This is a genomic window from Serratia myotis, from assembly GCF_027474885.1.
In the GTDB taxonomy this organism is placed as follows: domain Bacteria; phylum Pseudomonadota; class Gammaproteobacteria; order Enterobacterales; family Enterobacteriaceae; genus Serratia; species Serratia proteamaculans.
This window is the reverse complement of record NZ_CP099707.1, coordinates 863899-921569: the sequence shown is the minus strand read 5'-3', so window position 1 is coordinate 921569 and position 57671 is coordinate 863899. Positions and strand designations below refer to the sequence as shown.

At 54.4% G+C, this 57671-nt stretch carries 55 protein-coding genes, 2 tRNA genes, 3 rRNA genes, 1 pseudogene and 1 other annotated feature (2 of these 62 only partly in view); of the genes and pseudogenes, 30 read left to right on the top strand and 31 right to left on the bottom strand.

The features are described from left to right. A protein-coding gene (locus NHG65_RS04240) for a class I SAM-dependent methyltransferase (protein WP_099064964.1) crosses the window boundary here: on the bottom strand, positions 1 to 543 show its 5' portion. Its footprint begins 177 nt before the window's first position; only the first 543 of its 720 coding nucleotides appear in the window; it begins with the start codon at positions 541 to 543; its stop codon lies beyond the left edge, outside the window. Between the two features lie 44 nt (positions 544 to 587). Here NHG65_RS04240 and gloB point away from each other — a divergent pair, with 44 nt between their 5' ends. Next, entirely contained in the window at positions 588 to 1343 is a 756-nt protein-coding gene (gloB, locus tag NHG65_RS04235; RefSeq protein ID WP_207976437.1) for a hydroxyacylglutathione hydrolase, read from the top strand. 71 nt (positions 1344 to 1414) lie between these two features. After that, positions 1415 to 2803, top strand: a complete 1389-nt coding sequence (gene mltD / locus NHG65_RS04230; RefSeq protein WP_176979060.1) for a murein transglycosylase D — start codon at positions 1415 to 1417, stop codon at positions 2801 to 2803. Positions 2804 to 2879: 76 nt separating this feature from the next. On the opposite strand, the gene NHG65_RS04225 is transcribed toward mltD, so the two are convergent. Beyond that, positions 2880 to 3653 (bottom strand): endonuclease/exonuclease/phosphatase family protein, encoded by a 774-nt coding sequence (locus NHG65_RS04225; protein ID WP_218165883.1) that lies wholly within the window; start codon positions 3651 to 3653, stop codon positions 2880 to 2882. 263 nt (positions 3654 to 3916) lie between these two features. After that, positions 3917 to 5092 (bottom strand): MFS transporter, encoded by a 1176-nt coding sequence (locus NHG65_RS04220; protein ID WP_499182960.1) that lies wholly within the window; start codon positions 5090 to 5092, stop codon positions 3917 to 3919. Between the two features lie 106 nt (positions 5093 to 5198). Between NHG65_RS04220 and yafC the strand changes: the two genes are divergently transcribed. Further along, positions 5199 to 6086: a DNA-binding transcriptional regulator YafC gene (gene yafC / locus NHG65_RS04215; protein WP_499182959.1), complete on the top strand. Its 888-nt coding sequence runs from the start codon at positions 5199 to 5201 to the stop codon at positions 6084 to 6086. Between the two features lie 44 nt (positions 6087 to 6130). On the opposite strand, the gene dkgB is transcribed toward yafC, so the two are convergent. From dkgB to NHG65_RS04130, 17 genes are all read right to left on the bottom strand, one after another. Then, positions 6131 to 6934, bottom strand: coding sequence for a 2,5-didehydrogluconate reductase DkgB (gene dkgB, locus NHG65_RS04210; protein WP_262261439.1), 804 nt, complete (start codon positions 6932 to 6934; stop codon positions 6131 to 6133). A 141-nt stretch (positions 6935 to 7075) separates the two neighbouring features. Continuing rightward, entirely contained in the window at positions 7076 to 8305 is a 1230-nt protein-coding gene (locus NHG65_RS04205; protein WP_413477095.1) for a beta-ketoacyl-ACP synthase, read from the bottom strand. After that, positions 8302 to 9033 carry a 3-ketoacyl-ACP reductase FabG2 gene (locus tag NHG65_RS04200; protein ID WP_207976445.1) on the bottom strand — a complete coding sequence of 244 codons (732 nt, stop codon included), beginning with the start codon at positions 9031 to 9033 and terminating at the stop codon, positions 8302 to 8304. Before NHG65_RS04200 ends, NHG65_RS04205 begins: the two co-directional genes overlap by 4 nt. Further along, positions 9030 to 9503 carry a hotdog family protein gene (locus tag NHG65_RS04195; RefSeq protein WP_099064972.1) on the bottom strand — a complete coding sequence of 158 codons (474 nt, stop codon included), beginning with the start codon at positions 9501 to 9503 and terminating at the stop codon, positions 9030 to 9032. Before NHG65_RS04195 ends, NHG65_RS04200 begins: the two co-directional genes overlap by 4 nt. After that, positions 9503 to 10669 carry a beta-ketoacyl-[acyl-carrier-protein] synthase family protein gene (locus tag NHG65_RS04190; protein WP_099064973.1) on the bottom strand — a complete coding sequence of 389 codons (1167 nt, stop codon included), beginning with the start codon at positions 10667 to 10669 and terminating at the stop codon, positions 9503 to 9505. Before NHG65_RS04190 ends, NHG65_RS04195 begins: the two co-directional genes overlap by 1 nt. Beyond that, a complete protein-coding gene (locus NHG65_RS04185) occupies positions 10669 to 11241 on the bottom strand; it encodes a DUF3261 domain-containing protein (protein ID WP_099064974.1) in 573 nt (190 codons plus the stop codon). Before NHG65_RS04185 ends, NHG65_RS04190 begins: the two co-directional genes overlap by 1 nt. After that, positions 11241 to 13547: an MMPL family transporter gene (locus tag NHG65_RS04180; protein ID WP_261415235.1), complete on the bottom strand. Its 2307-nt coding sequence runs from the start codon at positions 13545 to 13547 to the stop codon at positions 11241 to 11243. The genes NHG65_RS04185 and NHG65_RS04180 overlap by 1 nt, the downstream gene beginning before the upstream one ends. Further along, positions 13537 to 14142 (bottom strand): LolA family protein, encoded by a 606-nt coding sequence (locus NHG65_RS04175; RefSeq protein WP_499182958.1) that lies wholly within the window; start codon positions 14140 to 14142, stop codon positions 13537 to 13539. The genes NHG65_RS04180 and NHG65_RS04175 overlap by 11 nt, the downstream gene beginning before the upstream one ends. After that, positions 14139 to 14567 carry an acyl-CoA thioesterase gene (locus NHG65_RS04170; protein WP_099064977.1) on the bottom strand — a complete coding sequence of 143 codons (429 nt, stop codon included), beginning with the start codon at positions 14565 to 14567 and terminating at the stop codon, positions 14139 to 14141. The genes NHG65_RS04175 and NHG65_RS04170 overlap by 4 nt, the downstream gene beginning before the upstream one ends. Continuing rightward, positions 14564 to 16282 carry a glycosyltransferase family 2 protein gene (locus NHG65_RS04165; protein WP_499182957.1) on the bottom strand — a complete coding sequence of 573 codons (1719 nt, stop codon included), beginning with the start codon at positions 16280 to 16282 and terminating at the stop codon, positions 14564 to 14566. Before NHG65_RS04165 ends, NHG65_RS04170 begins: the two co-directional genes overlap by 4 nt. Next, entirely contained in the window at positions 16273 to 16617 is a 345-nt protein-coding gene (locus tag NHG65_RS04160) for a 3-hydroxyacyl-ACP dehydratase FabZ family protein (protein WP_207976454.1), read from the bottom strand. The genes NHG65_RS04165 and NHG65_RS04160 overlap by 10 nt, the downstream gene beginning before the upstream one ends. Next, entirely contained in the window at positions 16614 to 17987 is a 1374-nt protein-coding gene (locus tag NHG65_RS04155) for an AMP-binding protein (protein WP_237520841.1), read from the bottom strand. The genes NHG65_RS04160 and NHG65_RS04155 overlap by 4 nt, the downstream gene beginning before the upstream one ends. Beyond that, entirely contained in the window at positions 17954 to 18511 is a 558-nt protein-coding gene (locus NHG65_RS04150) for a COG4648 family protein (RefSeq protein WP_499183458.1), read from the bottom strand. Before NHG65_RS04150 ends, NHG65_RS04155 begins: the two co-directional genes overlap by 34 nt. A 42-nt stretch (positions 18512 to 18553) precedes the next feature. Further along, on the bottom strand, positions 18554 to 18805 hold the full coding sequence (locus NHG65_RS04145; protein WP_012005336.1) for an acyl carrier protein: 252 nt from the start codon (positions 18803 to 18805) through the stop codon (positions 18554 to 18556). 9 nt (positions 18806 to 18814) lie between these two features. Then, positions 18815 to 19075 (bottom strand): phosphopantetheine-binding protein, encoded by a 261-nt coding sequence (locus NHG65_RS04140; RefSeq protein ID WP_017891685.1) that lies wholly within the window; start codon positions 19073 to 19075, stop codon positions 18815 to 18817. Between the two features lie 4 nt (positions 19076 to 19079). After that, entirely contained in the window at positions 19080 to 19898 is an 819-nt protein-coding gene (locus NHG65_RS04135; protein WP_207976456.1) for a lysophospholipid acyltransferase family protein, read from the bottom strand. Further along, the gene (locus NHG65_RS04130; protein ID WP_499182956.1) at positions 19898 to 20614 is read right to left on the bottom strand and encodes a beta-ketoacyl synthase chain length factor; all 717 of its coding nucleotides are present in this window, start codon (positions 20612 to 20614) and stop codon (positions 19898 to 19900) included. Before NHG65_RS04130 ends, NHG65_RS04135 begins: the two co-directional genes overlap by 1 nt. 286 nt (positions 20615 to 20900) lie before the next feature. On the opposite strand from NHG65_RS04130, the gene NHG65_RS04125 reads away from it, so the two are divergent. Next, complete coding sequence (locus NHG65_RS04125; protein ID WP_207976460.1) at positions 20901 to 21290, top strand: hypothetical protein; 390 nt, start codon at positions 20901 to 20903, stop codon at positions 21288 to 21290. Positions 21291 to 21479: 189 nt separating this feature from the next. Here NHG65_RS04125 and NHG65_RS04120 read toward each other — a convergent pair. The 8 genes from NHG65_RS04120 to rluD all read right to left on the bottom strand — a co-directional run bounded on the left by NHG65_RS04120 (position 21480) and on the right by rluD (position 31768). Continuing rightward, positions 21480 to 21556 (bottom strand) — tRNA-Asp (locus NHG65_RS04120). A 94-nt stretch (positions 21557 to 21650) separates the two neighbouring features. Continuing rightward, a 5S ribosomal RNA gene (gene rrf / locus NHG65_RS04115) occupies positions 21651 to 21766 on the bottom strand. Positions 21767 to 21869: 103 nt separating this feature from the next. Beyond that, positions 21870 to 24778, bottom strand: a 23S ribosomal RNA gene (locus NHG65_RS04110). A gap of 234 nt (positions 24779 to 25012) precedes the next feature. Next, positions 25013 to 25088, bottom strand: a tRNA-Glu gene (locus tag NHG65_RS04105). Between the two features lie 144 nt (positions 25089 to 25232). Then, positions 25233 to 26775, bottom strand: a 16S ribosomal RNA gene (locus NHG65_RS04100). The 16S, 23S and 5S rRNA genes sit together here with 2 tRNA genes alongside, the layout of an rRNA operon. Before the next feature lie 579 nt (positions 26776 to 27354). Continuing rightward, positions 27355 to 29928, bottom strand: a complete 2574-nt coding sequence (gene clpB / locus NHG65_RS04095) for an ATP-dependent chaperone ClpB (RefSeq protein WP_085120345.1) — start codon at positions 29926 to 29928, stop codon at positions 27355 to 27357. A 131-nt stretch (positions 29929 to 30059) separates the two neighbouring features. Beyond that, positions 30060 to 30791: a purine nucleoside phosphorylase YfiH gene (gene yfiH / locus NHG65_RS04090; protein ID WP_499182955.1), complete on the bottom strand. Its 732-nt coding sequence runs from the start codon at positions 30789 to 30791 to the stop codon at positions 30060 to 30062. Continuing rightward, positions 30791 to 31768, bottom strand: coding sequence for a 23S rRNA pseudouridine(1911/1915/1917) synthase RluD (rluD, locus tag NHG65_RS04085; RefSeq protein WP_099062829.1), 978 nt, complete (start codon positions 31766 to 31768; stop codon positions 30791 to 30793). Before rluD ends, yfiH begins: the two co-directional genes overlap by 1 nt. A 131-nt stretch (positions 31769 to 31899) precedes the next feature. Between rluD and bamD the strand changes: the two genes are divergently transcribed. The 4 genes from bamD (at position 31900) to pheA (ending at position 34734) form a co-directional block, all read left to right on the top strand. After that, the gene (gene bamD, locus NHG65_RS04080; RefSeq protein WP_099062828.1) at positions 31900 to 32631 is read left to right on the top strand and encodes an outer membrane protein assembly factor BamD; all 732 of its coding nucleotides are present in this window, start codon (positions 31900 to 31902) and stop codon (positions 32629 to 32631) included. Positions 32632 to 32943: 312 nt separating this feature from the next. Then, positions 32944 to 33285 carry a ribosome-associated translation inhibitor RaiA gene (gene raiA, locus NHG65_RS04075; RefSeq protein ID WP_013811573.1) on the top strand — a complete coding sequence of 114 codons (342 nt, stop codon included), beginning with the start codon at positions 32944 to 32946 and terminating at the stop codon, positions 33283 to 33285. A gap of 122 nt (positions 33286 to 33407) precedes the next feature. Beyond that, positions 33408 to 33534: a sequence feature (Phe leader region), on the top strand. Beyond that, on the top strand, positions 33409 to 33456 hold the full coding sequence (locus NHG65_RS04070; RefSeq protein WP_197724615.1) for a hypothetical protein: 48 nt from the start codon (positions 33409 to 33411) through the stop codon (positions 33454 to 33456). Its footprint overlaps the feature before it by 48 nt. A 42-nt stretch (positions 33535 to 33576) precedes the next feature. Beyond that, positions 33577 to 34734, top strand: a complete 1158-nt coding sequence (gene pheA / locus NHG65_RS04065) for a bifunctional chorismate mutase/prephenate dehydratase (RefSeq protein ID WP_099062827.1) — start codon at positions 33577 to 33579, stop codon at positions 34732 to 34734. A 41-nt stretch (positions 34735 to 34775) separates the two neighbouring features. On the opposite strand, the gene tyrA is transcribed toward pheA, so the two are convergent. Continuing rightward, entirely contained in the window at positions 34776 to 35897 is a 1122-nt protein-coding gene (gene tyrA / locus NHG65_RS04060; RefSeq protein WP_207979185.1) for a bifunctional chorismate mutase/prephenate dehydrogenase, read from the bottom strand. Between the two features lie 6 nt (positions 35898 to 35903). Beyond that, positions 35904 to 36977, bottom strand: coding sequence for a 3-deoxy-7-phosphoheptulonate synthase (locus NHG65_RS04055; RefSeq protein ID WP_099062825.1), 1074 nt, complete (start codon positions 36975 to 36977; stop codon positions 35904 to 35906). A 583-nt stretch (positions 36978 to 37560) separates the two neighbouring features. Between NHG65_RS04055 and NHG65_RS04050 the strand changes: the two genes are divergently transcribed. Continuing rightward, the gene (locus tag NHG65_RS04050; RefSeq protein ID WP_146751348.1) at positions 37561 to 38325 is read left to right on the top strand and encodes a DUF481 domain-containing protein; all 765 of its coding nucleotides are present in this window, start codon (positions 37561 to 37563) and stop codon (positions 38323 to 38325) included. Between the two features lie 54 nt (positions 38326 to 38379). Here the strand turns inward: NHG65_RS04050 and NHG65_RS04045 are convergent, their stop codons facing one another. Next, positions 38380 to 39276 (bottom strand): helix-turn-helix domain-containing protein, encoded by an 897-nt coding sequence (locus tag NHG65_RS04045; protein ID WP_099062824.1) that lies wholly within the window; start codon positions 39274 to 39276, stop codon positions 38380 to 38382. A 247-nt stretch (positions 39277 to 39523) separates the two neighbouring features. Here NHG65_RS04045 and repB point away from each other — a divergent pair, with 247 nt between their 5' ends. The 21 genes and pseudogenes from repB to NHG65_RS03940 form a co-directional block, all read left to right on the top strand. Beyond that, a complete protein-coding gene (gene repB / locus NHG65_RS04040) occupies positions 39524 to 39829 on the top strand; it encodes a phage replication protein B (protein WP_099062823.1) in 306 nt (101 codons plus the stop codon). Between the two features lie 74 nt (positions 39830 to 39903). Continuing rightward, the gene (locus NHG65_RS04035) at positions 39904 to 40125 is read left to right on the top strand and encodes a TraR/DksA C4-type zinc finger protein (protein WP_499182954.1); all 222 of its coding nucleotides are present in this window, start codon (positions 39904 to 39906) and stop codon (positions 40123 to 40125) included. Between the two features lie 3 nt (positions 40126 to 40128). Next, a complete protein-coding gene (locus NHG65_RS04030) occupies positions 40129 to 42192 on the top strand; it encodes a replication endonuclease (RefSeq protein ID WP_207979191.1) in 2064 nt (687 codons plus the stop codon). 63 nt (positions 42193 to 42255) lie between these two features. Then, on the top strand, positions 42256 to 42450 hold the full coding sequence (locus tag NHG65_RS04025) for a hypothetical protein (protein WP_099062821.1): 195 nt from the start codon (positions 42256 to 42258) through the stop codon (positions 42448 to 42450). A gap of 204 nt (positions 42451 to 42654) precedes the next feature. After that, complete coding sequence (locus tag NHG65_RS04020; protein ID WP_099062820.1) at positions 42655 to 42858, top strand: tail protein X; 204 nt, start codon at positions 42655 to 42657, stop codon at positions 42856 to 42858. Between the two features lie 3 nt (positions 42859 to 42861). Continuing rightward, a complete protein-coding gene (locus NHG65_RS04015; protein WP_012005317.1) occupies positions 42862 to 43080 on the top strand; it encodes an HP1 family phage holin in 219 nt (72 codons plus the stop codon). Then, positions 43064 to 43576 (top strand): lysozyme, encoded by a 513-nt coding sequence (locus NHG65_RS04010; RefSeq protein ID WP_499182953.1) that lies wholly within the window; start codon positions 43064 to 43066, stop codon positions 43574 to 43576. The genes NHG65_RS04015 and NHG65_RS04010 overlap by 17 nt, the downstream gene beginning before the upstream one ends. 57 nt (positions 43577 to 43633) lie before the next feature. Beyond that, complete coding sequence (locus tag NHG65_RS04005; protein ID WP_099062817.1) at positions 43634 to 44098, top strand: phage tail protein; 465 nt, start codon at positions 43634 to 43636, stop codon at positions 44096 to 44098. 88 nt (positions 44099 to 44186) lie between these two features. Then, a complete protein-coding gene (locus NHG65_RS04000) occupies positions 44187 to 44822 on the top strand; it encodes a phage baseplate assembly protein V (RefSeq protein ID WP_261416021.1) in 636 nt (211 codons plus the stop codon). Continuing rightward, positions 44819 to 45169, top strand: a complete 351-nt coding sequence (locus NHG65_RS03995; RefSeq protein ID WP_207979201.1) for a GPW/gp25 family protein — start codon at positions 44819 to 44821, stop codon at positions 45167 to 45169. Before NHG65_RS04000 ends, NHG65_RS03995 begins: the two co-directional genes overlap by 4 nt. A 4-nt stretch (positions 45170 to 45173) precedes the next feature. After that, positions 45174 to 46082 carry a baseplate assembly protein gene (locus NHG65_RS03990; protein WP_207979204.1) on the top strand — a complete coding sequence of 303 codons (909 nt, stop codon included), beginning with the start codon at positions 45174 to 45176 and terminating at the stop codon, positions 46080 to 46082. Beyond that, positions 46075 to 46596: pseudogene (locus NHG65_RS03985) on the top strand (phage tail protein I); the annotation flags it as partial. The gene NHG65_RS03990 and the pseudogene NHG65_RS03985, both read left to right, overlap by 8 nt. 2768 nt (positions 46597 to 49364) lie before the next feature. Then, positions 49365 to 51236 carry a phage tail-collar fiber domain-containing protein gene (locus tag NHG65_RS03980; RefSeq protein WP_207979208.1) on the top strand — a complete coding sequence of 624 codons (1872 nt, stop codon included), beginning with the start codon at positions 49365 to 49367 and terminating at the stop codon, positions 51234 to 51236. Then, positions 51233 to 51781: a tail fiber assembly protein gene (locus tag NHG65_RS03975; RefSeq protein ID WP_413478045.1), complete on the top strand. Its 549-nt coding sequence runs from the start codon at positions 51233 to 51235 to the stop codon at positions 51779 to 51781. Before NHG65_RS03980 ends, NHG65_RS03975 begins: the two co-directional genes overlap by 4 nt. 143 nt (positions 51782 to 51924) lie before the next feature. After that, entirely contained in the window at positions 51925 to 53094 is a 1170-nt protein-coding gene (locus NHG65_RS03970) for a phage tail sheath protein (protein ID WP_207979210.1), read from the top strand. Positions 53095 to 53107: 13 nt separating this feature from the next. Next, complete coding sequence (locus NHG65_RS03965) at positions 53108 to 53617, top strand: phage major tail tube protein (protein WP_006323695.1); 510 nt, start codon at positions 53108 to 53110, stop codon at positions 53615 to 53617. Between the two features lie 64 nt (positions 53618 to 53681). Beyond that, positions 53682 to 53969, top strand: a complete 288-nt coding sequence (locus NHG65_RS03960; protein ID WP_099062811.1) for a phage tail assembly protein — start codon at positions 53682 to 53684, stop codon at positions 53967 to 53969. A gap of 20 nt (positions 53970 to 53989) precedes the next feature. Beyond that, positions 53990 to 54124, top strand: coding sequence for a GpE family phage tail protein (locus NHG65_RS03955; RefSeq protein WP_099062810.1), 135 nt, complete (start codon positions 53990 to 53992; stop codon positions 54122 to 54124). Continuing rightward, positions 54117 to 56174, top strand: coding sequence for a phage tail tape measure protein (locus tag NHG65_RS03950; protein WP_499182952.1), 2058 nt, complete (start codon positions 54117 to 54119; stop codon positions 56172 to 56174). The genes NHG65_RS03955 and NHG65_RS03950 overlap by 8 nt, the downstream gene beginning before the upstream one ends. A gap of 12 nt (positions 56175 to 56186) precedes the next feature. Next, the gene (locus NHG65_RS03945) at positions 56187 to 56648 is read left to right on the top strand and encodes a phage tail protein (protein ID WP_085120319.1); all 462 of its coding nucleotides are present in this window, start codon (positions 56187 to 56189) and stop codon (positions 56646 to 56648) included. Next, positions 56645 to 57671: the 5' portion of a contractile injection system protein, VgrG/Pvc8 family gene (locus tag NHG65_RS03940; RefSeq protein ID WP_085120318.1), read on the top strand. 128 nt of this gene lie beyond the right edge of the window; the window shows 1027 of its 1155 coding nt (coding positions 1-1027); it begins with the start codon at positions 56645 to 56647; its stop codon lies off the right edge, out of view. Before NHG65_RS03945 ends, NHG65_RS03940 begins: the two co-directional genes overlap by 4 nt.

Genomic DNA, 57671 nt, shown 5'->3' with positions numbered 1-57671 from the left:
CCACGGCAACACGTGAAAACGCGACTGATGCAGGACTTCATAATTCAGCAAGCTCAGCCAGTCCAACAGGCGCATCTGGGTAAACATCCGGCTGACGTAAGGCTGACGTTGGCGTAACCCGGGAACCAGCTTGCCTAACCCCAGTAGACTGAACGGATTGAAGGTGCTGATCACCAGCCAGCCGTCGTCGATCAACACGCGATCAACCTCACGCAGCATGCGGTGCGGATCGTCAGCATAAGACAACGTATGCGCCAACAGGCAGGCATCCACCGACTTGGCGGCAAAGGGGAGCTGGTAGGCATCGCCAATCACCTGCAGGTTATCCCCTTCCAGACCCACATTCACCTGATGAGAAATGGCGCATTTGTCGGTTGCCAGACAGGCACTGAGATTACCGAGTTTTAGCAGGTGGAAACCAAACAGCTTCGACCACCAGGGTTGCAACTGCCGCTCAAGCGCCTCACGATAGTATTCCCCCCACGGCAACTCCGCCCAGGACTGTGGGCCGGTGAGCTTTTGTAGAGTATGGGCTGGTTTCATGATTTATTATCTTCTTTCAAGCCGTTGCCAACGAGAGGTCCAACATGAATCTTATCAGTATTCCCGCCTTCCAGGACAATTACATTTGGTTATTGGATAACCAGCAGGGGCATTGCACTATCGTCGATCCCGGCGAGGCACAACCGGTGTTGGCAGCGCTGGATCGCCTGAACCTGACGCCTGATGCGATCCTGCTGACCCACCATCACCACGATCACGTTGGCGGCGTTGCACAAATTACAGCGCGCTATCCCGGGCTGAAAGTCTATGGCCCGCAGGAAACCGCCGACAAAGGTGCTAACCACATCGTTCATGACGGCGACACCATCGAAATTAACGGACAAAAATTCGCCACCATCGCGGTTCCCGGACATACATTGGGTCATGTGGCTTTCTATAGCGCACCTTATCTGTTCTGCGGAGACACTATTTTCTCTGCCGGCTGCGGCAGGCTTTTCGAAGGGACCGCCGAGCAAATGTACGACTCATTTCAACAGCTCGCGCAACTTCCCGATAACACGTTAGTTTGTTGCGCGCATGAATATACGCTTTCAAATCTTAAGTTTGCACGGGCTATTTTGCCGGAAGATCGACAGATTGAAACATATCAGCAACAAGTCGAGGCGTTACGGGCAAAAGGCCAACCCAGCGTCCCTACGCAGCTACAATTAGAGCGTAAAATTAACCTATTTTTACGCTGCCATGACACTGATTTACAAAAGAAATTAGGCTTCCATACGCCACCAAAGCACCTTCATTCAGTTTTTTCCGAATTACGCCTGCGAAAAGACAACTTCTGAGCTTTTAGTTGTGTTGTTTGGCGAAGCAAAGTATGATTGCTCGTCTTTTAAGCAACTATATTGACACACACATGAAGGCTAAAGCGATATTTCTCGCCTCAGTCTTGCTAGTGGGGTGCCAGTCGTCCAGGCAGGACGCACCGGCCCCAGAACAGCATGCACAGAGTTTGTCTTCGGCAGGTCAAGAAGGTGAAGCAGGAGAGTACACAGCGAATGGTCGAGCGAGCTCGGCGCGGTGGCTAGATAACAATAGTGGTGCCGCGCAACAGAACCTGTGGAACTTCATTAGCGACGAGCTGAAGATGGAGGTTCCGGAAAATTCCCGGATCCGTGATCAAAAAAGAAAGTACCTAAAAAGTAAGAGCTATCTCCACGATGTAACATTACGGGCAGAGCCGTACATGTACTGGATAGTCGGGCAGATTAAGAAACGCAATATGCCGATGGAACTGGTACTGCTACCCATAGTGGAGAGCGCTTTTGACCCCCACGCCACGTCAAGTGCCAACGCCGCAGGGCTATGGCAAATCGTGCCGCAAACGGGTCGGAATTATGGTTTGAAAAACAATCAGTGGTATGACGGGCGACGCGATGTCGTGGCCTCGACAACTGCTGCGCTTGATATGATGCAGTATTTGAACCGCATGTTTAAGGGTGACTGGTTACTGACCATTGCTGCTTATAACAGTGGTGAAGGCCGTGTCATGCAGGCGGTTAAGGCGAATAAACGCCAGGGTAAGCCAACCAATTTCTGGGCATTGTCGCTTCCACGTGAAACGTCAATTTATGTCCCGAAAATGCTGGCACTGAGCGACATCATTAAAAACAGCAAGAAGTACGGTATCAATCTGCCTAAGACTGATAACACCCGTGCACTGGCGCGTATTGATGTTGGGCAGCAAATACAGTTAACTCAGGCGGCTGAGATGGCTGGGCTTTCACTGACCAAGATGAAAGCTTACAACCCAGGCTACAAAAAAGGCGTTACGGCACCCAACGGGCCCCACTACATTATGGTTCCCAAAGGTCATGCCGATCAGCTGAAAGACTCGTTGGCCGATGGCCAGATCGCCGTGACTCAACCAACTACCCAGTTGGCGAAGAACAGCGGTTTGACTGGTGGCAGCTCGTATAAAGTGCGCTCCGGCGATACGGTATCGGGCATTGCCAAGCGGTTGAATATCAAGTCCAGCGATTTGCAGAGTTGGAACAATTTACGTGCCAAGAGCACGCTGAAAGTTGGGCAAACCCTGCAAGTGGCCAGCAACACCGGCAGTAACAGCAGTATCACCTATCAGGTTCGTAAAGGTGATTCGCTTGCCAGTATTGCACGTCGTCACGGCGTCGATATTAACGACGTGATGCGTTGGAACTCAACGCTTGCCAAGGCTAACAGCAGCCTGCAACCGGGTCTGAAATTGACCTTGTTTGTCAGCGATAAAACGTCGCCGGATACCTAAATTTTCGGCACAAAAAAAGCACCCTTCGGGGTGCTTTTTTATTGTCTGTGACCCGTCCTGAATACAGAGGTGAACATTACCAGTGCGGTTTGTCGGCCTCTGGATGAAACTCCACCAGCAGTGGGTTATGATCCGAGGCGCTGGTCACCAGAACCGAAGCCTCTGCCACCCCCATGTTGCGATAAAACACAAAATCCAGTGGGCGGCCAAAAGCCTTGCGACGGTGATCATCGGTGAAATTCACCTCACGCAGCGCCATATCACTGGCGAACTGATAAAGCGCATTAATTCGTTTACGGCTCCAGGCATTAAAATCCCCGGCCATGATCACCGGCCCATGGTGATGGGCAATCTGCTCACCAATTGGCCCCAGTTGCTTACTGTAAACGTCCACGCCCAGGCTGAAATTCACCGCATGAATATTCACTACCATCAATAACTGGCCGTTAAACAACGGGTAGACGGTGATCAACGCCGACTTGGCCAATCGCAGCAAAGGCTCACGTTCACGTAGCGGACAACAATAGACCGGATGCGCCGCCGCCAGCGTCATTACGCCGGAAGGATGCTGCGGCAACACAAATGCCGGCACCTGATCGGCTGCCAGATAGTTTGACGTAGCAAAGCTCACCAGTTCAGGCGTGGTTTGCGCTTCCTGCAACAGCACCAGTTGCGCATCCTTGCCATAGCTTTTCAGCACCGAAAGCCAGTCGGCCCGCTGCTGTTTAAAGATATTCCACACCATGACCCGTAACGCGCCGGACGTGGGCAATGCAGCCCCGGGCGGCAGCGCTTGGTCGATGGCGCCAGGGAAAATTCGCTCAACTGGCTGGCCTGCAACATACCTCATTGCATAAGTTCGTTTCGGCACGCTATTCGCCTATTTCCCATTAGGATGAAACTGGCGGTGACATTCCCGCCAACAATGAATTGATTATACGCCTGCCCTCGGCTGACGGCATGGCTTTTAGGGGTTATACCCTTTCAGTTATAGGGGCGTGATACAGGGATTTCAATCTTCTGACAGTATATGTGTGTAAAGGTTAGGGGCGGCGTGTCATAAATGCGAAAAGGCCCGCAAAATGCGGGCCAGTGAAGAAAAAACCATGAGGTTCAGGCCAATTGCTGCCGGTACTTCTTATCCAGCCGGCCGCTGACCCCCACCAGTAACAGCGCCACCAGCACAATCAACGCACCAATCCACGGTATTTGTGCCAGACCCAAGGTCGCCACGGTTTGACCACCGATCACGGAGCCAAGGGCAATACCCACGTTAAAGGCCGCAATGTTCAGGCCGGAAGCCACATCCACCGCGTTTGGCGTGTACTGCTCGGCTTTTTGTACCACATACACCTGCAGACCCGGAACATTACCAAAGGCAAACACCCCCATGACGATCACCGTCAGCAACGCGGCAATGCTGTGGCTGGCAGTGAACTGGAACACCAGCAACAGAACGGCCAGAGCGGCGAAAATAAAGCTCAATGCGCGCACGGCACCGTGACGATCCGCCAGTTTACCGCCCCAAATGTTACCAATCGCCACCGCAATACCGTAGGCCAGCAGGATCCAACTGACTGCCGGAGCGGAGAAGCCCGCCAGTTCCTGCATCATCGGCGCCAGGAAGGTGAAGGTAGTGAACACACCACCGTAACCCAGTGCAGTAATGGCGTAAATCAGCAACAGGCGAGGATGCGTCAGCACTTTGAACTGGTCCTTAATGCTGGCACTGGCCTGATTTTTAATGTTGTTTGGCACCAAAATAGCGCTGGCCACGGTGGCTATTACGCCAATCAGTGATACTGCCAGGAAGGTTTCACGCCAGCCAAAGTGCTGGCCGATAAAGGTCCCCAAGGGCACCCCAGTCACCAGCGCCACGGTCAGGCCACCAAACATGATGGCAATCGCCGAGGCGGCCTTCTCTTTCGCCACCAGGCTGGTAGCAATGGTAGAACCGATTGAGAAGAACACCCCATGGGCCAGACCGGTCAGCAGACGAGCTATCACCAGCGACTCGTAGCCTGGCGACTGCCAGGCCAACAGGTTACCGAGGGTGAACAGCACCATCAGGCTGATCAGCAGCAGCTTGCGCGGTACACGGCCGGTTAACGCCGTCAGCACCGGCGCGCCAATGGCCACGCCGATAGCATAAATAGTCACCAGCAGCCCGGCGGACGGCACAGTTACCCCTAACTGCTCTGCAATCGTCGGGATCAGTCCGACAATCACAAATTCCGTCGTACCTATAGCAAAGGCACTGATGGTCAATGCAAGTAATGCGAGAGGCATCTTTTTTACTCCAAATAGCGTTCAGGTTGATGACGGCTATTATCGGCCTATGCTTAAATGATAAAAATGCTCAAAATATCAAATTAATTTTGCCAAAGGAGCAATAGTGAAAGCGAACTCCGATGAACTCATCACCTTCGTCACCGTGGTAGAAAGCGGCAGCTTCAGCCGGGCGGCAGAACAGCTTGCTCAGGCGAATTCGGTAGTCAGCCGTACGGTCAAGAAGCTGGAAACCAAGCTGGGCGTGACGTTGCTTAACCGCACGACACGCCAGATCAGCCTGACGCAGGAAGGAGAGAACTATTTCCGTCAGGTGCAGAAGGTACTGAGTGATATGGCGGCGGCGGAGAATGCGCTGATGGAAAGCCGTCAGCGTCCGCAAGGGCTGCTACGCGTCGACGCCGCGACACCGGTAGTACTGCATGTATTGACGCCGCTGGTGGCGGAGTTTCGGGCGCTCTACCCGGAGATGACGCTGTCGCTGGTGTCATCGGAGAACTTTATCAATCTGATCGAGCGTAAGGTGGATATTGCCATCCGTGTCGGTGAGTTGACCGACTCCAGCCTGAAGGCACGCAAGCTGATGACCAGCTATCGGCGCGTTCTCGCCTCCCCCCGCTATTTGGCGCAGTACGGCACGCCACAGACGGTAGAAGAATTAGAGCAGCACTGCTGCATTGGTTTTAACGACCTGCCCAGTCTGAACCGCTGGCCGTTGGCCTGCGCCGACGGCCGCCAATTGGAAATAACCCCGGGCCTGACCACCAACAGTGGTGAAACCCAGCGTCACCTGTGCCTGCACGGCAACGGTATTGCCTGCCTGTCGAATTTTATGATTGATGCAGATATCAATAGCGGCGATTTGGTCCCGATTTTGGTTGCTGAAACCCTGCCGGTAGCAATGCCGATCAATGCCGTGTATTACAGCGACAGTGCAGTCAGCAACCGCCTGCGCAGCTTTATCGATTTTATTAGTGAGCGTTTGGCACCATAAAAAAGGCGCCCGTTTGGGCGCCCTGATGTATAGATGCTAGAGAATCAATCCCAGTTCGGTGCCAGGCCTTCCGGGCTGACCAGACGGCCATTGTTTTCCAGGCTGGCGATTGCCGCCATTTCCTCGGCAGTCAGCGTCAGTTGCTGCGCCAACAGGTTGCTCGCCAGGTTTTCACGTTTGGTCGATGATGGGATCACCGCGTAACCCAATTGCAGCGCCCAGGCCAGGATAACCTGTGCCGGAGTGGCGTTGCGGCTTGTCGCGATAGCTTTGATGGTCTCATCCTGCAGCGCCTGGCCATAGGCCAGCGTCATGTAGGAGGTGATGGCAATGCCGTGCTGCTGGGCAAACTCCACCACCTTGTGATTCTGTAAATACGGTGACAGCTCGATCTGGTTAGTGGCGATCTGGTCCGCGCCTACCGCATCAATCGCCTGCTGCATCAGATCCAGAGTGAAGTTGGACACGCCAATCTGACGGGTCAGGCCCAGTTTTTTGGCTTCCGCCAACTCAGCCATAAACTCAGCGACAGAGACTTCGTCATTCGGCGACGGCCAGTGGATCAGAGTCAGATCAACATAACTGGTTTGCAGTTTGCTCAGGCTCTCTTGCAGGCTTGGGATCAACTTGCCCTTCGCCAGGTTGGCGATCCAAATCTTGGTGGTGATGAACAGCTCTTCACGCGGGATACCGCTGGCGGCGATCGCCTGGCCCACTGCCGCTTCGTTTTCATAGATCTGTGCGGTATCAATGACGCGATACCCCAGTGCCAGCGCGGTGCTAACCGAGTCGATAACGACCTGGTCCTGAAGACGGAAGGTACCTAAACCAAATGCAGGGATGCTCATAATTTTATTCTCTCATTAGGATGTTGAAGCGATATGGGAGGATTATGGCAACTGTTTTGTTGATCAAAAACGCCCTATTGTGCATAAGACTTTTGATTAAAATACAACAATTGCCGGGGTAAGCACCCCGGCAAGGCAAAATTACGCCCAGCGGCGCAGGATCAGCGAGGTATTGATACCGCCAAACGCAAAGTTGTTCGACTGCACAAACTCGGTATCAATCTGGCGATAGCCGCCCATGATGTAATCTAGATCGCCGCAGGCGCTGTCCGGTTCGCTGAGGTTGATGGTCGGCGCAAAGCTGCCTTCACGCATCATCTCCAGCGCCATCCAGGCTTCCAATGCACCGCAAGCACCCAGCGTATGACCAAAGTAGCTTTTCAACGAGGAGATCGGCGTGCTATTGCCAAAAATCGCCGCCGTTGCCTGACTTTCTGCGATATCACCACGATCGGTCGCCGTGCCGTGAGCGCTAATATAACCAATATCACCGATCGCCAGCCCGGAGGCCTTCAGTGCCTGCTGCATACAGATCTGCATGGTTTCCTGCTGCGGCTGGGTAATATGCGCGGCATCGCAGTTGGTGGCAAAGCCGACAATCTCGCCGTAAATGGTAGCACCGCGCGCCAGCGCATGATCCAGTGACTCCAAAATCAGCGTCCCCGCCCCTTCACCAATCACCAACCCGTCACGTTGACGGTCAAACGGGCGTGGCGAAAGTGCCGGGTGATCGTTCTGCTGGCTGGTGGCGAACAGCGTGTCGAACACCGCCGCCTCCGAAGGACACAGCTCTTCGGCTCCCCCCGCCACCATCACCGTCTGATACCCATGGCGAATGCTCTCGTAGGCGTAGCCAATGGCCTGACTGCCTGAGGTGCAGGCGCTGGAGGTCGGGATCACCCGGCCGCGCAGGCCAAAGAACAGGCCGGTATTCACCGCCGCGGTGTGGGGCATCATCTGCACATAGGTGGTACCGGTAATATTGCCGGTGTGCTTCTCGGTTAGCATGGTGGCGAACTCGCTGACCGGCTTGGTGCTGCCGGTCGATGAGCCGTAAGCGATACCGGTCTCACCGTTGGTCAGTACCGCCTCACCCAGCAGCCCAGCCTGCTCAAGTGCCAGTTCGGTTGCCCGGGTGGCCAACAGTGAAACCCGGCCCATCGAACGAATACGCTTGCGGGTATAGTGCTCCGGCAATACAAAATCCTCAACCGGTGCGCCAAGGTGGGTATTCAGCCCCTGATATTCTTCCCATTGCGTCATGTAACGCACCGCATTCTTGCCCTGCTTCAGCCGGCTGGAGACATCCGCCCAGTTATTGCCGAACGCCGTCACACCGGCCATGCCGGTTACTACCACTCGTTGCGTCATACCATTCCTCCGTTAATGGAAATGACCTGCCGCGTCACATAGCCGGCAATATCCGACATCAGATAGCTGGCCAGCCCGGCCACCTCTTCCGCCGAGCCCATGCGTTTAAGCGGGATAACGCGCATCGCTTCATCCAGCGCCGCCGGCTCCATGTCGATCATGCCGGTATCAATCAGGCCAGGCGCGATGCAGTTAACGGTGATTTTGCGCTTTGCCAGTTCGATCGCCAGCGCCTTGCAGGCACCGATCACCCCGGCCTTGGCCGCACTGTAGTTGACCTGCCCACGGTTACCCATCACACCGGAAACCGACGACAGCGCGATAATCCGCCCGCCCTTACGCAAGCCAATCATCGGCATCACGCAGGGGTGCAGTACGTTGTAGAAGCTGTCGAGATTGGTATGGATCACGCCATCCCAGTCGTCCTCACTCAGCGCAGGGAAAGCACCATCGCGGGTAATGCCCGCATTGTTCACCACGCCATAATAGGCGCCGTGGGTTTCAATATCCTGCTCCAGCACCTCACGGCACTGGCTGCGGTTGCTGATATCAAACTGAAGCAACCGCCCTTGCCCACCGGCGTTGGTAATTTGCTGCAGTGTCTGTTCTGCCCCGGTCTTATCGCTGTGGTAGTGAACTACCATCAAAAAGCCATCGGCAGCCAGGCGGCAGGCGATGGCCTGACCGATCCCTTTACTGGCGCCGGTGACTAAAACGGAACGCATCATGCGTCTCCCCTTAAGGTCGTCAATTGAATGATTTCTTGTTGATCAGGCTGGTAAGTATTCAGCCTGCCCTGTGCGATGCGCACATTATCGATACTGATTTCACACTCAAAACTGGCTAACTTTTCGTCTTTCAACAGTTGCTGCACGCTAACCAACAGTTTACTGCCGGCAGGAAAGATCGGTAACTCGCAGTGAATCGCACGTCCGCCCAGCAACATGCCCAATTGCGGCGGCTGGGCGCTCTGACGGCCATGCCAGCCACTCCAGACGCCAATCGCCTGTGCCATCAGCTCAATGCCATACCAGCCTGGCAGTGCGCCTTGCGCGTCAAGAAATGGCGCCAGCACGCCGTCGGCACTGACCGTAACGGCACAGCGGGCATGCTCTTCACCTACTTCAAGCACCTGTTCCAATAGCACCATTGGTGATGCATGAGGCAAATAGTATTCGGCAGTGTGATAGTGATTCATCAGGCCTCTCCCAACAGCAGACAAGCATTGTTACCGCCGAAGGCAAATGAATTGGACAAAATCGCACGCTGGCGCAGCGGTTGTGGTTGGTAAACCAAGCCTATCGGTGCCAATTCGGCATCACGCGGCACTCGACTGAAATCTTGCTGCGGCAGCGGCAACGGCTGGGTCAGCAACAGCCAGCTCAACGCCGCCTCGACCGCACCGGCAGCACCCAACGTGTGGCCGGTAAGATGCTTGGTAGAACTGCACGGCGTCTGGCTACCGAACAGGCGATTGACCACCTGCGCTTCAACCTGATCGTTAAGCCGTGTAGCGGTACCGTGCAGATTAATATAACCAATTTGCCCGGCGTTCAGACCGGCCTGCCGTAGTGCCATGCTGATGGCCCGTTCGGCTCCTTCACCGGCAGGATGCGGTGCCGACATATGCCAGGCATCGGAAGATTCACCGACGCCCAACAGTGCGACCGGTGCCGGTTCCCGCGTTAACAACATCAACGCTGCCGCCTCACCGATATTAATGCCACTACGCCCAGTGGCGAACGGCGTACAGCGTTCCGCTGACAGTGACTCCAGGCTGTGGAAACCGTTAATCGGCATTTGGCACAGGCTGTCGGCACCGCCAACAATCGCCGCGTCCACCAGCCCGGCCTCAATCAGGCGTTTACCGCTGATAATGGCACGCGCACTGGAGGAACAGGCGGTAGACAGGGTATAAGCCGGGCCACGGGTAGCAAGAAACGCGCTGAGAAACAGGCCCGGATCGCCCAACTCCTGCTGCTGATAATCATAACCCTGCGGCCACTGCCCCGCCTGATACTGTTGCAGCGCCAACTCACCTTCGTGGATACCGGAGGTACTGGTGCCCATAATCACCGCGACACGATCCGCGCCGTAGCGGGCAATAGCCTCGCGCACTGGCGTGTCGATCTGCGCCAATGCTGCCAGCAGCAGGCGGTTGTTGCGAGAGTTATGCTTTTTGAGGGGCTCAGGAATGGCAGGCAGTTCGCCCTGTACATTTCCGAACCAGGATGGCGCGCCCCCGAGCAGCCACTGCGTCTGCTGCTGCATGCCGGGCGACACGCCACGCGCCAGATTTTCCGCTATCTGCGGCAAACTGTTACCCAACGCATTCACCATCCCTACGGCGGAGAAGTAGATCATTATTCGCTCCCCAGGTTCTGAATGGTGATGCGGTAATGGAAAGCGGATTGGGTGATAGACTGCGGTTCACGCCGCCCGTCCCCCTGCTGATAACGGATTTCACTGATGATCGTCCCACGATCGTCATACAGACGCCGCACCTGCGGTTGATCTTCCAGCCGCCACCCGGCAGGCAGCAAAGGTTGCCAGTCCGCCAACGGCCAATAGCTCAGCATGATGTCGGCCAACACCTGGCTGGCGGGCGGCAATTCGCCCACTTTGATCAACTGTTCGGTATGGATCCCCTGACGATCGTAGGTCAGGTTGAACAGCCGGATACCGAGCGGCGACATGCCGACCAATTGCAAGCGCTGGCCGTCGGCATTGAGCAATACCAGCATCGAATGCTGCTGCCCTTTCACTTCGGCGGTCAGCAGTTGCTGCTGGCTGAACGGCTGCGCCAGCGTCGGTGCGGGTAATGTCACCCGTGTACCGGGTTTCAGCCACGCCTGCGGCAGGGTTGGATCCTGCGAACCGGCACAACCGGCCAGCACCGCGACCAGCGTTAACAGCATCATTCGTAAGCCACGCATCAGGCTTTTCCTCTTTTTCTTTTTGTTGCTAACGTCAGCGGCGCTAACAGAAAGGCGACGGCGATGCCGCTGCTCAATACAATGCCAAAACTGCTGATGGCCTGAGTATGGCTCAGCACCAGCATGCCAAAGGTCAATTGTGTGGTGAATACCGCCATAAAGATGGCAAACATCGAGGTGGTCGGCGTCCCCCGGGGATTGGTAAAGAACAGCGTATAATTGATACCGATCCCCAATACCAGCACCAACGCCAGCAGCGAGAACAGGTTCAGCGTATGGCCGCTCAACGCCAATACCGCAATACCGCTGCCCAGCGACAACAGCGTCGGCACCATGCAACGCAAGCCATGACGCAGGCCAAAACGCCACAGATAAATCAGCGCGATCGCCGCCACTGACAGCATCAGCAGATAGGAAAGATATAGCCGGTACTGGCCAAAGAGTTCACTGAATTCGGTTTTACGGTCGATCCAACCGGTGCCCGGCACCTGTTCAGCCAATGCCTGCATCGCCGCGCTGTTCTGCACCCCGTTGACCGGTACCAGCGCTGCACTGCGCCCATCGGGCAGCGTCAGCCACAGCAGTCGCCAACCCTCGCTGACCACGCTACCCAGCCACTGATCCGGTTTCACCCATTCAGCGGTCAAGTCAGGGGCTTTCAGGGTCAGGTCCGCCTGCTGTAATTGCGTCATCACCTGTGGTGCCACCCGCTGCAACAGAGCGACGTTCTGCTGCTGGCGCTGGAGTGAAGGCAGAGGTAACAGACGATAATCCGCCAGCACGCCCTGCCGTTTTGCCTGCGCCAGCTTGGGCTGCAGCAACTCGATGCGCTGCAACAACTGTTCGGCATTTTCGCCGTAGACCACCAGCCATTTCTGATCGTTATGCTGACCCGTCAATGCCGCAATGCGTTGTTCCTGTTGCTGTAACGCCGTGGGTAACGCCTGCAATTGGCCAATATCGTCGTCGACCTTCAACTGGCTGAAACCGGCCACCACCAGCAACAATACCGCTGCGGGCAACCCATAGCGCAGTAAGGGACGATGTCGCCAGGCATGCAGCCAGCGCAGGATAAGCGGCAAACCCGGAGCCGGCCGCACCGGCAGCCGACGCGACAACCGGGGATACCAGCAAATCACGGTAAGACAGGCGGCGCTGAGCCCGGCAGCGGCAAACACCGCCAACTGCTGCAAACCCGGGAACGGCGCAATCAACAGCGCCAGATAAGCCACCACCGTAGTCAGCAAAGCCATCGACAGCGCCGGCAACAGCTTTTGTAAACTGGCCAACGGTGTCGATTGCTCACCATGCACCATACGTTCGGTCAGGAAATAGAGCGTGTAATCGGCCGAAATGCCGACGATGCTGATGCTCAACACCAGCGTCATCAAATGTATTTCGCCAAAGGCCAACAGCGTGGCGACGGTGCCCGCCAAGGCGCCTATCCCCACCGATAGCCCGCACAGCAACAGCGGCAACGGTGAACGGAACATCAACAGCACCAATACAAACACCCCCACCACCGACGCCAGGCCAATAGTGGAAATATCCCGTTCGGCCTGTTGGCTGGCGTAATTGCTGTAATACAGCGTACCGCGGTTCAGCACCTCTGCGCCCGGCCAGCGCTGCTGCAGTTGTTGCTGCAATGCCGTAAGTTTATCCACCGTGCGCCGGGCACTGCTGATGTCATAAGAAGAGGCACTTAATTCAGCGTGCAGCAGATACCAACTGCGACCCTGTGCATCACGCGCCACCAGCCAGCCATTGGACAGGCTCAGCAAGCCACCGTTTTGTTGCTGTGCCAGCTGCGAGGCTCGCACCAGCATCAGCGGATCGTTAGCCAGCTCCTTGCCGCTAACACCGGCGAAAGCAGAATAGAGTTGCCCAAGGATCCACTGGCTTTGCGCATCCGCCCCCTGCAACAAGCGTTGCCGGGTGGCATCGTCCAGCAGCACATTACGGTGCTGGTAGAAAAAACGCCCCCACTGCTGCTGACGTTGCGCATCCATTGGCCCGCCAACCTGCTGCAGTTCCGGCATCTGGCGTAATTGTTGCCACCACCAGTTCACCGCAGCGCTATCTGCTCCCGGCGGCGGGCTGACCAGCCACATCAGTTGGCGGTCGAGCCGGCGGCTGAAACCTTCGGCCAGCTCATCCGGCACGCCCACCAGTTGCTGCTTCGGTAATAACGCCAATACGCTGCTGTTGATCTGGCTGCGCGGCAACAGCCAGCACAAAGCCGCCAGCAACAGCAGGCAAATCGCCAGCCAGCCAAACGCCAACCGCCGGTGCAATTCAGGACGCAAAACGCTGTTGCTCCTCGGCGGTCAGCGTCTGTGGTGCCGTACGCTGGTTAAAGAAGCGGATATGGGTGGCATCACTTTGCATATCATCGATATCAATGGTTTCCAGGAATTGCGCACCGTTGAGGGTAATTCGCTTGAACAACTTGTCGAGAGGAGTGGTTTTGGGTGTCAGCACCAGTCGCCATTGGTTTTTTCCCAACTCGCTGAACTGCAAAGCAAAATTTTGATCCAGCGCCTGGCTGTCGGCGTGAAACAGCGCGGTCAGCAGGTGGTTGAACTGAAACATTTGCGGATTGTTGTCCGCCGTTACCACCTGCGGCGGCTGGCCTGCCAGGGTTTGTACCATGCGCTTATCATCCAGCAGCAGGGTCAGCGGGAAGGGTTTCTGTTGCGCCCACCAAAGCCCTTTTTGCTGGGAAATCAGCAGCTCACCGCTGGATTTCAAAGGTTTCGTCATGCCGCTGATGCTGCGCTGCTGTTCAAACTCGGCGCGCAACACCGGCTGCTGGCTAAAGCGCTGTTGCAATTCCGGCAATGTGACCGCCTGGACGCTCAGGCTGAAAAAGGCGATAAGAACCCATAACCCGTACTTCATTGCGCCCCCTCAATGTTGTCCAGCAGCACCTGCGGTGAGGCAAAACACATTTCTTTGCTGTCAGCGTCTACCGCTACCTGAATGGTATGACCGCGGGTGGTGGTTTTGCCGCTCTCTGCATCCAGAATGCGGTAGCCAATGCGCAGGCGGTTTTCATATTCTTCCAGCTCGGCGCAAACGATAATGCGCTGTTCAAACAGCACCGGCGCGATGTATTTCACTCGCGTATCCACGATCGGCCAGACATAGCCCGAAGCCTGCATCTGCCGATAACCGTAACTGAACTGTTTGAGCAGCGCTTCGCGCGCGATCTCAAAATAACGGAAGTAGTTGCCGTGCCACACGACGCCCATGGCATCGGTATCATGGAAAGGGATAGCGATTTCAATACTGACGGAGAATCGCGGATCGTCTTTTAGCTTCATGTCTCAGGCCCCTGTTGCGCTGACGGCTGCGCCGCCAGTTGCCAAAAATCGAAAAAATTAAACCAGTCGAGCGGTGCCAACAGGCAATAGTGCTCCAGCCGTGCGGTATACCTATCCACCGCGTCTTGCAACGCCTGCTGGCGCTGCTGACGGGGTAATAACAGCGGATCGGCAAACGGCTCGAAATAAACGTTCAGGCGCCCCTGCTGCTTGAGACCGAACATCAGAAATACCGGGCAACGCAGTGCGGCAGCCAGCACAAAGGGGCCCTGCGGGAAAGGGGCTGGTTGGCCGAGAAAACGGCTCCATACTACGCGGGGTTGCTCACCTCGCTGATGTTTACCGGCAGAGGTGCGATCGCCGACGATCGCCACCCATTCACCGGCATCCAGCTTGTCCTGCAGCCGCATGGCCGTTTCCGGCCCCAGCGACGTCACTGAGATCAAATTCAGATTGGCGCGCGGATTCACTTCTTTCATCATCTGGTTGAAGCGCTCGGCGTGCTCGGTAAACACCAGGGCATTCACTTTTACGCCGGAATCCAGCTCGCCCAGGGCACGGCAGGACTCGATATCCCCCAGGTGTGAAGCCAGGATCAGCGTACCTTTGCCGGAAGCTATCTGGCGTTCACAGCCAGCGCGATCCACCAACCGAATATCATTCAGTTCCCCGCGCCAGCTCGCCAGCTTGTCGAGCATCGCCTCGCCAAAACGCATAAAGTGATGGAAGCTGCTGAGCGGCGCAGGCAACGGCTGCTGCCGACTCTGGGCGAACTGCCGCAGACGCTGCAGGTAAGCGCGCGATGCCTCGCGCTGGCGACGCCCGGTCAGCCAGAAATAACCGATCACCGGATACAGCAATAAGTGAAATACCCGGCGGCCAAACAGCCGGTAGATCTGCAGCATCAGCCGGATGCCCCACAGGCCACGACGCTCCTGGGTCGCCGACCAATGTTGTGAATTAGCCGACCGTTGGCGTTGCCGCAGCAGGCGAGGAATACGCGGCAACATGCCAAAGAACAAACGCGTATGCATCCAGGAGATACGCAGATTATCGCGCAGCGCGTCAAAATGAGAAACGCCGTCGGCCGGATAGGTGACCCGCGTCGGTAAAAAACGACTGGGGACTCCCTGCCAATACAGCCGGACCATCACTTCGGTATCGAAATCCATGCGCTTGCCGAGTGGATGGCGCGTGGTTAGCGCCAGCGTCGGTCCCACCGGATAAACGCGAAAACCACACATGCTGTCTTTCAACGACAGCGACAGGGTTTCTATCCATACCCAGACATGGGTGACATAGCGGCCATACAGGCGAGCTTTTGGCACCGAGCTGTCGTAAATGGGTCGGCCGGAAATCAGACAATCCGGATGAGCGCGCGCCTCGTCGATCATGGCCGGGATATCACTCAGTTGATGCTGGCCGTCGGCATCCACCTGTAAAGCGTGGCTGTAACCCTGCCGTTGTGCCAACTGCAGACCGGCGATAACCGCCGCCCCTTTCCCCTGGTTTTTCTCCAGCCGCAGCAACCTGACCCAGGGTAGCTCCGCAGCCAGGCGCTGGAGTTCCCCGGCGGTGTCGATATCGCTGCCATCATCCACGATCAGGCATGGCAGGCCATAACCGGCTAACGAGCTCAGTACCGCGGCCATCATCTGCCCGTGATTGAAACAAGGGATAACGAGACAGGGGGTGAAGGGGGCGCTCACTGACATAATGAGATCTTACCGCTGCTGGCGATCGTTTCACCCACGCGGTAGCTGAATAACAGTTTATGCCGCGCCGGCTGCCATTCAAGCTGTAACAGTACGGTTTGCTCCGGCAACAGGGGTTGTTGAAATTTGATCACTTCGATCCCTTTGAACCCGGCCTCGATAGCCAGCAATTGCCGGGCATACTGCATCACCCAGTTCAACTGCGTGACCCCCGGCAGGATCGGATGTTCAGGGAAATGGCCGCGAAACCAAAACAGCCCGGCGGGCAAACGCAACTGCAGGCTGGCATGGGTGGCGTCGCTCACCTGCTGTTGCAGCACCTCAGGTTGCATCATAAAAACAGCTCCTGTAGTTCAGCATAGGCGCGCTTGCCCTGCGGATTCAGCGGAATGGCATCGATAATACGCCAGCGGCGCGGCAGGGCCACCGGCTCCAGCCAGCCCCGCAGCGCCTGATGCAGTTCGCGGGTTAACGCCCCTTCGGACAAGCTTTGTCGGCGGGTTTCGCCATAGGGTGACAACACGAGCACCGCTACCAATACCGTGCGCCCTGTTTGCTGCTGCGTTAACACCGCAGCATCGGCGATCTCCGGCAGCGAAGTCAGCCGACGCTCAATTTCGCTTAGCGACAGGCGTTTCTCTTCCAGTTTGATAATACGATCGGCGCGGCCGTTTAATTGAAATTGTCGGCCATCCGGTGCGAGCTGAATAATATCGCTCAACATCAGTTCGCCGCTATCAGGGATCAGTGGCGACACGACCTTGACACTGCTGTCTGCATTAACCGTTAGCGTCACGCAATCAAATAGCTGCCACGGTGCGGCCTCTCGAACTTGCTTGCGCCAGGCCAGCGAGCCGGTTTCCGTCGTGCCGTATATTTCCAACGGCAATCCGCCCAGCATCTGCTGCGACAGTTGGGCTTCGGCGCCAGATAGCGGGCCACCGGCGGAAAATACCTCAACGCATTCGGTCGGCGCCAGGCAGCTATCCAAACGCTTAAGCCACGCCGGGCTGCTGACAAAAACCAGACGCCGGCCCTGGTGTCGGGCAATCAACTGTTCATGATACTGCGTTAACTGCGCATCAAACGGCAGGCCAAAAGCCAGTGGCAGGAACAGGCGAAAACTCAGGCCATACATATGCTGGTGAGACACCGATGCGATAACGCAGCAACCTTGCAAGGGTTTGTGCCAGGTTTCAGCCAGCAGTTCGCTTTCATGGTCCATACAGGCAACGGATTTATTCACCGCCTGCGGCTGGCCGGTAGAGCCGGAAGTGTAAAGAATAAAGCGAGGATCCTGAGGCCAGGCAGGCAGTACGCTACCCGCGTTGGCCCCCTCGGATACCGACAACACCGGCACGCCAGGATCGAGAGGCATATCGGTCAGCAACGCATCGTAATCTGCCCGCTGCTCTTTGAGGATGGCTTCGCGCTGGTGGCCAAAAATCACCGGCACCCTGGCGGCATACAAGGATGCCAACAACGCAACGGCAAAGCGATAGCTATCATCAAAACACAGCGCCCAACGACGCTCTTGCCTGTCTGCCAGCTTTGTAGCCAATGCGGCAACGTCACGGCGAAACTGACCGAGATAGAACACCTGAGCGCCACGCCAGGCAATAAGCAGCCCATCATCACGCTCCGGGCTGAGCCATTGGCTCATCGGCAAACTCAGGCGCGCCTGATCCTTTTCCTGACTGTCCATTCAATACCCATTAATGCCCCCATCAGCAGATAGCTGATGCCGCCGTTATACAGCGTCCAGAGTGCAATATCACCGGACAGGCAGGTTGCCAGCGCTATCGCGCCGTTAACAATAAAGAACCCACACCAAACCTGAGTCACCCGGCGAGTGTAAGCCCCGCCAGCGGCATCCAGCTGCGGCTCGGTTATACGCGCCAATCGCTCAACCACCGTGGGTGGCACAAACAGCGAGTATGCAAACAGCGACAGCAGTAATGCGTTGACCCATACCGGGTAATACAGCAACCAGTGGCTCTGCTTCAGCGCCCAACTGGCCAGCGCCAGCAAGACACCGACAATAGCCAGGGCTTTGCCTAACCACATTTGCTGACGAAGTTTACCGCGCAGCACCAGCAAGCGTAAGGTAAACACCGTCACCAACAGCGGCGCCAGGACAGTGGTTCCCCAGCGAGTCAAGCCAACCCAGACCGCCAGTGGATAAAGCAGCAGCACCAGCCAGGTCACGGCCTGCAACAGCCGCAACATCGGATTCAGCCAGGAGGCAGTGTTCACCTTTATACTGCGGCCTTAACTGTCTGACTTAAGCAGCTCATCGATGGCATCAACCACGTCTTGCACGGTGCGCACCGACTTGAACATTTCCGGTTTGATCTTCTTGCCGGTTGTTTTCTGCAGGTGTACGACCAGATCCACCGCATCAATGCTGTCCAGCTCAAGCTCTTCGTATAAGCGGGACTCCGGCTTAATGTCATCCGCGTCCAGCTCGAACAGCTTGACCAACAGCGCCTGAATTTGCAGGTAAATTTCTTGCTTATCCATGAAAACCCCTTATTTGCTACGCTGTGCAGAAACAAACTTTGCCAGCGTTTCCACGGAATAAAAATGTTGGCGCATATCCTGGCTTTCAGCCGACAGCACCACGCCATAGCGGTTCTTTAATGCCAGACCCAGTTCCAATGCATCAATGGAATCCAGGCCCAGTCCATCACCAAACAGCGGTGCCTCAGCGTCAATCTCCTCCGGTGTCATACCTTCAAGATTGAGCGTATCAATGATCAATTGCTTGATTTCGGTGCTCAATAAATTCATTCCACTATTTCTCATTATTTATAGGTTCTGACTGTAAGGCGTCAGTTAAATGCTGGGTTAATCTTCTTGCCGCAAGGGCGGGAGAAACGTCATTTGCATGAATAAATGCGCGGGCGTCGATCTTATCCTGAACGGTGATATGGAACTGCGGCTTTATCGCCGGGATATTATACCATTTGCCCTGCTTCGTCAGCATGGGGGGCTGGCAATGAATATGCACCACGCGGATGTCACACTGCCCTCGTAGCGCAATATTGGCGGCCCCCCGCTGCAATGTCAGCGCCTTGCCCGGCGTAGTACGAGTGCCCTCCGGGAAGATCAGGATAGTCCCTCCGCTGGCCAGGCGTTGTCGGCACTGCTCCAATAGGATATCCGACTGCGCATTGGCCAAGTACCCCGCCGCTTTGATCACCCCGCTGACAAACACATTACTCAGCAAGGCCTCTTTGACGATACAGTCACAGCGCGGCATCCGCGATGCCAGCAACACATAGTCCAGCAGGCTGGGATGATTGGCGATCACCAGGCAACCACGATCCTCACTAAAGCGTTCTACATTGTCGAAATGGTAATCCAGCACGCCAAAAAAGCGTGTCGTGGCCAGGAAGAAACGAAAACTGTGACGGATTGAGTTCTGCGTCAATCGACTGCGGCGATCTGGATCACGGACCACCAGACGCATCAGGTTAAACCAGACGCCAGACAGTAACAGGCCACCCAAACCAAACAGTGAAAAGCAAAAGCCCGTCGCCACCACCCGCCAACAGCGATTAACCCAGGAGGATTTTTCGGGAGCACTTTCCGCAGGGATCGTCGTAGCCATCAGCGTTTCCACCACCAGTCGTGCCGTGGGCCCGGTACCGTGAATTCATCATCAGCACTCAACCAACCCCGTAAAAATGCCAGCCCCTGTGGCTCATGGCGGTTAGCCTGTTCGGTGGTTGTTGCCTGGCAATGCAGACTGTCACCGCTTTCGAGCAACAGGGCGACAGCATAGGGAACCGAATTTTCCGGCGCGAAAGGGCGATAAACCTCCGGCACAATACCGTCGAAATCAATTAACAATACCCGCCCAGCACTGCCCGTGGCCAAGAGCGCCTGGGCCTCAATCATCCCCTGCTGAAAGCTGTCTGCCCCGGCAGCCAATGAAGTGATCGGCAAAGTATTCTTCGCCGTAATAGTCAACCAACCTGCCGCCGTGTTGTGCACCGACATGGCAAAATCCGTTGGCGATAAGGGTTGTTCCTGATGCAGATGCCGAAGAATTTTGTGCGTCCGCTCCAGTTCGCCATGACGACTGGTAAAGATCGCCATATCCGCCTGGTAGTCATTCAACAAGATCAGTCCGCTTTCTACTGCCAAACGGGTTCCGATACTCATCCGACGCAGCGACATCATGGGGATATGAGAACAGCCGGGTAATACGCCCTGATATTCAGCGGCAAGAGAGTCATCCGTAGCCCATTGGCGCCATGCATCACGCGTTCCACGATCGGGAGCCATCGCCCACCAACTGAGTATATTCATGTCGCCCGCCATTAAAGGGTATTACCGGTCAGAAAAATTCCGTGGGTAAATTTATTATATCTAACCTCAGAATGCATTCCCAAAATTCCTATTTTTACACGGAATATTCGATTAAACGATTAGGTTTACTTATCGACATAACCTGATGAGACTTGAGAGAAAAAGGAATTATCGTAATGAAAACCAGCAATATTTGTCGAAAATGCTTCATCGGAGTATCTTAATCGGGGAGAGTCATACACTACACCCGGTGTGTGGCTAATACATTTCTCATTCACCATCACTCATGGAAAAGAGTATGAAACCATTAAAATTCATTTTAACTGGCGTATTCGCTGCGGTTCTGGTCAGTGGTTGCGCAGGCACAGCCCCGGTAAGAAACGTCAGTCAACAGGTTGCTGGTAGCCACAGTGACGCACAGGTGCGTCAGGCCATTCTCTCTGCAGGCTTGAACCGTGGCTGGATTATGAACCCGACCGCTGACGGCGTGATCGATGGCAAAATTTTGCTGCGTGGTCACAGTGCCGACATCCGCATCACTTACAACACGAATAGTTATCAGATTAACTATATTGGCAGCGGTAATATGGATGCCAAAGACGGAAAGATTCACCCAAACTATAATCGCTGGGTGGCCAATCTGGATAAGGATATTCAGTTGGAACTCGCCCGTCAGAATATTAAATAACGACGAGAATGTAGATTACCCGGTGGGGATCCTACTGCCGGGTATATTATTCTTTATATTGGCATTCAATTCAGATAATTATTTATCAAAATAGATTTTCACCGCATAAATCACGCTGCTATAAGCAATTTCTTTGAATTTTACATATGAAAAAGCCCTGATTCATAGAATCAGGGCTTATCAAATTAGTGGCGGAACGGACGGGGCTCGAACCCGCGACCCCCTGCGTGACAGGCAGGTATTCTAACCAACTGAACTACCGCTCCACCGGTTCTTTCACGTTACATCTTTCGATGTGGCAAAACCGCTCATGGCGATCCTGCTCATTACCGGGTGTCAAACCGATAACGTTTAATTAATGCCTGGCAGTGTCCTACTCTCGCATGGGGAGACCCCACACTACCATCGGCGCTACGGCGTTTCACTTCTGAGTTCGGCATGGGGTCAGGTGGGACCACCGCGCTATTGCCGCCAGGCAAATTCTGTTTCATTCCAACCGCTACTACCCGTAGCCATCAGAACCAATCTCGGAACATTCGCTGAAAATCTACTCTCAAATCAAAACACTTTTGGTGTTGTAAGGTTAAGTCTCACGGATCATTAGTACTGGTTAGCTCAATGCATCGCTGCACTTACACACCCAGCCTATCAACGTCTTAGTCTTAAACGTTCCTTCAGGGGGATCAAGTCCCCAGGGAAGACTCATCTCGAGGCAAGTTTCGCGCTTAGATGCTTTCAGCGCTTATCTTTTCCGCACTTAGCTACCGGGCAATGCCATTGGCATGACAACCCGAACACCAGTGGTGCGTTCACTCCGGTCCTCTCGTACTAGGAGCAACCCCTCTCAATCTTCCAACGCCCACGGCAGATAGGGACCGAACTGTCTCACGACGTTCTAAACCCAGCTCGCGTACCACTTTAAATGGCGAACAGCCATACCCTTGGGACCTACTTCAGCCCCAGGATGTGATGAGCCGACATCGAGGTGCCAAACACCGCCGTCGATATGAACTCTTGGGCGGTATCAGCCTGTTATCCCCGGAGTACCTTTTATCCGTTGAGCGATGGCCCTTCCATTCAGAACCACCGGATCACTAAGACCTACTTTCGTACCTGCTCGAGCCGTCACTCTCGCAGTCAAGCTAGCTTATGCCTTTGCACTAACCTCACGATGTCCGACCGTGATTAGCTAACCTTCGTGCTCCTCCGTTACTCTTTGGGAGGAGACCGCCCCAGTCAAACTACCCACCAGACACTGTCCTCACCCCGGATTACGGGGCCGAGTTAGAACATCAAACATTAAAGGGTGGTATTTCAAGGTTGGCTCCACGCAGACTGGCGTCCACGCTTCAAAGCCTCCCACCTATCCTACACATCAAGGCTCAATGTTCAGTGTCAAGCTATAGTAAAGGTTCACGGGGTCTTTCCGTCTTGCCGCGGGTACACTGCATCTTCACAGCGAGTTCAATTTCACTGAGTCTCGGGTGGAGACAGCCTGGCCATCATTACGCCATTCGTGCAGGTCGGAACTTACCCGACAAGGAATTTCGCTACCTTAGGACCGTTATAGTTACGGCCGCCGTTTACTGGGGCTTCGATCAAGAGCTTCGCCTTGCGGCTGACCCCATCAATTAACCTTCCAGCACCGGGCAGGCGTCACACCGTATACGTCCACTTTCGTGTTTGCACAGTGCTGTGTTTTTATTAAACAGTTGCAGCCAGCTGGTATCTGCGACTGGCTTCAGCTCCGAGAGCAAGTCTCTTCACCTACGCGCCAGCGTGCCTTCTCCCGAAGTTACGGCACCATTTTGCCTAGTTCCTTCACCCGAGTTCTCTCAAGCGCCTTGGTATTCTCTACCTGACCACCTGTGTCGGTTTGGGGTACGATTTGATGTTACCTGATGCTTAGAGGCTTTTCCTGGAAGCTTGGCATCAACTACTTCTGCACCGTAGTGCATCGTCATCACGCCTCAGGGTTGAATAAGTAACCGGATTTACCAAGTCACTCCCCCTACACGCTTAAACCGGGACAACCGTCGCCCGGCTAGCCTAGCCTTCTCCGTCCCCCCTTCGCAGTAACACCGAGTACAGGAATATTAACCTGTTTCCCATCGACTACGCCTTTCGGCCTCGCCTTAGGGGTCGACTCACCCTGCCCCGATTAACGTTGGACAGGAACCCTTGGTCTTCCGGCGAGCGGGTTTTTCACCCGCTTTATCGTTACTTATGTCAGCATTCGCACTTCTGATACCTCCAGCAACCCTCACAGGCCACCTTCAACGGCTTACAGAACGCTCCCCTACCCAACAACGCCTAAGCGTCGCTGCCGCAGCTTCGGTGCATGGTTTAGCCCCGTTACATCTTCCGCGCAGGCCGACTCGACCAGTGAGCTATTACGCTTTCTTTAAATGATGGCTGCTTCTAAGCCAACATCCTGGCTGTCTATGCCTTCCCACATCGTTTCCCACTTAACCATGACTTTGGGACCTTAGCTGGCGGTCTGGGTTGTTTCCCTCTTCACGACGGACGTTAGCACCCGCCGTGTGTCTCCCGTGATAACATTCTTCGGTATTCGGAGTTTGCATCGGTTTGGTAAGCCGGGATGGCCCCCTAGCCGAAACAGTGCTCTACCCCCGAAGATGAGTTCACGAGGCGCTACCTAAATAGCTTTCGGGGAGAACCAGCTATCTCCCGGTTTGATTGGCCTTTCACCCCCAGCCACAAGTCATCCGCTAATTTTTCAACATTAGTCGGTTCGGTCCTCCAGTTAGTGTTACCCAACCTTCAACCTGCCCATGGCTAGATCACCGGGTTTCGGGTCTATACCTTGCAACTATTCGCCCAGTTAAGACTCGGTTTCCCTACGGCTCCCCTATACGGTTAACCTTGCTACAAAATATAAGTCGCTGACCCATTATACAAAAGGTACGCAGTCACCCAACTAGTAGGCTCCCACTGCTTGTACGTACACGGTTTCAGGTTCTATTTCACTCCCCTCGCCGGGGTTCTTTTCGCCTTTCCCTCACGGTACTGGTTCACTATCGGTCAGTCAGGAGTATTTAGCCTTGGAGGATGGTCCCCCCATATTCAGACAGGATGTCACGTGTCCCGCCCTACTCATCGAACTCACAATTAATGCATTTTAGTGTACGGGACTATCACCCTTTACTGTGCGACTTTCCAGACGCTTCCACTAACACAAGAACTGATTCAGGTTCTGGGCTCCTCCCCGTTCGCTCGCCGCTACTGGGGGAATCTCGGTTGATTTCTTTTCCTCGGGGTACTTAGATGTTTCAGTTCCCCCGGTTCGCCTCATACGACTATGTATTCATCGTATGATAGTGCAACGAATTGCACTGGGTTTCCCCATTCGGGTATCGCCGGTTATAACGGTTTATATCACCTTACCGACGCTTATCGCAGATTAACACGCCCTTCATCGCCTCTGACTGCCTAGGCATCCACCGTGTACGCTTAGTCACTTAACCTCACAACCCAAAAGTGTTTCCACCTTCGTGCTGCTACATTTGAGAGACTCTATGACAGGTTAATCCTTACTCCAATAGTTCTACGGAGGAGTAAGTTTCAGCTGTCATGTTTCAATTTTCAGCTTGTTCCAGATTGTTAAAGAGCAATATCTTAAACACGACTCGGTAGAGTCATCTTTAAGATGTTTTCGGTTCGGCAAGAACCGGTGATAATGTCTTTCACTCATTATCGGATGGCGTCCCCAAGGGGATTCGAACCCCTGTTACAGCCGTGAAAGGGCAGTGTCCTAGGCCTCTAGACGATGGGGACACGAAAATCCGATTAAACTGAACGTCTTAATCGGTTCGTATCAGCATGAGTCAGAGACTCATTACATCAACAGGTAGCGCTTTTGCTCATTACTTTTTCATCAGACAATCTGTGTGAGCACTACACGCAATCAATATCATTAGGTAAGGAGGTGATCCAACCGCAGGTTCCCCTACGGTTACCTTGTTACGACTTCACCCCAGTCATGAATCACAAAGTGGTAAGCGCCCTCCCGAAGGTTAAGCTACCTACTTCTTTTGCAACCCACTCCCATGGTGTGACGGGCGGTGTGTACAAGGCCCGGGAACGTATTCACCGTAGCATTCTGATCTACGATTACTAGCGATTCCGACTTCACGGAGTCGAGTTGCAGACTCCGATCCGGACTACGACGTACTTTATGAGGTCCGCTGGCTCTCGCGAGTTCGCTTCTCTTTGTATACGCCATTGTAGCACGTGTGTAGCCCTACTCGTAAGGGCCATGATGACTTGACGTCATCCCCACCTTCCTCCGGTTTATCACCGGCAGTCTCCTTTGAGTTCCCACCATGACGTGCTGGCAACAAAGGATAAGGGTTGCGCTCGTTGCGGGACTTAACCCAACATTTCACAACACGAGCTGACGACAGCCATGCAGCACCTGTCTCACAGTTCCCGAAGGCACTAAGGCATCTCTGCCGAATTCTGTGGATGTCAAGAGTAGGTAAGGTTCTTCGCGTTGCATCGAATTAAACCACATGCTCCACCGCTTGTGCGGGCCCCCGTCAATTCATTTGAGTTTTAACCTTGCGGCCGTACTCCCCAGGCGGTCGACTTAACGCGTTAGCTCCGGAAGCCACGCCTCAAGGGCACAACCTCCAAGTCGACATCGTTTACAGCGTGGACTACCAGGGTATCTAATCCTGTTTGCTCCCCACGCTTTCGCACCTGAGCGTCAGTCTTTGTCCAGGGGGCCGCCTTCGCCACCGGTATTCCTCCAGATCTCTACGCATTTCACCGCTACACCTGGAATTCTACCCCCCTCTACAAGACTCTAGCTTGCCAGTTTCAAATGCAGTTCCCACGTTAAGCGCGGGGATTTCACATCTGACTTAACAAACCGCCTGCGTGCGCTTTACGCCCAGTAATTCCGATTAACGCTTGCACCCTCCGTATTACCGCGGCTGCTGGCACGGAGTTAGCCGGTGCTTCTTCTGCGAGTAACGTCAATGCAATGTGCTATTAACACACTACCCTTCCTCCTCGCTGAAAGTGCTTTACAACCCGAAGGCCTTCTTCACACACGCGGCATGGCTGCATCAGGCTTGCGCCCATTGTGCAATATTCCCCACTGCTGCCTCCCGTAGGAGTCTGGACCGTGTCTCAGTTCCAGTGTGGCTGGTCATCCTCTCAGACCAGCTAGGGATCGTCGCCTAGGTGAGCCATTACCCCACCTACTAGCTAATCCCATCTGGGCACATCTGATGGCGTGAGGCCCGAAGGTCCCCCACTTTGGTCCGAAGACGTTATGCGGTATTAGCTACCGTTTCCAGTAGTTATCCCCCTCCATCAGGCAGTTTCCCAGACATTACTCACCCGTCCGCCGCTCGTCACCCAGAGAGCAAGCTCTCCTGTGCTACCGCTCGACTTGCATGTGTTAGGCCTGCCGCCAGCGTTCAATCTGAGCCATGATCAAACTCTTCAATTAAAAGCTTGATTTGCTTCAACTCGTGAAGCGATGCTCGAAAATAACTTTCGTAATAGTCGTTCTGTTGGACAAGCCAACGAAACAACGTATTGCTTGGTCACTCTTCAAGACTTGATATTTTTTCGAACCCGAAGGTTCTGGATATCGTCTTGTGGAGTGCCCACACAGATTGTCTGATAAATTGTTAAAGAGCGTTCGTTACTGAGATAACTCTCGGTAACGCGGGAGGTGCATATTACGCTTTCCCGCTGAAGAGTCAAGCTTTTTTCTTATTAAGAAACGGTGTTTTCACCGGCTTGCTTCTTCCTGGCTGGGCGACTGGTTCTCGTTAGAGGAGTCGTTGTTCCCGGTCAGTGGAGGCGCATTATAGGGAGTTCTCAGAAGGTCGCAACCCCTAAATGCAAAAAACTTTTCAAGCGTTCAAATAACCACCAAAAAAGCCATTTTAGGATATTTATTAGCCAGAAAAGTGAGATTTTAAGGTCGTTGCCTCGGAAAATCCTATAAACCCAATGAAAACAGATAAAGAAAAGGGAGCGGTTTCCCGCTCCCTTTTATCGTAATGACTATAGATAGTCGTTACTGTCTGGCGACGATATGCTCGTTTTCTACATCCAGCGTCACCGGTTTGCCCGGAATCAGCTTGCCGGAAAGGATTTGCTGCGCCAATGGGTTTTCGATCTCCTGCTGGATAGCGCGTTTCAACGGACGCGCACCATACACAGGGTCGAAACCGGTTTTGCCCAGCAGCTCCAACGCCGGTTCGGTCATAGTGACTTCGTAACCGCGTTCTTCCAGACGTTTGTACAGACGTGCCAACTGAATCTTGGCGATCTCGGCAATGTGTTTCTGGCCGAGTGGGTGGAACACCACCACTTCATCTATACGGTTGATGAATTCCGGACGGAAATGATGTGTGACCATTTCCATCACCGATTCTTTCATCTGCGCGTAGTTCATCTGACCAAAGTGTTCCTGGATCAGATCGGACCCCAGGTTAGAAGTCATGATCACCACGGTATTACGGAAATCAACGGTGCGGCCCTGACCATCGGTCAGACGCCCGTCATCCAATACCTGCAGCAGGATGTTGAACACATCCGGGTGCGCCTTCTCAACTTCATCCAGCAGGATCACTGAATAAGGCCGACGACGCACTGCCTCGGTCAGATAACCGCCCTCTTCATACCCGACATAGCCCGGAGGCGCACCCACCAGCCGCGATACCGAATGTTTCTCCATAAACTCGGACATGTCGATACGCACCATGGCGTCGTCACTGTCAAACAGGAACGAAGCCAGCGCCTTACAGAGTTCGGTTTTACCCACCCCGGTCGGGCCGAGGAACAGGAATGAACCGATAGGCCGGTTTGGATCTGAAAGACCGGCACGGCTACGTCGAATCGCGTTAGAGACCGCGCTCACTGCTTCATCCTGGCCAATAACCCGAGAATGCAGCTCCTGCTCCAGACGCAACAGCTTGTCACGCTCGCCTTCCAGCATTCTGGCAACAGGAATACCGGTGGCGCGCGCCAGCACTTCGGCGATTTCTGCGTCCGTCACCCGGTTACGCAACAGCTTCATGGTTTTGCCTTCGGCCAGCGTGGCGGCGGCAAGCTGTTTTTCCAGCTCAGGGATCTTGCCGTACTGCAGTTCCGACATCCGCCCCAGATCGCCGACGCGACGCGCCTGCTCCAGGGTGATCTTGGCCTGCTCAAGATCCGCTTTAATATTCTGTGTGCCGGAGAGTGAAGCCTTTTCCGCTTTCCACTCTTCTTCCAGCTCTGAATATTCGCGTTCTTTCTGCTCGAGCTCGCCGCTCAGCATTTCCAGACGTTTCTTGCTGGCGTCGTCCGACTCTTTACTCAGCGCCTGCTGCTCCAGCTTGAGCTGAATAATGCGGCGCTCCAGACGATCGAGTGATTCCGGCTTCGAGTCCATCTGCATACGGATGCTGGACGCTGCCTCATCGATCAGGTCAATAGCCTTATCCGGCAATTGACGATCGGAGATGTAACGGTGTGACAACGTCGCCGCCGCAACAATCGCCGGGTCAGTGATCTGCACATGGTGATGCAGTTCATAACGTTCTTTCAGGCCGCGCAGAATTGCGATGGTGTCTTCAACGCTGGGTTCAGCCACATAGACTTTCTGGAAACGACGTTCGAGCGCCGCATCCTTCTCTATATACTGGCGGTATTCGTCCAGCGTAGTGGCACCGACGCAGTGTAGTTCCCCACGTGCCAGCGCCGGTTTCAACATATTACCGGCATCCATCGCGCCATCGGCTTTACCCGCACCGACCATAGTGTGCAATTCATCAATAAACAGAATGACGCTGCCTTCCTGTTTAGACAAATCACTCAGCACCGCTTTCAGACGCTCTTCGAACTCACCGCGGTACTTGGCACCGGCGATCAGCGCCCCCATGTCGAGGGACAGCACGCGTTTATGCTTCAGGCCTTCCGGTACTTCACCATTAATGATGCGCTGCGCCAAACCTTCGACGATGGCGGTTTTACCCACGCCAGGCTCACCGATTAACACCGGGTTGTTTTTGGTACGGCGTTGCAATACCTGAATGGTACGGCGGATCTCTTCGTCACGGCCGATAACTGGGTCAAGTTTGCCCTGTTCGGCACGTTCGGTCAGATCAATAGTGTATTTCTTCAATGCCTGACGTTGGTCTTCAGCACCCTGATCTTCCACGCTGTCTCCACCTCGCATTTGCTCAATCGCCTTACTGATTTTATCGGTAGTCGCACCGGCCGCTTTCAACAGATCGGTCAATGTTCCGCGATCTTCAAGCACCGCCAACACAAAGAGTTCGGAAGAAATGAATTTGTCCGCCCGCTTTTGCGCCAGCTTGTCGCACAGGTTAAGGACACGCACCAGTTCATGGGACGGTTGAACGTCGCCACCGGTGCCTTCGACTTGAGGCTGACGAGACAGTGCCTGTTCGATTTCAGTGCGCACGCGCCCTGCATCGATACCGGCAGAAGTTAAGAGTGGACGAACCGTGCCCCCTTCCTGATTGAGCAAGGCGCTCATCAGATGTAACGGTTCAATAAATTGGTTGTCGCGCCCAAGGGCTAAAGATTGGGCATCGGCGAGGGCAAGCTGGAATTTGTTAGTAAGACGATCCAGACGCATAACACCTCCAAGATTGGGTCGAAATTGCTACTGGAGATTAAATGAGGTCATCCCTCAAAAATTCAAGGTTATTTCGACTGTATATTTTCGGTACTACATCATGCGTCTTTGGACCGTCCTAATTCAATAGGTTATATCAGCCAGATTAAACTTGCCAGACGTCCGGTTATTCCATCGCGACGATAGGAGAAAAAATGACTGATTTCGCTCACCGTACAGCGATCGCCACCGTAGATAGTGTGAATGCCTGCACGTTGCAAGCGTTGGCGAGCTAATAAATAGATATCGGCCAGGAATTTATCACCCTGGGGGGTAAAAGCCGCTGCTGCGACGGCGTCTACAGCAATAAATGCCGCACGGACCTCAGGCCCTACTTCAAACTGCTGCGGGCCAATCGCCGGCCCCAGCCAGGCGCTGATGCTACCTGGCTGGGCGGCAAAAGCGGCCAGAGTCTGTTCCAGCACGCCATTGCACAACCCACGCCAACCGGCATGGGCTGCGGCAACTTCATCACCGGCCAGCGAGCAAAACAGCACCGGCAGGCAATCTGCCGTCATCACGGCACACACCTGCCCCGGCACATTGCTGTAAACCGCATCCGCTTGCAGATCGGTTGGCGTTTGCCCATCCAGCCGCACTACGCGGGTACCATGCACCTGCTCCAGCCAAACTGGCATCTGAGGTAAGCTGGCACCCACCACCAGCCGTTGGCGATTATCCGCCACCGCCCGCTCTTCATCACCCACATGGGTTCCGAGGTTGAGCGAGTCATACGGCGGCAGGCTAACGCCGCCATGACGAGTGGTGCTGCAGGCTTTTACCCCCGCAGGCAACGGCCAATCGGGCAGGATGAGCGGATCCATTACCAGTTCATCTGATCTTTGAATTCTTCGGTATCAGCTTTCAGCGCGTTAATCAGATCGACCATATCCTGTGGCAGCGGCGCATGCCACTCCATCTGGATACCGCTGATTGGATGATATAAACGCAGCATGGTGGCGTGCAGTGCCTGGCGATCGAAACCGCGCAGCGCAGCAATAAATGCATCCGACGCACCTTTTGGTGGACGTGGACGGCCACCGTACAGTTGATCACCCACCAAAGGATGGTTGATATGTGACATATGAACGCGGATCTGGTGAGTACGGCCGGTTTCCAGACGCAGACGCAGACGAGTATGCGCGCGGAAGTGCTCCATAATACGGTAATGGGTCACCGCCGGTTTGCCCATCGGGTGCACTGCCATATGGGTGCGTTTGGTCGAATGGCGCGAAATCGGCTCTTCGACGGTGCCACCGGCGGTCATGGTACCAATAGCAACCGCTTCATATTCACGGGTGATATCACGCGCCTGCAGCGCTTCGACCAGCCGGGTTTGCGCCGGAACGGTTTTTGCCACGACCATCAGGCCGGTAGTGTCTTTGTCCAGACGGTGCACAATGCCGGCACGCGGCACATCGGCAATTTCAGGATAGTAGTGCAGTAATGCATTGAGCACCGTGCCATCCGGGTTACCGGCGCCAGGGTGCACGACCAGGTCGCGTGGCTTGTTGATAACCAGAATGTCACTGTCTTCGTAGACGATATTCAGCGCGATGTCCTGCGGTTCCCAACGGGCGTCTTCTTCTATCTGTGCATCAATGGCGACCGTCTCTCCCCCCAGTACCTTCTCTTTCGGTTTGTTTATCGTTTTGCCATTAACCTGTACCCGATTGTCCAGGATCCAATCTTTTATGCGAGATCGTGAATAATCAGGGAACAATTCGGCCAAAGCCTGATCTAAACGTTGTCCGAGTTGAGATTCGGCCACCGTTGCGGTGAGTTGTACTTGTTGTGCCATATGCAGCTTCTTCGTTAACGTTGGGTTTTCACGGCGATGCCGTTTAATATAATGTGCTATTGTAACTGGTCTTTGTCGGGAGCTTAACGGACAGTCTCCCGGAATAACACCCTGAGGATAATCAAAACGTCATGACGCGTATGAAATATCTGGTGGCGGCAGCCACGTTGAGCCTGGCGCTGGCAGGTTGCTCCACATCCAAGGATGCGGTTCCCGACAACCCACCTTCGGAAATCTATGCTACTGCCCAGCAAAAACTGCAGGACGGTAACTTTAAGGGCGCGATTACGCAACTCGAAGCGTTAGATAACCGCTATCCTTTCGGGCCGTACTCCCAGCAGGTTCAGTTAGACCTGATTTATGCCTACTACAAATCTGCCGATTTACCGCTGGCTCAGGCGTCTATCGATCGTTTCATGCGTCTGAACCCTACGCACCCGAACATCGACTACGTGATGTACATGCGTGGTCTGACCGATATGGCGTTGGATGACAGTGCATTGCAAGGCTTCTTCGGGGTCGATCGTTCAGACCGCGATCCACAGCATGCTCGCGCTGCGTTTCGCGATTTCAGCCAGCTGATTCAGCAGTACCCGAACAGCCAGTATGTGACCGATGCCAACAAGCGTCTGGTGTATCTGAAAGACCGCCTGGCCAAGTATGAGCTTTCGGTGGTGGAATACTACACTAAACGCGGTGCCTACGTCGCGGTCGTTAATCGTGCCGAACAGATGCTACGTGAATATCCGGATACCCAGGCGACGCGCGACGCGCTGCCGCTGATGGAAAATGCATATAAGCAGTTGCAACTGAACGGTCAGGCCGACAAAGTGGCCAAAGTGATTACCGCCAACCCGGCGTAACCGAATTGGCAAGGGTAGAAAAACAAAACGGCAGCTTCGGCTGCCGTTTTCATTTGCTGCGAACTTAGCCAGGGCTGGGTAAATACACAAGCAAAAACACGATGTTAGCAAGACTGCGCCACCGCTTATCCTTTCAATCATGCGCGTTCCGCTCACAAGACTCAAGCGTTAGATAGCCAATTCAAATGCTGAATCACAGATTGAACTAACTTTGCAAAAAGTGACAAAAATACGTGATTTTCATCACGCATTTAAGCAAGAAGCGGGGTATGCTGGATCCATCCAAGACGGAAAGACAGAGAGGTAAGTTATATGACATTGAACATTACCAGCAAACAAATGGATATCACTCCCGCAATCCGCAGTCACGTCGAAGACCGTCTCACCAAACTGGAAAAATGGCAGGCCCAACTGATTAACCCACATATCGTCTTATCCAAAGAGCCGAAAGGGTTTGTTGCCGACGCCACCATTACTACCCCTAACGGCCCGCTGGTCGCCAGCGCAAAACATGAAGACATGTACACCGCCGTTAACGATCTGATCGCCAAGCTGGAGCGCCAATTGAATAAGGTGCAGCACAAAGGCGAAGCACGCCGTGCCGCGACCAGCGTGAAGGACATCGTTCCAGAAGTCGAGCCGGAACAGGAATAACCGTTTAGCGGCTGTTTCACATCAAACGCGCCTGAGGGCGCGTTTTTTGTCTGGTTTTTTTATTGACGAGATAAAGGCCTGCGGTTACTTTAAAACCTGTCTCATGCATACTCTGGATAACCCATGTTCCGTAAACCGTTTTTCTTCGCATTCTTTTTTACCTTCCCCTGATTGGGAGGCGTTTCGTCGTGTGATAAAGAATGCGAAGACGAACAACAAAGCCTCCTGAAACCAGGGGGCTTTTTTTATGGCTATTTTACGACGTATAAAAATACAAGGCAGAAGCTGATTATGACCGACAACCCGTTACTCGTGCTGCGCAAACGCATCAGCGCACTGGATCTGAAACTGCTGTCCTTGCTGGCAGAACGCCGTGAGCTGGCGGTAGAAGTAGGAAAGACCAAGCTGCACTCTCACCGGCCAATCCGTGATAAAGAGCGCGAACGCGACCTGCTGGACGCCCTGATCGCCGCCGCCAAACCCTACGACCTGGACGGTTTTTACGTTACCCGCCTGTTCCAGCTGATTATCGAAGACTCGGTATTAACCCAGCAGTCGCTACTGCAGAACCAGCTCAATCAAGTTAGCCAGCATTCCGCCCGCATCGCCTTCCTTGGCCCCAAGGGGTCCTATTCACATCTGGCCGCGCGCCAATATGCCGCTCGCCACTTCGATCAGTTGGTCGAATGCGGTTGCCAGAAATTCCAGGACATCTTCACCCAGGTCGAAACAGGTCAGGCGGATTACGCCATCCTGCCGATCGAGAATACCAGCTCCGGTTCGATTAACGACGTTTACGACCTGCTGCAACACACCAGCCTGTCGATCGTCGGCGAGTTGACCAACCCTATCGATCACTGTGTCCTGGTCGCCAGTGAGACCGATCTCGCCCAGATTGAAACCGTATATAGCCACCCGCAGCCGTTCCAGCAATGCAGTCAGTTCATTAACCGTTATCCACACTGGAAAATCGAATACTGTGAAAGCACGGCCGCCGCGATGGAAAAAGTGGCCAAATTGAACTCGCCAAAAGCCGCAGCGCTAGGCAGCGAAGCCGGTGGAGCCCTCTACGGGCTGCAAGTACTGGAGCATAATCTGGCTAATCAGCAGCAAAATATCACTCGCTTCATCGTGCTGGCACGCAAGGCTATCGAAGTTTCCGAACAGGTACCGGCCAAAACCACGTTGATTATGGCGACCGGCCAGCAGTCAGGCGCATTGGTTGAAGCCCTGCTGGTGCTGCGTGAAAACGGCATCATCATGACCAAACTGGAATCTCGCCCGATTAACGGCAATCCGTGGGAAGAAATGTTTTATATCGATGTGCAGGCTAACCTGCGTTCTGAATCAATGCAGAAAGCATTGAGGGATCTGACGCCAATCACCCGCTCGCTGAAAGTACTGGGCTGTTACCCAAGCGACAACGTAGTGCCGGTCAATCCATCCTGAATGAGATAAAAAAGGGTTCGGCATTGCCGAACCCGGATACTTTATTGCCGACTGTCGTTTGCCTGGCGCAGTAGCGAACGGCTTTCCACCAGGAAGCGCTGCGCATAGTCGCCAAACCAATGCTCGACCTTCTGGAAGCTCTGAATAAACGCTTGTTTATCGCCCAGCTCCAGCAGCTTTATTGCCTCGCCAAACCGCTGGTAGTAGCGTTTGATTAATGCAATGTTCTCTTCCGACGACATGATGATATCGGCGTACAGCTGCGGATCCTGAGCAAACAGCCGCCCGACCATTGCCAGCTCCAGCCGGTAGATTGGCGAGGAGAGTGCCAGCAACTGTTCCAGCTGTACGTTTTCTTCCGCCAGATGCAGACCGTAGGCAAAGGTCGCAAAATGGCGTAATGCCTGAATGAACGCCATGTTCTGGTCATGTTCAACCGCGCTGATACAGTGCAAACGAGCGCCCCATACCTGCAATTGCTCCAGCAACCATTGGTAAGCTTCCGGTTGGCGGCCATCACAGTAGACCACTACCTGCTTGGCCACGCTGCCTACGTCCGGACCAAACATCGGATGCAGCCCTACCACAGGCCCTGGATGTGCTGCCAGCATGGCATTCAGTGGGCGATTTTTTACTGAAGCAAGATCGACCAGGATACAGTCCGCCGGCAGTGGCGGTAACCGCTCAATGACCTGTTCTGTCACGTGAATCGGCACGCTGACAATCACCATGCCGGCGTCGGCCAGCAAGGTGTCGGCCTGCGGCCAATCTTGCTGATCCAATACCTTGACCTGGTAGCCGGACAGCGTCAGCAGGCGGTTAAACAACCGTCCCATTTGACCGTTACCGCCGATAATGACAATCGGACGCAGCTGTGGGTGCAGGGTTTTAAAGCCTTTGTCGTTCTCACTGACATAAGACTCACGCATCACCCGACGTAGTACATCCTCGATCAGGTCAGGTGGCACACCAAGCTTCTCGGCTTCTTGACGCCGTGAGGCTAACATCGCCGCCTCACGCTCAGGAACATACACCGGCAAACCATGGTGGCTTTTAACCTCACCCACTTCCGCCACCAGCTGCAAGCGTTTTGCCAGCAGCCCCAGCAGAGCCTTATCCACTTCGTCAATTTGATCGCGCAACGCGGTCAGTTCAGCCACCATAACTTACTACTCTCCAGTACGTGCCGTCAGCGCAGTGCCGAGTTCCTGGTGCATATGGCGCAGCAGCGTCTCTGTACTTTCCCAGTTAATGCAGGCGTCAGTAACAGAAACCCCGTAGCGCATATCTGCACGAGGTTGTTCAGAAGACTGACTGCCTTCGTGCAGGTGGCTTTCCAGCATGATGCCGGTGATCGAACGGTTACCCGCTTTAATCTGCTCTACCACGGACTCGGCAACCGCCGGCTGACGGCGATAATCTTTGTTCGAGTTGCCATGGCTGCAATCTATCATCAAGGACGGGTGGAGTCCCGCCTCCTGCATCTGTTTTTCGCAAGCCGCAACGTCTTCGGCGCTGTAGTTCGGCGTTTTACCGCCGCGCAGGATCACGTGCCCATCCGGGTTACCCTGCGTTTGCAGCAGGCATACTTGCCCTGCCTGGTTGATGCCAACAAAGCGGTGTGGCATCGCCGCAGCACGCATGGCATTGATTGCCGTACCCAGGCTGCCGTCGGTACCATTTTTGAAGCCCACCGGCATCGACAACCCTGAAGCCATCTCACGGTGAGTTTGTGATTCCGTGGTGCGCGCGCCAATCGCTGACCAGCTGAACAGATCGCCCAGGTATTGCGGGCTGTTCGGATCCAGGGCTTCGGTGGCCAACGGCAGGCCCATGCCCACCAGATCCAGCAGCAGGCGACGCGCGATGTGCAAACCGGCTTCAACATCAAACGAACCATCCATGTACGGATCGTTAATCAGGCCTTTCCAGCCGACCGTGGTTCGTGGTTTTTCAAAATAGACACGCATAACGATATACAGCTGATCGCTCAATTCAGCCGACAGGGTTTTCAAATGACGGGCGTAATCCAGCGCGGCATCCGGGTCATGAATAGAACAAGGTCCGCACACCACCAGCAGGCGATGATCGCGCCCCTGTAAAATATCGGCGATGGTTTTGCGCGCGGTAGCGATTTCATTTTCATCGCTGCCGCTGAGCGGGAACTGGTTCTTCAGCTCTTCCGGAGTGATCAGAATTTGTTCTGCACTGATATGAACGTTATTGAGCGCGTCTTTTTGCATGATGCTGTTCCTGTCGTTTGCCGTTATGCGTAAGCGTTAATACAACCTTGAGCGTTTCAGGTCCTTACCATACCATGCGATGTAAAGTTTTCAATCCGATATCTGTAAATAAAAAATTACCATCCGTTAGAGACCCAAAAAAAACAGTTTGAACGGAGACGCACAAACAACTCAACAACTTGATTTATAACTACAAAAATCAATCAAGAATTAAACATATCGTTTAACTTTTTTGATCTTGATTGATTCACGCCACCACCAGTACCTGTAAATATAAATGTACACTTGTTTTATTTAACCGTGCACCAGACTACGACAAGCCTCTCCGTTGAACCCGGATTATCTGGCATGCATCTTTGTCGACTGTTGCTACCAAACGACAACCGCAGCCAAAGCCCAGCCAAACGCTAAGGACACTCAGCATGATATGCCGCAGGAAGGGGTTAATTAAGTAGAAGAAAAGTGAATAAGTGATGATGAGAAATTAAAAACTTAAGCTAATCGTAGCTATTTTGGTCGCCATGACGAACCGATATAATGTGACTGACATCACTTATAATCACTCTTAACAACTGGATCCAAAATGCTCTCTTTACGCGCTCGCCGCGCTATTCCGCTGTTCATTAGCTGCTTAACGACTTTCACCAGTGTTTCAGCCCTTGCCGACAATACACTTTTCACCGCGATGGACGATCCGGCCACCGCTAAAAAGCCGTTTGAAGGCAACGTCCAGGCAGGTTACAACTCGCAGTCTGGCAACTCACAAAGCTCGACCCTGCTGGCCAACACCAGCATGACCTGGTTCAACAGCGATGCCGCCTACAGCCTGTGGGGAGCCGCCAACAACACCACGTCCTCCAACGTGCGCTCATCTGAAAAGTATCAGGCCGGTGGCCGTACCCGTTATAACCTGTCCGATCGCAACTACCTGTTCGGTCAGGCAAGCTGGCTGAGCGACCGCTTCAACGGTTATGACTCTCGCTCCACGCTGACCGGCGGTTATGGTCGCCAAATTCTCAACGGGCCACTCAGCGATCTGCGGGTCGAATTTGGTCCAGGTGTGCGTCACGATGAGTATCATGGCGGTGGCCGCTCAACCAAAGCACTGGCTTACGGTGCAGCCAACTATTCGTACCAGTTGACCGATAATACCAAGTTCTCCGAAGGCGTTTCCGCACTGGCGAACGAAGAAACCACGCTGAACTCCGAAACCGCGCTGAGCGTTGCGATAAACGACAGGTTCGCCCTGCGTCTGGCTTACACCGTGACTTACAACAGCAAGCCGCCGGCGTCAGCGCCGAAGAACACCGACACCACCACTTCAATCAGTTTGGTGTACGGCCTGTAATCCTTCCGTCCCAATACTTATGACGCCGCTAAGCCCATCATCGATGGGCTTTTTTTATGCCTGAGGTGTCAGTGTCAACCAGACCATGCCCAAGGCTTTCAGCGCATCGGTAGAACACTGGAAGTCTGCATTCCCCCCGCTGACCTGTACCTGATTGCCCGGTAAACGCGCAATATCATAAACATCGATATTGCCGTCGATATCGATCAGCCAACGGCCATTGGCAATGTGAGTCACGGCTAAATCCACCAGCCAGGATAGCCGGCCGCCATCAATGTAAGCTGGCTTCGCGACCCCAGCAGGGATCAGTGAACTGTCCGCCAGCCATTCTCCCGCATCTTTCAACTGTCCGGCGACGAGCCGGTGCTTCGGCAACGCACGTCCTCCCGCAGGAGCAGCCTCCGTGGTGTTGCCACTCCCCATCTCCCCCTGCCCGGTTGCCAGCCACAACAGAGAGACGCCGGTATCCAGAGCACAGGTCACCACAATATCGCCAGGGAAATAGTTACGACGAACCCAGGTACTCATGGTGCCTGACGAAATGCCCAGCAAATCACCGAGTTCCTTCTGCAGACTGAAACCATAAGCATCTAGGATACGGCGTAGCACGCCTTTACCGCCGGAGGCCAGAACCCGATCGTAAAGCGCTTTGCCCTGTGCGGGTTGAATGGACTTGCGTTCATTTTTTGCTTTTGCAAGCTCACCGCTCATCAACCAGGCCAAATCAGCGCCCGTCGCCAGTGCGCAGCTGATAATCACATAGCCAGGCACACTGCCGCGCTGTTGCCAGCTGCTGATGTTATTAGGGGCTATCCCCAAGATTTCACTCAGTTCTTTTTGCGTGCTAACACCATAAGATGAAAGGATCCTTTCAATCACTGCGCCTACGGAGGCGTTATCGTTCACAGTCTCTTCACGCATATCATCACCGATTAAAATCAAAATTTGCATTTACAAGTCGCATTTTGCGATCTAAAGTACCATCACAACGTTGCACAAGCGACTCATATGTCACTTTAGTTAAGATGATGCGACATGATTGATGAAAATGCAAACGCCATGGTAATCCAATAGCGAGTTACACCGACAATCGCCTGACAGAAAGCAGGCGTGCCTCCTATAAAGTGGCCGTGACCCGACCAGGAATCCACCTCGCTTTTGCAAGCCTACTCATCAATTCGTATCCAGGGAGGTTGTCATGCTACTGGCGAGTGAAGAGCAACGGGCTATCGGCCTACGGCGCATTGGTGAAATCCGCCGCACGCTGTTCGCCCAAAATAAAAATCAGGCCGAGGAGATCTACAACACCGCTCCGCTGCACCTACGTCACACGCTCTGTTTTCATGCAGGCCTGACCGAACGTCACGTGATGCTGCGGTTCCACGAAATGAGCTATCCCCAGCGACAACAAATTGTCGCTGCGCTCAATGCATTCATTGAGTTGGGCAAGTCACTGCCGCGCTATATCAGCGAAGAAGATTGCTTGCTGAATCATAAAAAATAGCCGTTCTGCAACTTCTGGCGTGCAACCCGCCGGATGCCGTTCGGCCCAAATTCCCCCTAACAGGAAAACACACCATGGCTGATACCATTGATATGGCGCAGGAGCGCCAGGCACTGATGCTCGAGAAACAAATCGCGCACGCCAGACCCGTCGTCACCCATGCCTCTGAGCTGTTTTGCGTCGAGTGTGACGCGGCAATCCCGGAGGTACGGCGCCGTGCTATTCCCGGCGTAATCCGCTGCGTGGCCTGCCAGGAGATCGCAGAGGCTCAGCAACGTCATTTCATCCGGCGTTAAGCGATGTCAGCTCCTCCCGATCATGTAGGCCGCCAACCCTCTCCCCTGTTTGAAGGCGCCTACCCCTGGAATATCCCGCGGCCAGCCATTGGCCGCGAACCCACGCTAAACCGCGATCGGCTGCGCCAGTGGCAGGCAGCGCTACAGCGCGTCAATACCCTGCCCTATTATTTGCGCGTACAGTTTACCGAGCGCCACCAACATCTGTTGAGTCAGCAGGGCCCGAAAGCGGCCTGGCACTATCTGGTATTGGTTTTCGAACGTCGTATATGGCCGCGTATTCAACAAGTGAACGACAAATTTGGCCTCAATCGGCAGGCCTCAATGCGCTTTGGCAATGAGGCAGACAGCTATCATGCTCTGCCAACGCTGGGTGACAAGGCGCTGGAACAGTTGGCAAAACGTATTGCCGGCCAGTTACTGGCGCTTTATCAAAGCGAGTGTGACACCCTACTGGTGAAACATGCGGGAGAAACTTCAGCACTGCTACGCAACGAATTCCAATCACGGCTGTATGGCCAAATTGCCGGCATGGCACGCACTTTCAATATCCAGCCAATGCATTGGCAGTGCTACCGCAAGGGACTGCTGGACAGCCACCGCGCGGTAGCGGCACTGTCGAGACTGACCAGCGATCGCTGGTGGTTTCGACGCCTGAAAATGCAACGCATGCAGTGGCGTGAGGCGCTACTGATTGCCATCGGCAATGTCAGTCGCAACACTTCACCCTATGCCAGTCGACAGGCCATTCGGGACGTGAAGGCTCGACGACAGTCAAACCTGGATTATCTGCGCCGTTGCGATTTGGAGAATACCCTTACCGGGGAGCGTATCGATCTGATGGAGAAAGTGCTGGGCAGCATTGCCAATCCAGCCATTCGCCGTATGGAACTAATGAATACTCTGACAGGGATTGAAGCCTACGCAGCAAACAACAGCCACATCGGTCTGTTTATCACCCTGACGACTCCCGCACGTTTTCATCCCACTCGTACCTTCGGCGGCCACGGCAAGGCACGCTTTAATCACCGCTGGGATCGTGAAGATTTCACCCCAAAAGACGGCCAAGGCTACCTGGTGAAACAATGGAGCAAAATGCGCACCGCATTCAAAGATCACCAGTTGCAGGTCTATGGCGTTCGAGTGGTCGAACCGCACCACGACGGCACACCGCATTGGCACCTGATGCTGTTTACCCCCCAACCCCACCGTCAGCAAGTGATCAATATTCTGCGCCGCTATGCGCTGCAGCAAGATGCCGGGGAACCCGGAGCGCAGGAGAATCGCCTCCACTGTAAGCACCTGAATCGGGGAGGCGCGACCGCTTACATGGCCAAATACGTTGCCAAGAACCTCGATGGCTATGCGCTGGAAGGAGAACGGGATCACGAGACGGGCACCCCACTAAGCGAAACCGCCAATGCGGTCAGCGCCTGGGCCAGTACCTGGCGCATTCCGCAGTTTCACCCTTTTGGCCTACCCAGCATAGGCGCCTACCGTGAATGTCGTCGTATTCGTGGACATAGCTTGTCGCAGCAGTTCGATGAGCGAACCGAAGCCGTACGCGCCGCGGCCGATGCTGGCGATTTTGCCGGTTATATCAACGCTCAGGGCGGTGCCAACGTACCGCGCAGCCAACAGTGGGTGCGTGTAGCCCGTGATGATGCACCCACATTGAACAGCTATGACGAACGAGTGCAAAAGGTGGTCGGTATTTATGCCTCCCACCTGGGCCCTGATCGGGTATATCGGACCCGTACGTTGCAGTGGCGCATCGTGGCTAAAAACTCTGAGCCTGCAACACCTTGGAGTTCTGCCAATAACTGTGGATCACTGTCGATTAACCGCCCAAAACCCGCGCCTTCCGCACGTCTGACGCCGGCACAACAACAGCGCTGCCTGACGATTGCCCGCGATCTTCGGCAGATCGGCATCGATCCTGAACGCTGGCAGTTGGAAGTGCTGGTGAGGGGAGGCAAAATCCACTTCGGTGAACAACTTGTACAATTTCCGCTAATCAATGACTGGCCCTATTTTTACTGCACAAATGATAAATCCAACCATTGACGCCTTTAGCGTTTTGCTTAATACTGTATAAATAAACAGTATACTTAAGAGAGGGCAAGAACAGTGGAAATTATGGATAAACAACAGCTAACACTGTCCCGCATCCAGTTCATCGCCGATGTTTCGCAGGCCGCACAGTGCAATGCCGCCGAATTTCTGATCGCCATGTCGCTGATTTCAGATCTGGCCAGCCAGGTGCTGCCAGACAATGATTATCAAGAAATATTTTACCCGGCGGATCGACAGGACTCTCGCTAAATCAGCGTTTGCTTAAGCTAACCCCCTTTTCCAACACCCGCTACCGGCGGGTGTTTTCGTTTCTGCCAGCAGCATTTTCTCCCTTCCGTTGTGCCAGCGCATCCACAACCCCATCGCGTTGCCGACGCCTGCCTCGCACGGGAAACTGGGATATATCCAGGGCCCCCGCGCCCATCTCACTTTCCCCCAAGCAGGAGCCTAATGATGAAAATTTATGCACAACAAGGCGACACCATCGACGCAATTTGCTGGCGCTATTACGGCAGCACTCAGCGTCTGGTGGAGCAGGTTTATCTCGCCAATCGCGGCCTGGCCGATGCAGGCCCAATTCTTCCCCACGGTCATCCGATCGAACTGCCGGATCTGCCGGCGGCCGCTCAACGAGAAACCGTCAAACTGTGGGACTAAACGATGGAGAAACTCACCTCAACGCTTGCCTATCTCACGGCGGCCTGCCTGGCCTGGATGGGGCGGCACTCTACACAGGACATTGCCCTTTTGGTCGGTGCTGCGGTCGGTGTTGGTACTTTTGCGGTGAATTGGTACTACCGGCGTAAAAGCTACCAGCTTTTGAAATCGTTAAAAAAAAACGGTCTGAAACGCGGAGTCTACGATGAGCTCACTCGCTAAACGCTGCAGCGTGGCGGCTATTTTGGCCCTCGCAGCCCTGCTGCCACAGTTCAATACCCTGCACACCTCTGAGCAGGGATTGCGTCTGATTGCCGATTTCGAAGGCTGCCGGCTTTCACCTTATCAGTGCAGTGCCGGCGTCTGGACCAACGGCATCGGCCATACCGCTGGGGTGAAATCCGCCACCGTCATCAACGAACGTCAGGCGGCCGTCAATCTGGTCGACGATGTCCGCACCGTCGAACGCGGTATCGCCCGCTGTATGGCGGTAGAGATGCCGCAGCCGGTTTATGACGCAGTCAGCGCCTTTGCTTTCAACGTAGGAGTTAGCGCGGCCTGCAATTCCACATTGGCCACCTTTATCAAGCGCCAACAATGGCAGGAAGCTTGCGATCAGCTCCCCCGCTGGGTCTATGTCAACGGCGTTAAAAACCAAGGGCTTGAACGCCGCCGCAATGCCGAACAGGCACTGTGCCTGCAGGGTGTCCAGCGCTGATATCCCTGCTTTTTCAATTCAACCACTCAGCAGGCACTGCCTGCCAGGAGAGACATCATGTTAAAACCCGAGCAGTTGCGTACTGCACTGGCCAACGCGCTACCAGACCTACAGACACATCCCGATAAGCTACACATCAGCCTGGATAACGGGCGCGTAGTCTCTACATTAGGCCCTTCACTGTCTTTCGAATATCAATACCAACTCAACCTGACGCTGAGCGATCAGGTCAATGAAGAAGATCTGGTAATGGTCACCGTCTTGGCCTGGCTGCGCAGTCACCAGCCCGACATTCTCGCCAACGCGGAAAAACGAAAAAATGGCTTTACCTTCAAACGCGATATCAGTGCCGCCGGCCAGCTTGATCTGCAGTTGCAACTGACCGAACGCATTCAGGTGGAACAGCGCGACGGCGCGTTGCATATCACACCCTTGACCGAGCCACCGTTGCCGGAAAACGTCATTCGTTTCACCCAGGTTTACCTGCACGGCGAGCTGATAAGCCAATTTCAGCAACCATAAACTGACCTGCGGGACGGCTTCGGTTGTGCTGGCGCCAGCTAAACGCCGCCGCGTTGTCGCCCCCCTAACACGGCGGCATTCTTAACAGATGAACACAGACAACTTCGATATTCAGCGCCTGGTGCGCAACCTGATACGCATTGGCACCATCAGCGAGGTCGACCTCGATCGCGGACGCTGCCGCGTAGCCACCGGTGGCAACCTCACCGACTGGCTTAATTGGCTGACCGGCCGCGCCGGTGATGCTCGTTGCTGGTGGGCGCCCAGCGTAGGCGAACAGGTGCTGGTGCTGTCGCTGGGGGGAGAGCTCGACACCGCCTTCGTGCTACCCGGTATTTTTTCCGATGCCCATCCGGCGCCGTCAACCTCGGCCCAGGCGGCACACATCACCTTCCCTGACGGCGCAGTGATCGAGTACGAACCGGCAGAAGGTGCGCTGAAAGTCATGGGCATCAAAAGTGCCACCATTGAAGCCACAGAGCAGGTAAACGTCACCGCACCGGCCATCACCTGTCGTGCAACGAGCAAGATCACGCTGGATGCCCCTGAAGTGGAATGCACCCAGTTATTAACCACCGGCACCATTGCCATCCGACAAGGCGGCTCGATGACCGGCGATCTCAACCACTCCGGCGGCAGCATCAGTTCTAACGGCGTGGTGGTGCATACCCACACCCACGGCGGCGTGCAAAACGGCGGAGGCCAAACGGATAAACCAGCATGAATAACGCGAAATATTTCGGCATGAACCGCGGCTCCGGCCGCGCGATCACCGACCTTGACCATATCCGTCAATCGGTAAGTGACATTTTAATCACCCCGATCGGCTCACGCATCATGCGCCGCAATTACGGTTCGCTGCTGTCCGAACTGCTGGATCGGCCGCAAAACGACGTACTGAGGCTGCAAATCATGGCCGCCTGCTACAGCGCGCTGCTGCAGTGGGAGCCACGCATTCAACTAAGCGGCATCACCTTTAACACCACCATCGACGGAAAAATGGTGGTCGACATTACCGGCAACCGTACCGATACGCCGGATACCTTTTCTCTTTCTGTTTCAGTGAGCTGACACCATGGCAACCATTGACCTGAGCTTATTACCCGCCCCCACGGTAGTCGATCCCCTCGACTACGAGTCGCTGCTGGCCGATCGCAAGGCCACGCTGATTTCCCTCTACCCGGAGGAGCAGCGTGAAGCGATTGCACGCACGCTGACGCTGGAATCGGAACCGATCGTCAAGCTACTGCAGGAAAATGCTTACCGCGAACTGATCCTGCGTCAGCGCATTAACGAGGCCGCCCAGGCGGTGATGCTCGGCTATGCCGGTGGCAGCGATCTCGATCAGCTTGGCGGTAACTTCCAGGTTGAACGCCTGGTGGTTCAGCAACCTGACACGACGGTCATTCCACCGGTAGCGGCAATTATGGAGTCCGACAGCGATTTCCGCGTACGCATCCAACAGGCATTCGAAGGACTGAGCGTTGCCGGCTCCAGCGGCTCCTACGAATACCACGGCCGCTCCGCCGATGGTCGGGTGGCCGACGTTTCTGCCACCAGTCCCAGCCCGGCTAACGTACTGATCTCCGTGCTATCTCGTGAAGGTGATGGCACCGCCAGCGCCGAACTGGTGGCGATTGTCGATAAAGCATTGAACGATGAAGACGTACGCCCGGTGGCGGATCGGGTCATCGTTCGTTCCGCTACTATCGTCAATTACAGTATCGATGCGCTGCTTTATCTTTACCCAGGTCCGGAAGCCGAGCCAATCCGCCGTGCTGCCGAAGCCAAGCTGAAAAGCTACATCAGCGCACAACACCGCCTGGGCCGTGATATCCGTTTGTCGGCAATTTATGCCGCTCTGCATGCCGAAGGGGTACAGCGGGTGGAACTGAAAAGCCCACAGGCCGATATCGTGCTGGATAAAACCCAGGCGTCGTACTGCGCCAGTTATCTTCTGACCGTAGGAGGCTCCGATGAGTAACCGTCTGTTGCCGGTCGGCTCTTCGCCTCTGGAGGTTGCAGCAGCGGCCGCCTGCTCCGAGCTGGCTGCGATGCCGGTCCCCCTGCGCGAGTTGTGGAACCCCGCTACCTGCCCGGTCAACCTGCTGCCGTATCTGGCCTGGGCGTTTTCGGTCGATCATTGGGATGAGGGCTGGACGGAAGAAACCAAACGCAGCGTCGTCTCCTCTGCCTTCTTCGTACACCGCCATAAAGGCACCATCGGCGCCATCCGCCGTGTGGTGGAGCCACTGGGCTATCTGATCAAACTGCGTGAATGGTGGGAAACCAATGCCGAACCCGGCACCTTTTCCCTGGATATCGGTGTGCTGGAGAACGGCATCACCGAAGAAATGTACCTGGAAATGGAACGGATGATCGCCGACGCCAAGCCGGTCAGCCGCCACTTGACCGGCCTGGCGCTGAACCTGGAGGCATCTGGCAGCATCGAGGTGGCCGGTGGCCATTACGACGCCGAGATCACCACCGTATATCCGGATTACGTTGAGTTTGCTCGCCAGATGCTGGAGGGCCACTATCAATTTTTACAACGTAATACCGGTACCACTCTGGATTCGACCGAACAGCATTTTGTTCTCAATGAAGAACATATACTGGCCGACTCGCGCCATGAACGAGAGCTTTCCCGCATGGCGGGATTACCCAATGACGCCACCACCGAGGGACAGGCGTTACAAATCCTCGGTTATGCCCATGCCTATCTGGCGACCCAACAACAGAAGTATCTGGATCAGGCCATTGCCTGCTTTGACGCTTACGTAACTCATTTTTACGACGCTACCCCTATTCCGGAAACCCCTCAGCGGTGGGTCGCCAACTGGATCGTCAACGCCAAGGAGCCGGTACCTGCCAACTGGCCAGTGGATAACAAAGATCCTACACATAGCGGTTTCAAAGGCGTACCGATGGCCTTCACCAAAGGCAAGACGCAGGTCCCACAGGGTGCACCTTACTGGGGAGAGTATCTGGATATCGCTACTTTCGCCTTTGACGGCACTCTGGCCTGGGACGCCATCAATGCGCAGGTGCGTGCGGTCGACGCCACCGGCAACGTGGACTGGAACAGTGACGGCAAGCGCTACGACGTCGAGTGGATCATTAACTGGCAGGGTTATCAGATTAACGCCGACGGTGACATTCTGGCCAAAGGGCTGCCCCTCGCACAGTTTGGTACCGTTCAACTGAAAGACACCACACTCAGCGGTAGTCATAAACTGAACTTCGCCAATCGTCAGCCCGTCGAGCACGGCGGAGTCATGATTGAACGTAATCAGATCCAGCATAACCGCCCACTGCACGTGCCGGTCCCGCACAATGCCATGGGCAATGCGGCTGACGCCGAGCTGTGGTTCGCCGATGCCTGTTACCTGCTGTATAAAATCACCGGTGAGCAGCGTTATTTCAATGCCTGGAAAAGCGTTGAATTCACCGCTATGGAATACACCGATATTGATGCGCAGGATAAATTTTTCCGTCAGAGCCTGCATGCCAATACGCCGTTCACCGACGGCATCTCCTATGACTGGTCATATCCTGCCGATGCATCCGTCAGCTATGCGCGCAATGCCGAAGGCATGATTACACTGCGCAAAGACGTTGCGTCACAACAATCGTTGGAACAGCAATCGGTGTGGTTCCGCGTGAGCAATCAGTCCAAAGTTCGCACCACTTTCGGTGGTGTTGATGATCAAAACCAGCCTATTTCCTGCAGGCTACAATTGGCCATAGCACCTGAAAAGGATGCTGAACAAGCCACCGACTGGGGTATCGGTCTGCCGCAGTCTACCCAGGCGCAGGTAAAAACTTACGATATCGCACTGACCAGCCTGGCAGCACTGACTCGCGAGGATGGCAGCGATTATCTACTGGCCGATCTGCGGGCGGTGACCGATTACGGCGGTTGCGTGATTGGCAGTCGGTTTGAGGAACAGGTTTACGATCAACGCAGCGCAACGGTAATCAACGCCAGCTACCCCAACGATGACGCTGGCATGGTGATCGGCGCCTGGCTAACCACAGAGGAACGTTTTCCGGTAAACCAACTGGTTTATCGTGCTAATGCCGACTTCAATCTGCGGCTTGAGGACGACGATAAATGGCGCTGGTACTGGATGCTGCCCGCCACCGAGGGTAAATGGAAGTCGGCAACCTTTGACCCGGCTGCCGCGGTGCTGAGCGGCTATCAGCCAGACCATCAGGATGGCGATGAGAAACCTGCCCGTCCTAATTTCAGCACGGTTGATCAGGTCACTATCCTGCAGGATGGGAATGTGGCTAACGCCAACTTCAGTTACTACGTGCTGAATGATATACCGCCAACCTTCAGCGCCGACGACGGCTACACCATCAAATACCGCGTCACACTGCAGGGAGAAAACCCTTATACCGCACTATTGGGTGATTGCACCCTGCTGGGCCACCGCCAGGACAGCCTGTTCTATACCCCTGGAGTGATCCCTTTCTCCAATATCTATCAGGCGGACAGCCAGCAATTCGACGGCTGGCACGGCATGCCTTATCCAGGCTACCAATACCCCTTCATTTTCGTGCATGCCGCTGCCGATGCCGACGGCCTGATGCTCAACAACATGACCGAGTTCTTATGGCAGTCGCAGCAGTGGTACCAGCAGCAGTTTGGCGTATTGGGGCCCGGTGCTTCCGCTTATATCTGGAATCGTTGGGACAACCTGAGCTATGGCAAAGCAGACAGTTGGACCATGTACCACTGGGGCGATGGGACGGCCTGGTCCGGTTATCAACCGCGAGCTTTCTTTGGCGCTGCACGCGCCTGGCATGAGCTGAAACTGGCGGGTAAAACACCACCTGCCAAATTGGTCAGCTATGTCGAAAACTGGCTGCACTGGCTGATCGGTTTTACCCAGGATTCCGGCGGTATTACGCCGACCGATTTCCCGATGACGGGTATCCCGCAACCTGACAAACATGACTTCACCGGCCATATGTGTGGTCTGTGGCTGGCCGGCGCCGTGCTGGCAAAAATGGCCGGCAGTGAGGTCGTGGGTACAGAACACTTTATCGAACAATGCGTTACAGAGTTACAGAAGAATTATCTCACCGGTGGGGATGTGATGGATGGCGCCTGGTCGCCGGCACCGCGTACCGGCACGGACAACGGGATGTTCTTCGGTTTTTGGTCGGGTGAAATCCTGCGCGGATTGAGCCTGTATGTGATGTACAAGAGCGGCCTCAACTATCCGGCCGACAAACAGAAGAGAGCAACGACATGACAGCAAAATACCGCGCCCTGCTCACCGATCAGGGCAAAGCACTGCTGGCTAACGCCGCGGCAACCGGCCAGAAGCTGGAGATCACCCAGATGGCGGTCGGCGACGGCGGTGGTGCAGCCACCCAGCCCAGCGAAAGCCAGACCAGGTTGGTGAACGAAAAGCGACGCGCCGCGCTGAACTCCCTACAGGTTGACGCCAACAGCAGCAACCAGGTGATCGCCGAGCAGATAATCCCGGAAGATACTGGCGGCTGGTGGATCCGCGAACTGGGGTTGTATGATAAAAACGGTGTACTGGTGGCCGTGGCCAATACGCCAGACACCTACAAACCGCTACTGGCCGAAGGGGCCGGCCGCACCCAGGTGGTACGTATGGTCCTGCTGGTCAAAGGCGATGCCAGCGCGGTGATTGTGGCGGACAAAACCGCCGTACTGGTTTCCCGCGATACGCTGGATGCCGCTATCGCCGAGCATGCGCGCTCACGTAACCACCCAGATGCCACCCTGCTGGCCAAAGGCTTCACCCAACTGAGCAGCGACATCAACAGCAGCAGCGAAACCCTGGCGGCGACGCCAAAAGCGCTGAAGGCGGTTAATGATGCAAGCGTCAAAAAAAGCAACAACCTTTCGGATCTGACCAACAAGGCCGTCGCACGTGGCAATCTCGCACTGGGTAATGCTGCAACGAGAAATGTAGGGACTGAAGCTACAAATTTGATGGAGGTCGGTGCGTTCGGTTTCGGTGCAGGTATCAAACATCATGCAGATGCCTACAGTAACCTTGGCGAAATTTATAGGGTGAATAACTTATCAAAAAACGCCCCTGGTTCAGGGACCTATGGCGTTCTCAATCTCCCTTGCGATGGAGGGCCCTCCAGTGGTTATCTGGCAATCCAAAACAGCGCGGCCGCCTATATCGGTTTTTCCACCGTGCCGGAGAAACCGCTGTCGTGGTACCGGATTTATACCACAGCCTATAAACCTACGGCGGCGGATGTTGGCGCCTACAGTAAGGCCGAGGCCGACGGCAAGTTTGTCAAACAGAGCGGCGATACAATAACCGGCGGCCTGACGGTGAATGGCGCCATCGAAACAAAATCTGGGCTGACCACTCCGTCATTATCGGTGAATGGCTCAACCACTATTTCAGGTGGACTTACAGCCAAGGCTAGTGTTGAACTTTACGGACCCACTCCATATATAGATTTTCATTATGATAATAGCGCCGGTGATTTTGATACCAGATTAGTTAATGATAACAAAGGTGTGCTGTCTTTCCATGGTTCTGAGTATTATGTTAATGGAAAATTGAGCGCAACCGGCGACGTTTGGTTCGGTGGTAAAATTAACGTTAATGGCACTCCTAATTTCTATAGTGGTGACTTTATCACCAAGTTTGGGAATGTAAATTATGCTGACGGATACCGGCAGACCAATGGCTTGCGCATGCAAGGCAAAGGGGACCTTTCTGCCGATATTTACCATTATGAAAAAGTCGGTAGTTATCATGAAATGGGCATTCATGTAGCCAATGGCGGTGGTAATGGCTGGTTCACTTTCCGCAATAATGGTGAGTTTCGCGCTAATTCCGCAGTCTTCGCGGCAGGCGCTGCCTTTCAAACAGATGGCAATCTTAATGGCAGCATATGGGGTGGCTATTTAAATAACTATCTTGACCAAAATTATGTACGTGACATTCGCCTGGCTAGCCGAGGAACTATTGTCACCGATGGCAGTATGACTGAAGCGCCTTCTGGAGCGGTAATAACCGGCGGCAACGGCAATGAAGGAAATCAACTTGGGTATATGTATTATCGCATGTTGCAAAAATACATTAATAACAACTGGTATACGGTGGCTTACGTATGAAAAATCTCGGACCATTCTCTATATATGAACCAGAGAAAGACACGCCAGAGGAAGTTTTGGCGAGAAGTTCAAACATATCATTCATTAAAGATGAAAACGAAAATGACTGGTACGAAGTACAAAAAACTTTTAATAGGAACACTCTAAAAGTAGTTTTTGATAAACGCGGAATTATTTATAGCTCCAGCTATGATGCATCAAGTTTATGGCCAATCAATGCCTTTATCGCTGAAGTATTAGCCGATAACATCCCTGATACATTCACCACCCCAATAAAAGGTCTGGACTGGCAATTTAATGGCGAAAAAATAGTTCCGCGTATTTATACTTCCGAACAATTAAAGATTCAGGCGCAAAACGAGAAAGATGTACGGTTGAACCTGGCGGCGAAAGAAATTGCCCCTCTTAAGGATGCTGTCGAACTCGACATTGCCACTCCGGTCGAGCTTGAACTTCTGAGGACCTGGATGCTCTATAGGGTGATGCTTAGCAGGGTCGATCCTGGCACCGCCCCAGACATCGACTGGCCGCAGCCACCGCAATAATCGCATTATCAACGCCCCGCCCGGGGCGTTTTTTTTATCTTGATTTTCCTGCTGTTGTACCAGTTCTCATACATACCCAATGAGATGCGCGACCCCATCGCGAAGGGCATTCTGTTGTTACCAACCACAAACGGAGTAATGCTATGGGTGATTATCACCACGGCGTGCGTGTCCTCGAAATCAATGAAGGCACCCGCGTAATTTCCACCGTCTCGACGGCAATTATTGGCATGGTTTGTACTGCAGAAGATGCCGATGCAAGCCTGTTCCCTCTCAACACTCCGGTGTTGATCACTGACGTTCTGGCCGCCAGCGGCAAGGCCGGCAAAAATGGCACCCTGGCACGCTCGCTGCTGGCGATCGCTGAACAGGCCAAACCGGTCACCGTCGTGGTACGTGTGGCAGAAGGCAAAGACGAGGCTGAAACCACCTCCAATATCATTGGCGGTGCCGATGAAAACGGTAAATACACCGGCATGAAAGCCTTGCTGGCGGCACAGGCCGAACTGGGCGTGAAGCCACGTATCCTGGGTGTACCGGGCCACGACAATCTGGAGGTGGCAACCGCACTGGCCGGTATCTGCCAACAACTGCGCGCCTTTGGTTATATCAGCGCTTACGGTTGCAAGACCGTCTCCGACGCCATCAAGTACCGCGCAGGCTTCAGCCAACGCGAACTGATGCTGATCTGGCCGGACTTTATTAACTGGAACACCACCACCAACAGCAGCGACATCGCATACGCCACCGCTCGTGCACTCGGTCTGCGCGCCAAGATTGACCAGGAAACTGGCTGGCATAAAACCCTGTCCAACGTCGGCGTCAACGGCGTCAGCGGTATTTCAGCCAGCGTATTTTGGGATCTGCAAACCGTCGGTACCGATGCTGACCTGCTGAACGAAGCCTGCGTCACCACCCTGATCCGCAAAGATGGCTTCAAGTTCTGGGGCTCACGCACCTGTTCCGACGATCCATTATTCCAGTTCGAAAACTATACCCGCACCGCGCAGGTATTGGCTGACACCATGGCTGAAGCTCATCTGTGGGCAGTTGACCGCCCGGTGACGCCAACGCTGATCCGCGACATGATCGACGGCATCAAAGCCAAGTTCCGCGAGCTGAAATCTGCCGGGCTGATCATTGATGGCGACTGCTGGTATGACGAGAGCGCCAACGATAAAGAGACCCTGAAGGCCGGCAAGCTGTTTATCGATTACGACTACACCCCAGTACCGCCGCTGGAAGATTTAACCCTGCGCCAGCGCATCACCGACCGTTACCTGGCGAATTTCGCCGCGTCCGTGAACAGCTAAGGAGACCCGAATCATGGCACTGCCAAAAAAACTGAAATACCTGAACCTGTTTAATGACGGCTTCAATTATATGGGCGTGGTCTCGGCTATGACCCTGCCAAAACTGACTCGCAAACTGGAAAAATTCCGTGGCGGCGGTATGAGCGGTGCGGCGTCGGTCGACTTCGGCCTGGACGACGATGCGCTGGTGGTCGAATGGACCATGGGCGGCATCGATGAACTGGTGCTGAAACAATGGGGCCGCGTCGATGCGGTACCACTGCGCTTCACCGGCTCTTTCCAACGTGACGACACCGGCGAAGTATCGGCGCTCGAAGTGGTCATGCGCGGTCGCCACAAAGAAATCGACAGCGGCGACTTCAAGCAAGGTGAAGACACCGAGACCAAGGTTTCTACCGACTGTACCTACTTCAAGCTGAGCATCGATGGCAAAGAGCTGATCGAGATCGATACCGTCAACATGATCGAAAAAGTTGACGGTGTGGATCTGCTGGCGGCCCACCGCCGCGCTATCGGTCTGTAATTTATCACTTCAATGGCCAGCCGCAGTGCTGGCCCTGTTTCCCCTGACAATCATTGGATATCCCATGGAACTGAATACCTCCCCAGAAAACACCGTAATGCTGGAAACCCCGATCAAACGCGGCGACAGCGAGATCCGTGAAGTGCAGGTCACCAAACCGAACGCCGGCAGCCTGCGCGGCATCGGCCTGGCGGCACTGGCCAACGCCGACGTCGACGCCCTGATCACCATCCTGCCGCGCGTGACCTATCCAAACCTGACCAAAGAAGAGTGCGCGCGCCTGGAACTGCCGGACCTGATTGCGCTGGCCGGCCAGGTGATCGGTTTTTTGTCACCGAAATCGGCCGAGTAAACATCGACCCCGTTCTGACCGTGGACGACCTGATGGCGGACATCGCAGTGATTTTTCACTGGCCGCCATCGGAGATGAACGGCATGACGCTGACCGAGCTGATGGACTGGCGCTATAAGGCCCTTCAACGTAGTGGAGTAAAAACAGATGAGTAGCAGCGGCAGCAAAAAAACGTTGGCAAACGCGGACACCAGCATCCGCAACCAGCAAAAGCGGCTAAAAACAGAACAAAAAAACCAGGCTCAACTAACCCAATTACTGAAGATAAAAGCGGCGCAGGCCGACGTACTGATTGAGCTTGATGCGATTCAAAATACCCGTATGGCTTTGCCCGCGTTTTTATCTTCCCCCAAAGATATTGAAACGGCACAGCAGGCGAATCTCAATCACGTCGTGCAAAAGGCCCGTGGAGCCATTTTATCGCTCCAGCAAGGCCATCTGGAAAAACAGCTCCAGGGCAAAGGGATTGATACCGCCAATTTAACCGGCGCCCAGCAACGCTCACAAGAAAATTCAGAGACCGCCCAAAACCTTCTTAGCCGCCAACAACGCGCCCGCCAAAAACTGAGTCAGCAAAGACGCACAGAAGTGCTTGGTGATTTTCAAACCCGACAGAACGGAATTGGAAAGATTCACGATGTTGCTTCAAAGGGGTTGGGACTGGCAGGTACTGCCTTCAACACCGGTAAAGATTTGCTGGCACCGGGTATGAAGTTTGAACAGCAGATGTCCGGTGTGCAGGCACAGTTAGGATTAAACAAAGATGACCGCCGGTTAACAGCCCTGCGCCAGCAGGCAACCAGCAGGGTGTCCAAGGGACAGTCTCCGCAGGAGGTCGCTGAAACGCAATCCGCTCTGGCCACCGCTGGCTACAACCCCCAGGAAATTTTGACTGCGGCACCTGCAGCACTGAATCTGGCCAAGGCCAGCGGCAGTAGTATCGAGGAGGCAGTAAAAGCACTGTCAGGTATCCAGCAGGCCTTTCAACTGCCAGTCGATCAGGCGGGAAATATCGCCGATATAATGGCCAAAGCCAGCAGCAGCTATCAGTGGAGCCTTGATGAGTTCGATAAAAAAATGCGGACCGCCGCACCAACGGCCCTCCAAAATGGACAGGGCCTTGAGCAAACCGCCGCACAGTTAGCCCCACAAGGGCGTAGCCTGGGGAACGTTGATGGCGCTGCTCAGGCGATGGTCACCGTACGGGGGGATAACCTGGATGGCGATATCAAGAAACTGTTCGCCTCCTGGGACAGCATCCGTATCGACCTGTTCGATGGGCAAAACTCAGCCCTACGGCAGTTGACGCAAACCGCAACCGGCTGGCTGAACACTCTGGGCCAATGGTCAAAAGAAAACCCCGCGTTGGCCAATACCCTGATGACGGTAGCCATTGCCGTAACCGCACTGATTGGCGGCCTGTCAACCATAGGTACCTTTATCGTGCCGGCGCTGAGCGCCATTAATATGCTGATGGCCGGTGCGGGTCTACTGGGCACCGTATTCACTTCCGTTGGCGGCATGATAGCCGGAGTCTTTGCTGCCCTCAGCCTGCCCATTGTCGCCGTAGTCGCCGCGATCGTCGGAGGGGCCGCCTTAATCTATAAGTATTGGGAACCGATTAGCGCCTTTATCGGCGGAATCGCGGAAAGTTTCAGTACGGCAATGGGTCCTATTGGTGAGGCATTTTCTCCAGTGATTACAGCCTTCAACAGCGTCATGGACAAGTTAAAACCGGTCTATAACTGGTTTATGCAATTATTGACACCGATAAAAAGCACTCAGGAAGAACTGAACACCGCGGCTGCCTACGGAAAAATGCTGGGCGAATGGCTGGTTTGGGCATTCAGGCTGCCCGGCGATGCGCTTAACCAGTTGATTGGCTTAATCGGCAAGGCGCGAGGCATCATTGATTCGGCCATTGGATGGTTTAGCAATGAAAAAAGCGATCCAACCTCGGAAAAATATGACAGTAGCCTTTCCCCCAGCGGTGGCGTGTTGAGTTTGGGCAACGAAAACTATCGTGCCGTTCGCCCAACCGCTCCCCCTAACCTTTCGGATAACAGCGTACTGACCAATAACATCGCCATCAACGTACCGGAGGGAACTACCCGTGACGAAATGGAACGTGTCGTCCGTTCAGCCATGATGGACATCGAAAATACTCGCCGTAATCAGCACCTCAGCGCTTATGCGCAGGTATAAGGAGCCAGACTAATGATGCTAACACTGGGACTGTTCGTATTTATGTTACGCACCCTGCCCTACCAAGCCATGAACCGTCAGTTGAGCTATCGCTGGCCGACAGGAAGTCGCGTCGGCCAAAGACCAAGCGCTCAATTTCTGGGTGTGGATGGCGAAACTATCACCTTAAGTGGACAACTGATGCCTGAGCTAACCGGTGGTCGGCTATCTTTACTGATGCTGCAAACCATGGCCGAACAAGGACGTGCCTGGCCGCTTATCGAAGGCAGCGGCACCATTTACGGCATGTTTGTGATCGAGAAAATCACTCAGGACAGCAAAGATTTTTTCGCTAACGGCCAACCACGCCAAATTTCCTTCACCATCACATTAAAACGCGTGGATGAATCGCTGCATGCCATGTTCGGCGATTTGCGTCACCAGGCTGGCGACCTGTTAGCGAAAGCGCAAAAAGCGACGGGAATGTCATTATGATCGCCGATGTTTATCAGCCTATGGGGGCCAAGCCAGCCCCCGACTTTATCCTGACGCTGGCAGATAAGGATATTACCAACGATATCCGTCAGCGGCTGATCTCGTTAAACATGGTAGATAATGGCGGCCTGAGTGCCGATCAATTGACCATTAACCTGGACGACAGCGATGGCCTGATGTCCCTGCCCAGCCGGGGGGCCATTCTGGAGTTGTTTCTTGGTTGGAATAACTCAGCTCTGATTGGCCAGGGCAAGTTTATTGTCGATACTATCATCCACACTGGCGCTCCAGATCTCATCTCAATCACAGCCCGTAGCGTTGATTTTCGTGGCTCGTTAAACGAATCCCGCAGCGAGTCTTATTCAGACAAGACCTTTGGCGAAATCGTGCAACAAATTTCAACGCGTAATGGGCTGAACGCCCCCTATTTGAGCGATGAGTTGGCCGCAATAAAGATTGCGCATATCGACCAAACCAATGAGACCGATGTTCAATTTCTTTCCCGGTTGGCCTTGGCAAATAGTGCACGAGTGACTATCAAATACCAGCGCCTGCAGTTTATCAAACCCGGGTTTGGTCGTAGCCCGCTTGGCGAGCCAAACCCTATTAAAACACTGACCCGCAGTGACGGCGACACTCACCGTTTTGAACTGAAAGATCGCGGCGGTTACACCGGTGTCAGCGCCAGTTGGCTGAATACCGAACATCCGGAGCAAGCCAACAGCAGCGTACAAGTAGAACGGGAAATCCCGCAGGCAAACGCCAGCACATCCCGGCATCCTGCCGCCAAATTCGCTGACAAAACAGCTACCGCTCCACAGCAAACCAGTAGCTATATGGTCGGTAAAGAAAAGCAGGTCTGCCACATTGCAAAAATCTATCGTGATAAAGAAACCGCCATGCGGGCTGCTCAGTCACTGTTTGAACAATTACAAAGAGGGATCGCAACCTTCAGTATCAGCCTGGCCACCGGGCAGCCAGATCTGTTCCCTGAGACCCCCATCCGAGTTTATGGTTTTAAGG

What these genes read in the sequence shown, in the direction of transcription:
- gloB (WP_207976437.1), top strand. Translation starts at nt 588, where the DNA reads ATGAATCTTATCAGTATTCCCGCCTTCCAGGACAATTACATTTGGTTA.
- mltD (WP_176979060.1), top strand. Translation starts at nt 1,415, where the DNA reads ATGAAGGCTAAAGCGATATTTCTCGCCTCAGTCTTGCTAGTGGGGTGC.
- NHG65_RS04225 (WP_218165883.1), bottom strand. Translation starts at nt 3,653, where the DNA reads ATGAGGTATGTTGCAGGCCAGCCAGTTGAGCGAATTTTCCCTGGCGCC.
- NHG65_RS04220 (WP_499182960.1), bottom strand. Translation starts at nt 5,092, where the DNA reads ATGCCTCTCGCATTACTTGCATTGACCATCAGTGCCTTTGCTATAGGT.
- dkgB (WP_262261439.1), bottom strand. Translation starts at nt 6,934, where the DNA reads ATGAGCATCCCTGCATTTGGTTTAGGTACCTTCCGTCTTCAGGACCAG.
- NHG65_RS04205 (WP_413477095.1), bottom strand. Translation starts at nt 8,305, where the DNA reads ATGACGCAACGAGTGGTAGTAACCGGCATGGCCGGTGTGACGGCGTTC.
- NHG65_RS04200 (WP_207976445.1), bottom strand. Translation starts at nt 9,033, where the DNA reads ATGATGCGTTCCGTTTTAGTCACCGGCGCCAGTAAAGGGATCGGTCAG.
- NHG65_RS04195 (WP_099064972.1), bottom strand. Translation starts at nt 9,503, where the DNA reads ATGAATCACTATCACACTGCCGAATACTATTTGCCTCATGCATCACCA.
- NHG65_RS04190 (WP_099064973.1), bottom strand. Translation starts at nt 10,669, where the DNA reads ATGATCTACTTCTCCGCCGTAGGGATGGTGAATGCGTTGGGTAACAGT.
- NHG65_RS04185 (WP_099064974.1), bottom strand. Translation starts at nt 11,241, where the DNA reads ATGCGTGGCTTACGAATGATGCTGTTAACGCTGGTCGCGGTGCTGGCC.
- NHG65_RS04175 (WP_499182958.1), bottom strand. Translation starts at nt 14,142, where the DNA reads ATGAAGTACGGGTTATGGGTTCTTATCGCCTTTTTCAGCCTGAGCGTC.
- NHG65_RS04170 (WP_099064977.1), bottom strand. Translation starts at nt 14,567, where the DNA reads ATGAAGCTAAAAGACGATCCGCGATTCTCCGTCAGTATTGAAATCGCT.
- NHG65_RS04165 (WP_499182957.1), bottom strand. Translation starts at nt 16,282, where the DNA reads ATGTCAGTGAGCGCCCCCTTCACCCCCTGTCTCGTTATCCCTTGTTTC.
- NHG65_RS04160 (WP_207976454.1), bottom strand. Translation starts at nt 16,617, where the DNA reads ATGATGCAACCTGAGGTGCTGCAACAGCAGGTGAGCGACGCCACCCAT.
- NHG65_RS04155 (WP_237520841.1), bottom strand. Translation starts at nt 17,987, where the DNA reads ATGGACAGTCAGGAAAAGGATCAGGCGCGCCTGAGTTTGCCGATGAGC.
- NHG65_RS04150 (WP_499183458.1), bottom strand. Translation starts at nt 18,511, where the DNA reads ATGTTGCGGCTGTTGCAGGCCGTGACCTGGCTGGTGCTGCTGCTTTAT.
- NHG65_RS04145 (WP_012005336.1), bottom strand. Translation starts at nt 18,805, where the DNA reads ATGGATAAGCAAGAAATTTACCTGCAAATTCAGGCGCTGTTGGTCAAG.
- NHG65_RS04140 (WP_017891685.1), bottom strand. Translation starts at nt 19,075, where the DNA reads ATGAATTTATTGAGCACCGAAATCAAGCAATTGATCATTGATACGCTC.
- NHG65_RS04135 (WP_207976456.1), bottom strand. Translation starts at nt 19,898, where the DNA reads ATGGCTACGACGATCCCTGCGGAAAGTGCTCCCGAAAAATCCTCCTGG.
- NHG65_RS04130 (WP_499182956.1), bottom strand. Translation starts at nt 20,614, where the DNA reads ATGGCGGGCGACATGAATATACTCAGTTGGTGGGCGATGGCTCCCGAT.
- NHG65_RS04125 (WP_207976460.1), top strand. Translation starts at nt 20,901, where the DNA reads ATGAAACCATTAAAATTCATTTTAACTGGCGTATTCGCTGCGGTTCTG.
- clpB (WP_085120345.1), bottom strand. Translation starts at nt 29,928, where the DNA reads ATGCGTCTGGATCGTCTTACTAACAAATTCCAGCTTGCCCTCGCCGAT.
- yfiH (WP_499182955.1), bottom strand. Translation starts at nt 30,791, where the DNA reads ATGGATCCGCTCATCCTGCCCGATTGGCCGTTGCCTGCGGGGGTAAAA.
- rluD (WP_099062829.1), bottom strand. Translation starts at nt 31,768, where the DNA reads ATGGCACAACAAGTACAACTCACCGCAACGGTGGCCGAATCTCAACTC.
- bamD (WP_099062828.1), top strand. Translation starts at nt 31,900, where the DNA reads ATGACGCGTATGAAATATCTGGTGGCGGCAGCCACGTTGAGCCTGGCG.
- raiA (WP_013811573.1), top strand. Translation starts at nt 32,944, where the DNA reads ATGACATTGAACATTACCAGCAAACAAATGGATATCACTCCCGCAATC.
- pheA (WP_099062827.1), top strand. Translation starts at nt 33,577, where the DNA reads ATGACCGACAACCCGTTACTCGTGCTGCGCAAACGCATCAGCGCACTG.
- tyrA (WP_207979185.1), bottom strand. Translation starts at nt 35,897, where the DNA reads ATGGTGGCTGAACTGACCGCGTTGCGCGATCAAATTGACGAAGTGGAT.
- NHG65_RS04055 (WP_099062825.1), bottom strand. Translation starts at nt 36,977, where the DNA reads ATGCAAAAAGACGCGCTCAATAACGTTCATATCAGTGCAGAACAAATT.
- NHG65_RS04050 (WP_146751348.1), top strand. Translation starts at nt 37,561, where the DNA reads ATGCTCTCTTTACGCGCTCGCCGCGCTATTCCGCTGTTCATTAGCTGC.
- NHG65_RS04045 (WP_099062824.1), bottom strand. Translation starts at nt 39,276, where the DNA reads ATGCAAATTTTGATTTTAATCGGTGATGATATGCGTGAAGAGACTGTG.
- repB (WP_099062823.1), top strand. Translation starts at nt 39,524, where the DNA reads ATGCTACTGGCGAGTGAAGAGCAACGGGCTATCGGCCTACGGCGCATT.
- NHG65_RS04035 (WP_499182954.1), top strand. Translation starts at nt 39,904, where the DNA reads ATGGCTGATACCATTGATATGGCGCAGGAGCGCCAGGCACTGATGCTC.
- NHG65_RS04030 (WP_207979191.1), top strand. Translation starts at nt 40,129, where the DNA reads ATGTCAGCTCCTCCCGATCATGTAGGCCGCCAACCCTCTCCCCTGTTT.
- NHG65_RS04020 (WP_099062820.1), top strand. Translation starts at nt 42,655, where the DNA reads ATGAAAATTTATGCACAACAAGGCGACACCATCGACGCAATTTGCTGG.
- NHG65_RS04015 (WP_012005317.1), top strand. Translation starts at nt 42,862, where the DNA reads ATGGAGAAACTCACCTCAACGCTTGCCTATCTCACGGCGGCCTGCCTG.
- NHG65_RS04010 (WP_499182953.1), top strand. Translation starts at nt 43,064, where the DNA reads ATGAGCTCACTCGCTAAACGCTGCAGCGTGGCGGCTATTTTGGCCCTC.
- NHG65_RS04005 (WP_099062817.1), top strand. Translation starts at nt 43,634, where the DNA reads ATGTTAAAACCCGAGCAGTTGCGTACTGCACTGGCCAACGCGCTACCA.
- NHG65_RS04000 (WP_261416021.1), top strand. Translation starts at nt 44,187, where the DNA reads ATGAACACAGACAACTTCGATATTCAGCGCCTGGTGCGCAACCTGATA.
- NHG65_RS03995 (WP_207979201.1), top strand. Translation starts at nt 44,819, where the DNA reads ATGAATAACGCGAAATATTTCGGCATGAACCGCGGCTCCGGCCGCGCG.
- NHG65_RS03990 (WP_207979204.1), top strand. Translation starts at nt 45,174, where the DNA reads ATGGCAACCATTGACCTGAGCTTATTACCCGCCCCCACGGTAGTCGAT.
- NHG65_RS03980 (WP_207979208.1), top strand. Translation starts at nt 49,365, where the DNA reads ATGACAGCAAAATACCGCGCCCTGCTCACCGATCAGGGCAAAGCACTG.
- NHG65_RS03975 (WP_413478045.1), top strand. Translation starts at nt 51,233, where the DNA reads ATGAAAAATCTCGGACCATTCTCTATATATGAACCAGAGAAAGACACG.
- NHG65_RS03970 (WP_207979210.1), top strand. Translation starts at nt 51,925, where the DNA reads ATGGGTGATTATCACCACGGCGTGCGTGTCCTCGAAATCAATGAAGGC.
- NHG65_RS03965 (WP_006323695.1), top strand. Translation starts at nt 53,108, where the DNA reads ATGGCACTGCCAAAAAAACTGAAATACCTGAACCTGTTTAATGACGGC.
- NHG65_RS03960 (WP_099062811.1), top strand. Translation starts at nt 53,682, where the DNA reads ATGGAACTGAATACCTCCCCAGAAAACACCGTAATGCTGGAAACCCCG.
- NHG65_RS03950 (WP_499182952.1), top strand. Translation starts at nt 54,117, where the DNA reads ATGAGTAGCAGCGGCAGCAAAAAAACGTTGGCAAACGCGGACACCAGC.
- NHG65_RS03945 (WP_085120319.1), top strand. Translation starts at nt 56,187, where the DNA reads ATGATGCTAACACTGGGACTGTTCGTATTTATGTTACGCACCCTGCCC.